This is a genomic window from Natrinema sp. H-ect1, assembly GCF_041821105.1.
Classification (GTDB): Archaea; Halobacteriota; Halobacteria; order Halobacteriales; family Natrialbaceae; genus Natrinema; species Natrinema thermotolerans.
Genome location: NZ_JBGUBA010000003.1, coordinates 388871 through 445709 on the forward strand (window position 1 = coordinate 388871; position 56839 = coordinate 445709).

Genomic DNA, 56839 nt, shown 5'->3' on the forward strand with positions numbered 1-56839 from the left:
AGTTGCGCGCGGCGGACCTCGCCGAGAGCGAGGAGTAGGCGAGTGACAGAAAACGGTAATATGGCTGTAGTGAGTCGACACGGATATGAACGACTCTCGTGACGAACGGTCGGGCTCGGCCGACGACGGCGACCGCTCGCCCGGACTGATCGGTGCCGGCATTGGCGTCCTCGAGTTGCCGGTGTTTGGCTATCTCGGGCTCGTACTGTTCGGCCAACCGATCTTCGGCGCGTTCGTCGGGCTCGTGATGGGGCTCGGAACGTACCTTTCTTTTCCCGCCCTCGTGGCGGACGACGACTCCAGCGAGATCGAGACGACTCCGGAACCCGTCGGCGACCAGCTCCGTCGGTTCCACCGCACGGCGGCCGGGCTCGCGCTCCCGCCGGCGGGGATCCTGTTGCTCGCGTGGCGGTTCGTCAACGAGAACGTCCTGCTTGGGGTCCTCGCGACGGCCGTGATCGGCCTGGCGATTTACGCCCCGCTTGCAGTGTTGCTGCCGCGCCGACTCTCCTGACGCGGCCGATCGTTGCGCTTGCGCGTCCGCTACTTATGCCCGCTCGAGGGCTATGTCGCTCGCATGACGGACCTTCCACTGGCACCCGACGGCGGCTGGGAATCGCTCTATCTCGCGGGCGACTGGACCGACAGCGCGGGACGAAGTCCCGCGAGCAGTCGGACGCAGTCCGACGACGACGGCGATCGCGACGCGATCACCGTCGAGAACCCGTACACGCGCGAAGCGATCGCGTCCGTCCCGGCGGGGACCGACGCCGATGTCGACCGGGCCTACGAGACCGCCGCGTCGGCACAGGAGACGTGGGCCCAGCAACCGCCACAGGCCCGTGCAGGGGTGATCAGCGCGGCTATCCAGTTCGTCGGGGATCACCGCGAGGAGATCGTCGAGCTACTGGCCCGCGAATCGGGGAGTACGCGGGTCAAATCGGAGGCCGAAGTGGAGACTGCGAGGGGGATGATGCAACAGGCCGCCAGTTACCCGTTCCGGATGGACGGCCAGCACGCGGACTCGATCACGCCGGGCAAGGAAAACGTCGCCGAGCGAGTGCCGGTCGGCGTCGTCGGCGTCATCTCGCCGTGGAACTTCCCGCTGCATCTCTCGATGCGGGCTGTCGCGCCGGCGATCGCTGCCGGGAATTCGGTCGTCCTCAAACCCGCCTCGAACACGCCGATCACGGGCGGGTTGCTGCTCGCGCGGATCTTCGAGGCCGCGGGCGTCCCCGATGGCGTCCTCAGCGTCGTCCCCGGCCGCGGCTCCGAGATCGGCGACGCGGTCGCCGGCCACGACATCCCCCGGACTATCGCCTTCACCGGCTCGACCGAGATCGGACAGGGGGTCGCCGCCACGGCGGCGCGCAACTGCGCCCTACCCGCCATGGAACTCGGCGGGAACAACGTCCACGTCGTCACCGACGACGCCGACCTCGAGCGGGCCGTCGACGGCGGCGTCTTCGGTTCCTTTCTGCACCAGGGCCAGATCTGCATCTCCATCAACCGCCACCTGGTCCACGAGGACGTCTACGACGAGTACGTCGACGCGCTGGCCGACCGGGCCGCGTCGCTGCCGACCGGCGATCCGACCGACGACGACACCGTCATCGGTCCCATCATCGACGAGAGTCAGCGCGATCAGATCCTCGAGTACGTCGAGGAATCGGTCGACGCGGGCGCGACCCTCGAGACCGGCGGCGACCACGACGGACTCGTCGTCGAGCCCACAGTCCTCTCCGACGCCGACAACGACATGGCCGCGGCCTGCAACGAACACTTCGGTCCCGTCGCGCCCGTGATCCCCTACGCGAGCGACGACGAGGCGATCGAACTGGCCAACGACACGATCCACGGTCTCTCGGGGTCGGTCCACAGCGAGACCATCGAACGGGCTCGCCGGATCGCGGACGGGATCGAGACGGGAATGATCCACATCAACGACCAGCCGGTCAACGACGAGCCACACGTCCCCTTCGGCGGGATGAAGCAATCGGGCATGGGCCGGTACAACGGCGAGCAGATCCTCGAGGAAGTGACGACGACGAAGTGGATCTCGATCCAGCACGAGCCTCGCGAGTACCCGTTCTGAGTGCCACTTGGTCCACGGATCCACGGCGGTTCCGACCGTCTCGGTCCGTCGCTGTGTCCGATTCGATCGGGGTCCGCCCTCGCCGCTTCGTCTCGCTTCTCCCGGTTGGAAGCGTGGTCCTTATGACAATATAAATTAACCAACTAGTAGGCATGGAACGCCGAACCTACCTGGTCACCGCTGGCATCGGCACCTCGTCCCTCCTTGCGGGCTGTCTGAGCGACGGTCCGAGCGACGACGAATCCGACGGCGACGACGAACCGGACCCCGACGGCGGCGAGTCCGAACCCGAAAGCGAACCGGACCACGAACAGGTCATCGAGACCTACCTCGAGGCCGCTCAGGCCGAGGATCCCGACGCGATGGCCGCGGTCGTCCACAGCGCGAGCCCGTTACAGGGGCTGCTCACTGATCCGGAGTGGGAGTTCGAATCGAGCGGCTCCGCCGATCTCGACGCCCTCGAGACCGAGGTCGTGACGGCCGACGGCTCCGTCGCGGACGTCCGCGAACTGGAGGGTGCCGAGTTCTGGTTCGCGGAGTCCGACCTCGAGGCCGAGATCGACGACGCGGAGATCGTGCTGGTCCGCGCCGAACTGGACGATGCGGCCGTCGGCGACAGTGCCGGCGTCTACGCGCTCGTGACCGAAGGCGACGAGTGGAAGATCTTCTGGATAGAGAGCGAGGACGACACGCCCGAAGACCCCGAGGAGGCGTTCGAGCCGGAGATCATCGACACCGACGACGACGTCGTCGAGCGGATCGAGTGGGGCGTCGACGCGGTGAACGCCCCCGAGGGCTCCGACTCCGACACCGGATACTACGCCCGCGTCCACCTTACCGACGAGCCCGGCCGCAAGGCCGATCTGATCCGCATCGAATCGACGATCGCCGACTCGACGTTCGAGTTCTACGGTGAAGACAAGACCGAGCCGTCGACGTCGTGGGCGGGGACTTGGGCGAACGTTCGGCTCAACGCCGACGGCGATCAGATCGTCGTGACTGCCGTCCGCGGGGATACCGAGACGGTCGTCCATCGGGAACACTACGAGCCGTCGGACTGATCCCGTCGATCGGGATCGCGGATTTCGGCTCGAGGGCTGTCGTTGTGCTGTCGCGGATTGCTCGCAGCGACATGCGAGGGTTGGGATTTGAACCACGCCCGAGAACCTCCTCGCGTATTCGCAGAACCTCGGTCTGATTCGAATCCCGCGTCTCGCAGACACGACTCTCACTGTCGTTCGAGTCGGTATGCGAGGGTTGGGATTTGAACCCAAGGACTCCTACGAGAGCGGGTCTTAAGCCCACCGCCGTTGGCCTGCTTGGCTACCCTCGCACAGAAGGCGTTCGATGGTTGTTCCGGGGTGGGGATGTGCGTTTCGGTGTGCGTTCGCGCCGTCGGCCTACCAGTCGACGCTCAACGTGCCGTCGCCGTGGGGATCGGGCGCGATCTCCTCGTCGGTCCGGCGGTCGACGACGTGGATGCAGCCGTCGTCTTTCTTGGCCGGACAGACCTCCGCGGCGCGGACGTTGTGATCGAGGTCGTCCTCGGCGATGAAGTACTCCTCGGGCTGGGCCATTCCGGAGGCGATCGACATCTCCCAGTTGTCGCTGACCTCGGCGCACTTGCCCGCACCGAAGCACTTGTTGGCCTCGAAGATGATCTTGTAGGGTTTCTCGTCGACCGGGGGTGCGTCGCCGGAACCGACGTCGCTGGCCTGCTGGATACCGTCGTCGTCGCTCATGTGTCCCCGTTCGAGCGAGCGGCCTTTCGCGTTACGGTTGGCGCGAGTCACGGTATCGATTCCACCCGCCGTGAACCAGCGACGCCACTGCTGGGTTCGATTCGAGACCGGTTCGGCCGCTCGTCGTCGTGGCTGCTCTGTGGCTGGTGATTCGTCTCTCGGTATCGGGTGGCCGATTGTCTCTCCCAGAAGTACCAATACTATCATGTTATTGCACAACAGACAATATTGTTTCTAAAGAACAATACAATATCGGAGACAGGATCGCTGTTGCTACAAAACCTGCTGAGTGCGTTCACACTTTGGCCTAGTCGTGAAACGCATGGATACTGTGTCGAACCTCGTTTTGTTTCGGCAGTATTGCCCAAAAGATGTGTTTATACAGTGAATCAGGAATTGAGGAACTCATATACTCGACAAGGCTTATCGAGTGTCGGTACGTCTGCCGTTTCAAAATAGTTTTATGGTCTCTATTTCTTTGCCAGCTATTGTTTGGTAAATATGCAATAGTGTATACGGGCCTCGGTATAGTTGTCGGATAGATATATTACCACCTGAGAGGCTCCGTTTCCGTGACGTGACCCCGCCGCATCGACCGGGACGGAGCAGCTGACCCGGCGTTGAAACCCACGATCCCGATTACAAACATATGTGTGTAATGGGTGTCAGAACAGCGTGGACTCGAGCGATCCGATTTCGTCTCGAAGCAGTTGTGCCAACTCCTCGGCCGTCGACTCGTCGGTCGCCATGCGATAGGTCGGTCCGCCGACCGAGAACGCCCCGACGACCTCGCCGTTGGGGTCGGTTACGGCCGCCCCGATGGACCGATAGCCGTCGATCAACTCCTCGTCGTTGACCGCATATCCGCGACGGCGGATCGCCTCGAGTTCGTCGAACAGTTCGGCCTCGTCGGTGATGGTGTGGTCGGTCGTCGCCGGCAGCCCCCAGCGCTCGAGAATCTCGCCGACCCGGGATTCGGACATCGACGCCAGCAAGGCCTTTCCGGAGGCGCAGTTGTGCATGTAGAACCGGTTGCCCGCCCGGAACGGGCTGGATTCGGACAGACTCCGTCGGGACGACTCGCCGATCGCGTACTCGAGAGAGTACGCGCGGCCGTTCTCCTCGACGATGAAGTCGGCTTCGTGGCCGGTCGTTTCGGCGAGGGAGTAGACGTGCCGGCGCGCCGTCGCGTACAGCGGGTTTCGTCCGCGTGCGTGTTCGCCGAACGCGAGGAACTGGAGACCGACGTGGAAGGTGTCGCCGTCCCGGACGAGGAACCCCTCGTCGACCAGCGTGTGGAGGTGGTTGTGGACGGTGCTTTTCGCCAGCTCGAGGCGGTCGGCCAGTTCGCTCAGCGTGGCACCGTCGCTCTCGCGGACCGCGCGAACGAGTGCGAGCGACGTTTGCGTCGTCTTGACCGGCCGAGGGCGATCGTCGGTCATCGTTCGAAGTCGTCGTGTCGTCCGTGCATAAGGGTTCGGAATGTGTGAACCGTGTTCTGGGAGGATCGTCGAATTCACGGTTTATTTCTTGATGATTTACGATGCCAAATCGGTATTTGGGTAGTACCCTATCCGTCTATATATGCGCCACAGTACCACAGGCGATCGGTGGTGTGGCGTGCCGGGCTCCAACTCCCGTCGGTGGCCGTCCGTTCGGAATGCGTGAACGGAAGACGGCGAACTCGATCGGCGCGGTCGATTCCGGCCGTTATCTCCCTCGTCGGCTCGGATTCGGTGTTCCGGTGTTCGCACCTTCGGAACGTGCTGCCGTCGGCGACCGCGGGCGATCCGCACGACTGGTTCGGGGCGGTGATCCGGTCGACCGGCGCTAATCGGCGCCGCAGTGGTTCGTCCACCCGCAGTGCTGACACCACTCCTCCGGTGTGTCTGTCAGTCGCCCACAGAGCGGACAGTTCGTCTCAGTCATCGTCGGTCGTAATGTCGGCGGACAGTCCCTGAGCCATCTCGATGTCTTTGGAGTTGTTCAGCGTCCAGGCGGTGCGCTCGGTGACGGCCTCGATCACTTCGCGACCGCTCGGGTAGCCGTTCCCGGACTTGTTGACGCCGCCGAAGGGCAGGTGAACCTCCGCGCCGATACACGGCAGGTTCCCGTACGCGAGTCCGACCTCGGCGTTGTCGCGGTAGTAGTTGACCTCGCGGTAGTCCTCGGAGATGATCGCTCCCGCGAGCCCGTACTCGGTGTCGTTGTGGATCTCGACGCCGTCCTCGATGTCGCCCGAGTACGTCATGAGCGCGACGTGGGGGCCGAAGACCTCCTCTTGTGTACATCGGAGGTCGGCGTCCGGGTCGGCCTCGTAGACGAACGGGCCGATCCAGTGGCCGTCCTCGTGGCCGTCGGGAACCTCCGCGTCGGCCAGTTCGTCGCGGTCGACGAGGACGTTCACGTCCTCGCTTCGTGCGAGTTCGTTGTACTCGAGGACCTTCTCCTTGTGTTCGCCCTCGACGAGCGGCCCCATGAACGTGTCTTCGGCCAGCGGGTCGCCGACCGCGATGTTCTCGGCGATCTCGACGAAGCGCTCCTTGAACTCGTCGTAGACATCCTCGTGGACGATCAGCCGTTCGGCGGAGACACAGCGCTGACCGGTGGTCTTGAACGAACTCATGACTGCCGAGTGGACGGCGGTATCGAGGTCGGCCTCGTCGCTGATGACGATGGCGTTCTTGCCGCCCATCTCGCAGGCAGCGAGTTTGCCGGGCTGTTCGGCGACGGTTTGAGCGACCTCTTGACCGACCTCGGCCGAACCGGTAAAGAGGACGGTGTCGACGCGTGGGTCGTCGACGATCGAGGCCCCGGCGTCGCCGAAGCCCTGTACCATGTTGAACACGCCGTCGGGGATCCCCGCGTCCTCGAACATCTCGGCGATGATCTGGCCACACCACGGGGTCTGCTCGGCGGGCTTCCAGACCACGGTGTTGCCCTCGACCAGCGAGACGGCCATGTGCCAGAACGGGATCGCGACGGGGAAGTTCCACGGCGTGATACAGCCGACGACGCCCCGGGGCTTGCGGCGCATGTACGCGTCCTTGCTCCCGATCTCGGAGGGGACCACGTCACCGTGTGGGTGGCGGGCGTTGCCCGCGGCCCACTCGACCATGTGTGCGGCTTCGACGACGTCGGCTTTCCCTTCGGAGATCTCCTTGCCACACTCCTTGGTGACGATCTCGCCGAGTTCGTCCGTCCGCTCGCGCAGTTCGTGGTAGATATCCCAGAGGAACTCCGCGCGGTCGATGTGCGACAGGTCGCGCCACTCCTCCTGTGCCGCCTCCGCGGCCTCGAGGGCTCGATCGACGTCGGATTGCGTTCCGCGGTGGAAGGTGCGCAACGTCTCGCCAGTTGCCGGGTTCTCGCTTGCGAAGGTTTCGTCGCCTTCGCCGTCCGTCCATTCGCCGTCGATGTAGTGTCGGTCGGGTTGCTCTGTCGTCTGCTGGCTCATACAGTACGGATGACGGATCACGGCGGAATAACCACGGCCTCCCATGGTCGGGCGCGCCGCCCCCGGCGACGATCGACGATGGGGACCGCGACGCGACCCGCGCTTTCGGCTCGCGGCGCGGTACGGGGCCGACACGAGTCCACGACCGGTCCATGATATCGGTATTCAGTATGTTTATAGTCCTCACGGCGTACTGTCCGAGTAGAATCGACACATGAGCAGTACGAGTTCGACGACGACCACGACAGGGGCGACCGACGGGACGCGACTCACGCTCGATATCTGGCATCCGGACTGCTGGGGCCTGCAGGCGACCGAGGCGGTCGACGCCGGCTTGCTCGTCCACACCGTCCACCGAACCGTCGAGGAGACGGTCAAGGGTCACTTCACCGTCTACGCCGACACGACGGCACAACTCGACGAGTTCGTCGCGTTCGCGGCCGAGTCTCCGCTAACGCACTCGACGGTTGAACTCGGCCAGCGCCCCACGACGGCACCGAACCCGGGGAACGCGACGCGCGAACTGTTCGTCGAGTACGAGCCCGAACACAGTATCAGCGACACGCTCGTCTCGCATGGCTTCATCCACGACGCGTCGGTGCGCGTCGAGAGTGGCGTCGAACACTGGCCGGTCTTCGTCGCCGGCGGTCGCGACGAGATCCGGCGTCGACTCGAGGCCATCCGGGCCGAGACGGACGCGGAGATTTCGATCAGTCGGGTCGCCACGCCCGACGGCGGTCCGTCGGAGACCGCCGATCGGACGGATCTCCTTACGCCGCGCCAGCGTGAGGCGTTCGAACTCGCCTGCGAGCGGAACTACTACGCGTGGCCCCGCGAGATCAGCACGCGCGAACTCGCGGACGAACTCGGCGTCTCGAAGACGACGCTGCTCGAGCATCTCCGGAAGGCCGAAGCGAAACTGCTCAACCCCGACGACGTCTGATCACCGTGTATTATTTCGCGTTTTGACGGACGAATCTTTTGGTCGGGTATCCATTTAGGTGCTTGTCGTCCCAGCAGTCCGGTATGATACCACCGATCGCGAGCCGGTTCGTCGCCGGAACGACTGCGTCAGGCGCTCTGGACCACGTTTCGGAGTGTAACGAAGCGGGGATGGGCGGCATCCTGAACCTCCTCGGCGAACACTACGACGATCCCGAACCCGCCGCGGAGGACGCCGACGCGTACTGTCACCTCGTCTCCGAACTGGCCAGCCGTGGCCTGAACGGCAGCGTCTCGGTCAAACCGTCCCAGATCGGTATCGACGTCGGACCGGACGTCTTCAGGGAAAACTTCGAACGAATCGTCGAGACGGCGGCGGCCGAGGACGTGTTCGTCTGGTGTGACATGGAAGACCACACGACGACCGACACGACGCTCGACGCCGTCGAAGCGACGGCCCGGGACCATCCCCACGGCGTCGGCGTCGCGATTCAGGCGAACCTCACGCGGACGCGCGATGACCTCCGTCGCCTCGCTGACGTTCCCGCCGCCGTCCGGCTGGTGAAAGGCGCCTACGACGAACCGTCGTCGGTCGCCCTCGACTCGAAATCGGCCGTCGACGACGCCTACGAGGACCACCTCGAGTTCCTGTTTCGCGAATTCGACCAGGGTGTCGCGGTCGGGAGCCACGACCCGGCAATGCTTCAGGTCGCGGTCGACCTCCACAAGGAGTACGGGACGCCGTTCGAGATCCAGATGCTGATGGGGGTCCGCGAGGACGCCCAGCGCGAACTCGCCGCGAAGGGGTACGAGGTCAATCAGTACGTCCCCTACGGCGACAAGTGGATGCAGTACTTCTACCGACGGATCCGCGAGCGCAAGGAGAACGCACTGTTTGCGCTCCGCGCCGTTGTCGGCGTCTGACCGGACTGCGGGGTTCGCGACGGCGTCGTCTACCAGCTCGCTCGAGCGTCGGCTCTCTGATTCTTCCGCGCTGATACGTCCGATATAAAGGGTGCAAATTCGGTATATTTATTTGTGGGTAGTAAGCACACGCCACTATGCCAGAGAGTGGATCAGTCGAATTGATCTGGTTATTCGGACCGTTCGTCCTGTACCTAGCGATGCTCGTCATCTACTACGTCTGGGAAGGGAAGCGAGAGAAACGACTCCGTGAGCGCTACGAGGAGGCGAAACATGGCCAGTGAGGGGTTAGCCGGCTCGGCCGGGAGCTGGGTCCTCGGAACGTTCGCCGTCTACCTGCTTGTCCTCCTCGGTATCGGACTGTACTCCTCGCGTCTCATGGATTCCGTCGACGACTACGTCATCGGCGGTCGGAGCGTCGGCCCGGTCGTCACCGGCTTCTCCGAACGCGCCTCCGAGATGAGCGGCTGGCTCACGCTCGGTGTCCCGAGCGACGCGTTCGGGACCGGCGTGATGGCCTTCTACAACGGTCTCGGGATGATCCCCGCCGACCTGTTTGCGTGGGCCGGCATCGCGAAACGCCTCCGGAAGTACACCGAGATCGTGAAGGCAGTTACGTTACCGACCTTCTTCGAGACACGACTGCAGGACGACACCGGCTACGTCAAAGGCGTCTCCGCGTTCGTCCTGATGCTCTTCGAAGGCGGATACGTCGGCGCACAGATCGTCGCCGCCGGGACGTTGCTCGAGGTCCTCACCGGCGTCTCGTCGCTGGTCGGGATCCTCGTCGGCGGCGTCATCGTCGTCGGCTACACCATGCTCGGCGGCTACTTCGCGGTCGCGTGGTCGGACTACGTGCAGGGTGCGATCATTCTGGTCGCGTTCATCATCCTGCCGATCATCGCCTTTACCAACTACGGGCTCCCGTTCGGCGACCTCGCGTCCGTCGGGAGTTCGTACACGAGCGTCACGGCCGGCATGACCGGTTGGGCCGCGATCTTCGGGATCATCAGCTACGCCGCCATCGGGCTCGGCATTCCCGGGAACCCGCACGTGATGGTCCGATTCATGGGGATCGACGAAGTCGAGAACATTCGTCTCGCGGCGCTGGTCGCCCAACTGTTCATGTTCGTCGCCTACATCGGCGCCGGCTTCGTCGGGCTCTATGCGCTGGTCGTCTTCGGGCAGGGCGGCATCGAGGACCCGAACAACGTCATGCCGCTGCTTACGCTCGAGTTCTTCCCCGGTGCGATCGCGGGGATCATCCTTGCGGCCGCTCTCGCCGCGATGATGTCCAGTGCCGACTCGCAGCTGCTGGTCGCGACGAGTGCCATCGTCGAGGACGTCTATCACGGCTACGTCAATCCGGACGCGAGCCAGGAGCGGCTCGTTCGCTACTCCCAGTACGTCACGCTCGGACTCGGCGCAGCCAGCGTCGCGTTTGCGCTCCTCGCACAGAATACGCCGATCTACACGCTCGTCCTCGACTACGCGTGGGGCGGCCTCGGCGCGGCCATCGGACCGACGCTCATCGCGGCCGTGTGGTGGAAACGGGTCACCGCGACGGGCTCCGTCGCGAGCATGATCGTCGGGACCACGACGATGGTCATCTGGACGCAGCTGTCGACCATCCTCGAACTGCTCGGCCTCATGGGGGCCATCGAGGGGTCGCCGTTCCTCACGGGGCTGGTCGGCGTCTACGGGCTCTTCCCCGCGTTCATCCTCTCGACGGCGACACTCATCGTCGTCTCGCTGCTGACGACGCCGCCCGAGGGCGTCGACGATCACTTCGATTCCTTCAACAAACCGCTCTCGTCCCTCTCGAGCGCCGACGATCCGACCGGGACTCCCGACTACGTGACCGACGGCGGTCGCGACGTCGAACCAAAGGCCGTCACGGAAACCGACACCATTCGCGCACACGTGACCGCCAGCGAGTACTGGGACGAGGGTGACGAGTAAATGAGCGACGCGCGCCGACGCTCGGTCGAGCCCGCGACGCTCACGGGCGAGTCGCATGACCGAGCCGCCCTTACCGTCATCGAACCGACGGTGACGCGCGAGGACGTCGACTCGAGCGGTCGCGTCGGTGCCGTCGCGTACCCGTATCGGATCTACGACGCCGTCGCGACGATCGAACGACCACTGCTTTCGGACCGCGACATCGAGTACGTCGTCAGCGTCGACCGCGCTCGCCGGCTCGCCGTCAGGGCCGACGTGTTTCCCGACACCGTCACGGAAACCGTCGACGACGTCCTTCTCCTCCCGTCGGAACTCTCCGACGCGCAGGTCCGAGACAAGGCCGAAGACGCGGTGTTCACGTGGACGCTCCGGAAAGTCGCCGTCGGCTCCGCGCCGGACCTGACCTTCGAACGGTCGGTCGACGCCCACAAACTGTTCTGGATCGCGTCCCGCCCCGACGGGGACGTCATCGTCGATAGCGTCCGCGGCACGGAGATGCCACTGACGGAGTGAGCCGGGACGGGGATCGACTCGGCCGCCGCCCCACGCGGCGCTCGTCTCGAGTCTGCCCGTCTCCACCGACCCTGAGAAGTCGAGATCCGCGTGCTGATTCCGCGTTCCGGTTCGCTTCTTCTTCCTCAAACCCACCATTCTCAATCACATATTGGCATATTGGTGTTATCTGACCGTAGCGAACCAAGCAGCGATACACACCGATCGATCGTGTACCGTCGATGAAGACTACGCTAAGGGCACAAGCGCACCGTAAAACTCTTCTAACGGAGTTTTACTCGGTTTCTCGAGACGGGGACGAAAGTCGGTCGCCACGTCTCGGAACGGAACTCCTATTTTCGCCACTGCTCTCGAGATCTCGGTGGTTCGACGCCGGAAGGCCGGCTTTCTCTCTCGACGCCTGGTCGACTACATCGAGCGATCCCACGTCCGTCGCCGACCGGGGACCTGCGAGCGGTTGACGGCTCTCGAAAATGAACTCAAAATGGTTGGTAAGAGGACGTCTACTCATGCCGACATACTTTCGTGACAGTCGTTCGTCGGTCCGCAGTTCTAGTGTCACTAGGTATCGAACGCAGCCGGTCTCGTTCATGGAGAGCAGTTCCGGGCGATCCGGCCGGTGCCGAAGCGACCCTCGGTTACGCCGGAACGTCTGCTGCCGGCGTCGGCAGATCGTACGTGACGCCGGTCAGTTCGCTCGAGACGCGCCAGAGCCGTCGGGCGGTGTCTTCGTCGTAGGAGCGGTCCGAGGAGGCCTGGCGTTCGGGCGTGCCGCGCATGTTCATCAGGCCGCCAGGGCCGTAGTAGGCTCCGCCCTCGGCTTCGGGCGCGGTGGCGGCATACAGGGTCGGGAGCGCGCCCATCGCGGCCGATTGGGCTGCGACGGTGTTTAGTACCCTCATCGCGGCTTTGCGGAGTCGGCTGCCACTCTGCTCGGGGCCGCGCAGCTGTAACTGGGTGTTCGCGTAGCCGGGATGGACCGCCATGCTCGCCGCGTTCGCGTCGGCGGTGAGCAGCCGGCGCTCGAGTTCGTAGGCGAACAGGACGTTCGCCAACTTCGACTGGGCGTAGGCGTCCCACTTGTCGTAGCCGTCCTCGTGCTGGAGGTCGTCGAAGTCGATCTTGCCGTTCTCGTGGACGCCGCTCGAGACGGTGACGACCCGCGAGTCGGGCTCGGTCTCGAGCCCGAGGTTCTCGAGCAAGAGTCCGGTCAGCGCGAAGTGGCCGAGGTGGTTGACGCCGAACTGGGTCTCGAAGCCGTCGTCGGTCTCCGAGCGGGGGATCGCCATGACTCCGGCGTTGTTGACGAGGACGTCGATCGACTCCTCGAGTCGGGCCGCGAAGTCGCGAACGGACGCGAGATCGCCCAGATCACAGGCCTCGACGCGGAGGTCGGCACCGGGGATGTCCTCGCGAATCCCGTCGGCCGCGTCCGCGCCGCGCTCGGTGCTGCGACAGGCCATGATCACCGTCGCGCCGTTGCGCGCGAGTTCGCGCGTGGCCTCGAGGCCGATGCCGCTGTTCGCGCCGGTGATAACGATCGTCCGTCCGCTTTGGTCGGGGATGTCGTCGGCTGTCCAGCCCATGGGGTCCGTACGGGCCGGCGACCCTAAATGGGTACGCCGACTACCGGCGGTGGCCGCTCTCCGTCGCGGCTCACTCCGGCGAGACGGGCAGGACGACCGAGACCGTCGTTCCCTCGCCGGGTGCGGAGTCGATGGTGATCTCGCCGCCGTGGCGCTCGACGATGCGTTCACACAGCGCGAGCCCGATTCCCGTCCCCTCGTACTCCTCGCGGCCGTGGAGCCGATCGAAGATCGTGAACACGCGGTCGACGTCGTCGGAATCGATCCCGATCCCCTCGTCGCGTACCGCGATCTCCCACTCGTCGCCCCGCCGTTCGGCGTCGACGCGGATCCGGGGCGGCTCGTCGCCGCTGTAGGTCAGCGCGTTCTCGAGCAGGTTCTGGAACACCTGCCGCAACTGACTGGCGTCGGCCTCGAGACGGGGAAGGTCACCGATCGTGACCTCGGCGTCGGTCTCCTCGATCCGGACCTGCAGGTCCGCCAGCACGTCCTCGAGGACCGCGTTCAGGTCCGTCGGCTCGAACGGGTTGCCGTTCGTTTCCACTCGCGAGTACTCGAGGAGGCCGTCGATCATCTCCCGCATCCGCTCGGCGCCGTCGACGGCGTAGGCCAGGAACTCCTCGCCGTCCTCGTCGAAGGCGTCGCCGTAGCGCTGCTCGAGGAGGGTCAGATAGCTCGTGATCATCCGCAGTGGCTCCTGCAGGTCGTGGGAGGCGGCGTAGGCGAACTGCTCTAAGCGTTCGTTGGACTGCTCGAGCTTTCGTTCGTACTCCCGTCGCTCGGTGACGTCCTGGGCCATGACCATGCCCGCGAAGATCTCGCCGTCCTCGTTTCGGACCGGCAGGGTGTGGGCCCGTACGTCCCGGCCGCGGGTCCGATACTCGAACGTGTTTGACTCGCCGTCGAAGACGGCCCGGAAGTGGGGTTCGATCTCCGCGACGAGGTCGTCGGGGTACCGATCGGCGAGGGTCGTCCCGATGACCTCCGACTCCGCGATGCCCAGTTTGTCGAAGGCCTCGCCACCGACGACGAGATACTCGAGGGCCTCGTCGTAGAGGCCGACCGCGCCGTCGGGGAAGTTCTCGACGAGGGTCCGGTACCGTCGCTCGCTCTCCTCGAGTTCCCGTTCCCAGGCTTTCCGTTCGCTGATGTCCCGGGCGACGCCGACGCGGTGCCACGAACTGTCGTCGGTCGGCAACATCGCGAAGCTCGCTTCCATGGGGATCGTGTCGCCGTCAGCCGTTCGAATCGGGGCTTCTATCGTCGGCAACTCGCCGGCCGCTGTGTCGGATTCCAGTTCCCTGGCCCGGTCGATGACCGTCTCGTCGGCGACCAGCGAGACGTGTTCGCCGATGAGATCCGATGGATCGTACCCCAGCATCGCTGCGTACGTCTCGTTGACCATGGTGAAGTAGCCGTCCTCGTCGACGACGTAGACGCCGTCGTTGACCACCTCGACGATGGTCTCGTAGCGCTCGAGGTCGTTTTCGCGTTCGACCTGCTCGGTCACGTCCTGTGCGAAACTGAGCCCGGCGAAGATCTCGCCGTCGGCGTCGCGCAACGGCGTCGCCCAGACGCGCCAGACGCGGCCGCCGACCTCGGTCTGGACGTCGCCGGTCTCGCCCTCGAGGGCCGCCCGGAACAGCGGCTCGAGGTCCGCCACCGCGTGGTCGGGGAAGCGGTCGGGGAGCCGGCTGCCCTCGAGTCGGTCCGCGGCGGGAAGCGTCTCGCCGAGTTCGATACCCTCGGCGAGCGTGTACGTGAGGGCGTGATCGTAGATACCGACGGCCCCGTTGGGGAAGTGCTTGGCCAGCGTCCGGTAGCGTCGTTCCGACTCCTCGAGTCGACGCTGGCGCTCGACCCGGTCGCTGACGTCGCGCCCGATCCCCGCCAGCACCGCGTTCCCCTGGGGGTCCTCGAGCGTCGTGGCGTTGAACTCGAAGGGGACGGTGTCGCCGTCGTTCGTAGCGAGGTTCACTTCGACGCTGACCGACCCCGTCTCGAAACCCTCGCGGATCGCAGCGGCGGCGGTCGTTCGGTCCTCGCCGTCGAAGAAGTCGGTCGGCTCCATCGACGCGATCTCCTCGTCCGGATACCCCGTCACTGCGGTCAGGCTTTCGTTCCAGCGCTGGAGATCGCCGTCCGCGTCGACGACGTAGAACACGTCGTCGATCGCGTCCAGGATCTCGTCGGTGTATTGCTGGTACCGCTCGAGTTGGCGTTCGTACTCGTCGCGCTCGGTGACGTCCTGGGACATGCCGATCGCGGCGGTCGGCTCGCCGCCGTCGTCACGAACCGGGATGACGTGGAAATCGTAGACGCGGCCGTTCGAGGTCGCCTCGAACGAACTGGACTCGCCCTCGAGTGCGGCCTCGTACCGCGGGACGAGTTCGTCGGCCAGCGACTCCGGGATGGCGTCCCGGACCGATTCCCCCTCGATCTCGGCGGCCGTGACGCCGGCGACGGCCGTTGGCTCGCCGCCGACGGTCCGGTACGTGAGGTCCTCGTCGACGAGCGTGACCACGCCGTTGGGGAAGTGATCGACGAGCGTCCGGTAGCGCCGCTTGGACGCCGCAAGGTCGCGCCGCGTGCGGACGTTCTCGACGGCCGGCTCGAGGAGGGCGGCCACGCGGCGGCAGAAGTCGACCGTCGCGTCCGTAGCCGCCGCTCGGTCGGTCGCATACACCGCGAGGACGCCCCATGGATCGTCGTCGGAGCCGATGGGGACGCCGACGGCGCTGGTGATCGACTGTGCGGCGAGTGACTCGGGGAGGACCATCCGTTCGTCGGCCCCCGGATCGTCGGTGACGACCGACTGGTCGGCTCGAAGCGACGCACCCAGATGCGTCTCCGGTCCAGTCGAAACCGTCGCCCCGATCCGATCGGCTTCCCAGCCGATGCTGGCTCTACAAACGCCGGTCTCCCCGTCCGGAAGCGACTCGAGGACGACACAGTACTCGGCTCCGACCGTCTCGGTGACGGTCGCGGCCACGTCGCGAAGGAACCCCTCGGGGTCGTCCGTCTCCAGCGCCCGCCGGCCGAGGTCGGTAACGACCTCCTGTCGTCGAAGCCGCGTCCGGAGTCCGTCAGTGGGCGAAGGCGATTCCATGTTACGCCCACAAGACGGTGTTCGATAAAACGTCTTGGTCGACCGGCTCGAGCGAGTTTACTCGTAGTCGACGGAGACCGACTCGAGGACGACGTCCTCCTGGGGCTGGTCGTTGGCGTCGGTCTCGACGTTTCCGATCTCGTGGACGACGTCCATGCCGTCGGTGACCTTGCCGAACACGGCGTGGCGGTCGTCGAGGTGGGGCTGGGCGTCGAGCGTAATGAAGAACTGCGAGCCGTTGGTGTCGGGCCCGGAGTTGGCCATGCTCAGGATGCCCTCATCGTCGTGGCGTAGTTCGTCGTGGAACTCGTCGTCGAACTGATAGCCGGGACCGCCGCGGCCGGTCTCGGTCGGGTCGCCGCCCTGAATCATGAAGCCCTCGATGACGCGGTGGAAGGCGACGTCGTCGTACAGGGGCTCGCCGTCGATCTCCTCGCCCGTCTCGGGGTCTTCCCAGGTCTTGCCGCCGGTCGCGAGCCCGACGAAGTTGTCGACGGTTCGGGGGGCACGCTCGTCGTAGAGTTCGACCTCGATATCGCCGCGGTTCGTGTGCAGGGTGGCAGTAACGTCTCCCATACCATGCGCGACGGCGGGCCGAGGGAAAACGGTAGTGGTCTCGAGACGGCGGGTACCGATTCCGACGGCGCTGTGACGGTCTCGAACGACGAGGGCCGGCCGCAGTTACATACCGTCGGCCGTGGAACGACCGATATGACTGACGGCGCACACACGGCGGAACGGGTGACGCTCGCGCGGCTCCCGTCGGGCGTGGCACTGACGACCACCGTCCACACCTATCGCGGCGCGGAGCCGGGGCCGACGCTGTACGTGCAGGCGGCCCAGCACGGTCGCGAGATCAACGGCACCGAAGTCCTCCGGCGGTTCCACGAGCGACTTCCCCTCGAGTCGCTGTCCGGAACCGTGATCGCCGTTCCCGTCGCGAACCCGCTAACGTTCGACCGGGTCTCGTATACGACGCCGGAGCAACTCGACAGCGTCCACCCGAACATGAACCGGATCTGGCCGGGCGACGCCGAGGGCAGCCTCCACCAGCGGCTGGCCGCCCGCCTCTGGGAGTACGTCACGGTGGCCGACGCCGTCGTCGACCTCCACACGGGGAGTCCCGACATGCTGCCCCACGTCGTCTATCGCGAGGGCGACGAGCGCTCCCGTGGTCTCGCGGCGGCGTTCGGCACCGATCTCCTGCTGGCCGAGGGGGCCGGCGAAGACGCCCCCGACGAGTGGCATCGACGCGGTTTCGAGGGGAAGCTCCGGGTCGCCGCCGCCGAGGCAGGTATCCCGTCGATCACGCCGGAACTCGCCCACAACAAACAGATCCTCGAAGACGTCGTCGAGACGGGCGTGACGGGGCTGTTGGCCGTCTGTCGCTCCCTCGAGTTGCTCCCCGGCGCGGTCCCCGAGCGCGACCAGCGGATCGCCCGCAACCACCTCGGGCAGGTCTCCGCCGACGCCGCCGGCCTCTTCCGGCCGACGCCCGGGCTCGCCGTCGGCGACGAGATCGCCGAGGGTGAGCCGATCGGGACGGTATACGACCCGACGACCTACGACGCGCTTCAGGAGGCCCGCACGGAACGAGGCGGACTTCTCTATGCGCTCACGCGCGAGGCGACGGTGACCGCGGGCGATCAGCTCGCAAGCGTGGCCATCCCCGCCGAGCGGTGATCGGATCGGCGCTCAACCGTCCACGATAGCCGGGAGCGCCGACAGCGTCTCGATATCGTACGTCGGCGTGACCGAGAGTTCGTCGTCGCGACAGTGCCGGCGACGGACGAACGCGGAGTCGATGCCAGCGCGGTGGGCCGCGATCACGTCGTGTTCGCTGTCGCCGACGTAGAGTGCCGAGTCGGCCTCGAGATCAGCGAGAGCCCGCTCGAGGAAGTGGGGATCCGGCTTCTTCACCTGCAGGCTCTCGATCGTCTTCGGGCGACCGTAATAGGTCTCGAACAGCGAGTCGAGATCGAACGCATCCAGGACGAATTCGATCGTACTGTGGTGGTTATTGCTCACGACGCCTCGGTCCTGTGGAAGGTCCGCGATCGTCGCCACGTCGTCGTATCGGTCTCGAGTACCGTCCCTGAACGCCGCGAACTGGGAGCGTTCGTCGTGGCGTTCGCGGGCTTCCCAGAACGTCGTCGGCTCGAGGTCGTACTCGGCACAGATCTCGTGTAGGACTTCGACGGTCACGCCGCTCACGATGTCGTCGAGGTGATCGGGGGCGACGTCGTCGACGCCCGCTTCCCGAAATGCAGCCTGCGTCGCCTCGAGTTGGGTTTCGGACGCCGGCGGCTCGACGAGTACCCCGTCGCTGTCGAATAGCACTGCGTCGTATCCTGTCACGTGGTTACGCAATTCAGAACGGCGAATTGGGTGTTTCGATTCACCGGCTTGCAGCGGTTCCGAACGACGACACGGGGTCGCCGTACTCACGGAACGCCGTTAGCACGTCGAGAATCCGCCGTCGACGACCAGCCCGTGGCCGCTGACGAACGAGGCCTCGTCGCTGGCAAGAAAGAGGATGGCGTTCGCGATCTCCTCGGGCTCGCCCAGTCGCTTGAGCGGGTAGTCCTCGACCATCTCCGCTCTGGCTACCTCCGGGTCGTCCTGCTGTGCGAGAAAGCCCTCGAGCATCTGTGTCTCGGTGAAGCCGGGGCAGACGGCGTTGGCGCGGATGCCGTAGGGGCCGGCCTCGGCCGCGACCGTCCGAGTCATGTTCAATACGGCGGCCTTGGTCGTCGAGTAGGCCGCCTGCTTGGGGAGCCCGAGAATGCTCGCCAGCGAACCGACGTTGACGATCGAGCCGTGGCCCTGGTCTTTCATGTGGGGCAGCGCGGCCGAACAGCCGTTCCAGACGCCCTTGATGTTGATGTCGATCACGAAGTCCCGGGTCTCGTCGTCGAGGTCCTCGAGGTTCCCGCCGGGATGGCCGGTGCCGGCGTTGTTGACCATGACGTCGATGCCGTACTCCTCGGCCACGGTATCGACGACGTCGTGGAACCCCTCGCTGTCGGTGACGTCGAGTTCGGCGAACTCCGCCTCGCCGCCGGCCGCCTCGATTCGCTCGACGGTCTCCTCGCCGCCCTCGATATCGACGTCCGTGACGATGACGCGTGCCCCTTCCTCGGCACACCGCTTGGCGGTCGACCGACCGATCCCCGACGCCGCGCCTGTGATAACTACTGTCTTGTCTTCGAGTCGCATACCATCCGTATCGGACGGCCGCCACATAAATTCGTTCATAATTTGCCGGCAGTTCTCTGCCGATGTTCATAGGAATCTCCTCTCATGAAAACAGTGTAATCCCTTGCTCGAGTCCGACCGGCCACTCGCGGTGAGTCCGGCCAGTCCCGTCAACAAATACTGGATAGTCGACACCATTCGAAACCACTATTTTATTTATAACTTTGATGGATCGGTCCGCGGCCGCTCGGTTCTCTCCCGGATCGATGCCACAGCGGCTATACGATTCTGCCCGAAAAGCCGTTGTTGACTGTGGGAATACGTACGAACAGTGTGGCGGTAGCGACGAATAGGGGCTGGAACGCCGTCTGAGCCGATTGCCCCGTCTCGTTTCCGAGTAGTCCGGTTAAAGGACTCCATTCGTTCGATTTGGAACTATTTGGAACGACCCACGGACGATACTGGATTTTCGAACCAATCGCTCGAGGAGGAGACATTTATCAGTAAAATAGTATACTTTGTACTCCGTTAGATAGGGTTTCGAACACCACTCGATGGGACCGGCGCCCCGGTCGCTCGTCGGCCGGCGACTGCCTATCGAACGCCGGCGGGGCCGCGGCGACCACCGGCCGACCACCGATGTCCTATTACAACCGTATGGCTGTAAATCTCTTGGGGAACGACCGCTTTTCGTGCCCGTCCACGGTTGCTGGGTTCCAACCGGCGTTCGTCTCGCTCTGTACTGCTGCGTTCGGCCTGACTGAACGGCTACGAGAACATCACGTTCACTTCGATCGTGTTCGCCGTCGACAGCAACCGGTCACGCAGGTCGTTTTCCTCCCACTCGTTCTCGAGGCGGTGTTGTGGGCCGGCGACGGTGACCGCCCCGTAGACGGTGCCGTCGTTACCCAAGATCGGAGCGCCGATCGCGCTGATTCCCCGGAGGTACTCCCCGTTGTTGTACGCGACGCCGTCCTCCCGGATCGCGTCGAGTTCGTCGTAGAGCGTCTCTCGGTCGGTAATCGTGTTTTCGGAAAATGCCGGGAGCCCCCACTGTTCGATCACGTCTTCGACGCGCTCCTCGGGAAAGTGAGCGAGCATCGCCTTGCCGCCGGCCGAACTGTGGAGATAGGTGTGCGTGCCGACATCGATGTCGCTGGTAAAGGAACGGGTCCCCTCGCTGACGTTGATGACCGTCCCGAGCCCGTTCTGGTGTGTCGAACAGAGGACTCGCTCGCCGACCTGCGCCGACAGTTCGTCGATCGGCGCGTCGGCGGCCTCGTACAGCGGCTCGGCGTGTTTGACGTGTTCCCCGAAGGAGAGAAACCGGAGGCTTAGCCGGTATTCGTCGCCGTCCTGGACGACGTATCCCTTCGACCGCAGCGTCGTCAGATGGGCGTGTACCGTACTCTTTGCCACCCCCGTTCGCTCGGTGAGTTCGGTGACGCCGGCCCCTTCGGCCTGCCACAGTGCCTCGAGAATATCGAGGGTCTTCACCACCGCTTCGACCCGATTCCCTCCATCTACGCCCGGTGTTGTCATACACCACGTTCAACGATGGGTGCCAAAACTGTTCCGCTCTGCTGAACGCCGGTTACGGACGAAAAAATCGATTCAACTCCGAACCGACGCGGTTTTGGGCCCGAACCGGCGGATTCACGGCGATCGGCCCACTGCATGTCGACTGAAAACGAGTGTCATGGTAACGTTTATGTAGGGCGTCATGTGACGTAGATTATGGACTTCAGCGAACCGTCCGAAGCCGTCCAGATCAAGAAGGCACTCGACGAGTTCATCGATCAGGAGGTCGCCCCGCTCGAGAACGAGTACGACGAGTTCCTCGGCGCGGACTACGAGAAGGAGATCGTCGACGACGAGCATCGGCAGGTCCCCGAGTACCGCAATATCGTCGAGAAGATCCGCCAGAAATCCGTCGAGGCGGGCTTCTACGGCATGACGATGCCCGAGGAAGTCGGCGGCGGCGATGTCGACATCCTCACTCGCGCCATCGTCGGCGAACACATGTCCAATCGGCCGCCGGGCTTTCACAGCGCCATCTTCGGCGGTGCGGGTGGGCCAACGCCGATCCTGCTGAACTGCGACGAACGCCAGCGCGAGGAGTACCTCGAGCCGCTGATGGACGGCGAGATCACGACCTGTTTCGCGCTGACCGAGCCGGGACACGGCAGCGACGCCCATCACATGGACACCCGCGCCGAGAAGGACGGCGACGAGTGGGTCATCAACGGCCAGAAGGTCTACATCACGAACGCGCCCTACGCCGACTTCGCGATGGTCTTTGCCCGGACCAGCGGCGACGACGGCGATCTCAGCGGGATCACCTGCTTCCTCGTCGACAAGGAGACGCCCGGTTTCGAGGTCGGCAAGATCCACCGCGCCATGGGGATGACGCCCGGGACCCACGCCGAACTCCACTTCGACGACTGCCGCGTCGGCGAGGAGCAGGTGCTGGGCGAGGTCGACGCCGGGTTCCAGTCCGCGATGGACTGGATCGGCGGTGGCCGGATCAATATCGCGGCCGGCGCGGTCGGGACGGCCGAGTTCCTGCTGGACATGTCCCTCGAGTACGCACGCGATCGGGAGACGTTCGGCAAGCCAATCGGCCACCGACAGGGGATCTCCTTCCAGCTGGCCGAACTCGCGACCGACATCGAACAGGTCCGCCAGCTCTACCGCTACGCCGCCTGGAAGATGGACAACGGCGAGCGCGCTCGGAAAGAGGAGTCGATGGCGAAGCTCCGTGGCGCGAAGCTGGCCAACGACGCGGCCGACATCGCGATGCAGGTCCACGGCGGGGCCGGCTTCATGAAGGACCTGCCGATCGAACGCAACTACCGCTCGGCGCGGGTCTTCCGCATCTTCGAGGGGACCGACGAGATCCAGAAACGGACGATCGCTCGCGAACTCATCTGAGATGGGTGAGTCGACGGAGCGGGGCGCAAGCGCCGCCACGGGGCAGGTGTCGCGAATCGACTTCGACATCGAGTGGCCGCCGAAACACGCCGCGGCCTATCTCATCGAGGAACCCGCGCCGATCCTGATCGACACCGGCGACCCCGAAGCGCGCGCCGAGGCGACGATCCGCGACGGGCTGGCGGCGGCGGGGTACGACCTCGAGGACGTCGCTGCGGTGGTCGTCACGCATCCCCACAGCGATCACATCGGGCAGGTCCCGCTGTTGCGCGAGGCCGGTGCGACCGTCTACGCTCCCCGGCCCGTCCTCGAGCAACTCGAGCGCGATCCGGCCGACCTCGCGGCGGGGATCCGCGAGATCGGCCGGTCGGCCGGCTACCACGGCGAGGCCATCGAACGCGAGACCGAACGCGCGAAGTCGTCGCTCGAGCGCAACCGCCGGCTGCTCGAGCCCGAGGCGGCAGTGCCGTTCGCGTTCGACGAGCCGGTCACCGTCGCGGGCCGGGCGTTCGACCCGATCCACACGCCCGGCCACCAGGTTCACCACGCCAGTCTGGCGACCGAGGTCAACGGCGAGCGCGTCCTCTTTTCGGGGGACGCGCTCATCGAACCGTTCCGACCGGGCGCGATCAACGTCGGCCTCGACTACGGTGCCTACGACGCCGTCGACGACTTTCACCGCGCGATGGACCGGCTCGAGGGCCGTGCGATCGATCGGGTCTTCCCCGGGCACGGTCCGGTCTTTACCGACTACGAGGGAGCCATCGAGAGTACGCGGTCGGCCCTGGAGTCGCTCACGGCCGAAACCCTCGAGGCGGTCAGCGCCGTCGGGCCGGCGACGCCCTTAGAGATCACCCGGCATCGCAGCGGCGAGGTTCGGCACCCCGCCCAGTTGCTCGACACGCTCGGGGCGCTCGGCACGCTCGAGGGGCGGGGCAGGATCGAACACGAGGTCCGCGACGGCGCTCGCTACTACTCGTTCAGGAAGGCCTCCCCGTGATCGAGCGGGAGGACGACTCGGTCGGCGATCCCGCCGTAGACCGCCCGCGCCTCCGTGAGTAGTTCTTCGGGCGGCGCTTCGATCGCGAACGTCGACACCATCTCGTCGGTCACGAGGTCGGCCATCTCCTCCCACTCGCCGTCTTTGGAGAGTTCGTGTAACTCCTCGCCGACGGACTTCCAGCCGTGGTGTTCGAGGACGTCGTGATAGGTCCGGGTGCTGCCGTAGAAGGCGATTCGCCGGCGCACCTCCCGGCGGGATCGCTCGCGTTCGTCCTCGGTCTCGCCCGTCACGACGAACGGACTCGCGGAGAGGGCGACGTCCTCGAGGGACCGCTCCCCGCGATCGGCCCCCTCGGCAACGGTCGGCGCGATGACGTCGTCGGTGTAGCCGGGGGTGTTGAAGACGTGCATGTCCAGTCCGTCGCAGAGCTCGCCCGCGAGCCGGATGTTGTACTCGTTGACGCCGGCGATGTAGATCGGGACGTCAGGATGGTCGATCGGCCCCGGATTGAAGTTGTCCGTCATGAGCGAGAACGAGTAGTGGTCGCCCTCGTAGTCGAGGTCTGCCTCGCCCTGGAATACGTCGAAGATGTGCCGCAACGACTCGACGACCTCGCGCAGTCGCGGGCCGGGCGACTCCCAGTCGACGCTGAAGCGGCGTTCGTTGTGGCCTTTGACCTGCGTGCCGAGGCCAAGGACGAACCGGCCGTCGGTGTACTGGGCGAGGTCCCAGGCGGTGTAGGCCAGCGCCATCGGGCTGCGGGTGAACGAGAGTGCGATTCGCGTCCCCTGCTGGATCTCCTCGGTTCGGTTGGCGATCACCGGGTGCGGCAGGAACGCGTCGTTGTCCATCTCGGGCGTCCAGACGCCGTCGAACCCGAGTTCCTCGGCGCGGGCGGCGGCCTCGCCCGAATCGTTCGCCAGCTTCGGTACCATCGCGTCGATGCGAAGGTCTGACATACCCGATGGTCGACGGGTCGACCCTTCAATCTATGGACGGGTGCGGCCGCGAGCGGAGTGGAAAAATCAGACGACGCGGTTCTCGAGCGCCTCGCCGTCGCGGAACCGATCGTAGTTCCGGAGGAAGACGTCGGCACAGCGCTCCCAGTAGTGGGGCGTGCTGCCGGCCATATGCGGCGTCACGAGGACGTCGTCGCGGTCCCACAGCGGCGATTCCTCGGGGAGGGGTTCCTCCTCGAAGACGTCCAGCGCGGCCCCGCCGAGATCACCGGTCTCGAGGGCGTCGACCAGCGCGGCCTGATCGACGACCTTCCCGCGGGCGATGTTGACCAGCACCGCGTCCTCCGGCAGCGTCGCGAGCGCCTTGGCGTCGAGCAGTCCCCGCGTCTCGTCGGTCAGCGGACAGGCGACCACGAGGTAGTCGCTCTCGGCGAGGACGGACTCGAGCCCGTCGGGACCGTAAATCTCGTCGACGCTCTCGGGCGCGTCGGTCGGGTCCCGCTTCGTCCCGATCACGCGGGCTTCGAAGGTCCGGCAGTAGTCGGCCACGTTCGAGCCGATCGCGCCGACGCCGACGATCCCGACGGTTCGGTCGCCGAGTTCGCCGCCCATGTAGCGCTCCCACTCGCGGTCGTCCTGCTGGGCGATCGCGCGGTCGAACCCGCGCTCGAAGTGCAACAGATACCCCAGGACCTGCTGGCCGATCGGCTTCGCGTGGATTCCCGAGACGTTCGTCAGCGCCACGCCGCGGTCGGCCAGTGCGCCGTGATCGAAGCGGTCGGTGCCGGCACTGAGCGCCTGTACCCACTCGAGCCCGTCGGCAGCCTCGAGTATCTCGTCGGGGAGCCGGTGGGTGACGAGGGCCTCGGCGTCGGCGACCGCCGCCGGGAGGTCGGTCTCGTCCTCGACGTACTCGAGGTCGATCCCTGGCCGACGCTCGCGGATCTCGGCGGTGACCAGCGGCCCGCCGCCCGCGAGGACGTGCGGGGAGACGACGACATTCACGACTCGTCCTCGCCGCCTTCGAGTTTGTACTTCTGGATCTTCCCCGAGGTCGTCCGGGGCAGTTCCTCGATGAACTCGACCTCGCGGGGGTGTTTGTAGGAGGCGACGTTGTCGAGGAAGTACTCCGTGATCTCCTCGCTCGTGATATCTTCGCCGGGCTCGACGCCCGGTGCGGTGACGACGTATGCCTTCGGCACCTCGTTGCGTCGTTCGTCGGGAATCCCGACCACAGCGCCCTCGGCGACGGCCTCGTGTTCGGCCAGTAGCTCCTCGAGTTCGCTCGGGTAGATGTTGTAGCCGGCCGAGTTGATCATGTGCTTTTTCCGGTCGACGATCTCGTAGTAGTTGTCCGCGTCCCGTCGAGCGATGTCGCCGGTCCGGAAGAAGCCGTCCTCGGTGAAGGCCCGCTCGGTCGCCTCCGGCATCCCGTGGTACCCTTTCATTACCTGTGGGCCCCGAACGAGGAGTTCCCCCTCCTCGCCGATGTCGACGGTCTCCCCGCTCGAGTCGACGATCTTGGCCTCGGTCATGCGGGTCGGCTGGCCGATCGTCCCGTGGCGCAGGCCGAACGTCGAGTTGCGCTGGGAGTGGGTCGCGCCGTTGGTCTCGGTCAGCCCGTACCCCTCGGCCATCTCGACGCCCGCGGTCTCCTCGAACTCCTCCTGGACCGCGACGGACATCTTCGCACCACCCTCGCCGGCCGACTCGAGGCTGGTCAGGTCGTACTCGCCGAAGTCGTCGCTGTTGATCATGTCGACGTACATCGCGGTGACGCCGACGTAGTGGGTGATCCCCTCCTCCTCGATCAACTGCATGGCGGCGTCGCCGTCCCAGTTGGCCGCGCTGCGCAGATAGACGCTCCCGCCGCGGACGAGGGGCTGCCAGGCGGTGTGCGTGAAGCCGGTGATGTGATAGAGCGGCAGCCAGACGAGGCTCTTGACGGCCTCGCCCTCGAGGGTCTGCTCCTGTGCGAGGACGGAGAACGTCTGGGCGCGGAAGTTCCGGTGGGTGAGTTGAACGCCCTTCGGTTTCCCGGTCGTCCCTGAGGTGTACGGCAGCAGCGCCACGTCGTCGTCGGCCCGCTCGACGAACCGCTCTTCGCCGCGGATGTCGTCGAAGGCGTGGACGCCATCGTCGTCGGTGTCGCTATCGACGGCGATGACGATCGGATCCCAGTCGATCGCCTCGAGTGCCTCCGCGAGGTGGGGTTCGAGGGCCTCGTGGGTGAGAACGGCCGCGGCCTCGGTGTCCTCGAGCTGGTAGGTCAGCTCGCGTTTGCGGTACTGAGGGTTGACCGGCGAGACGATCACGCCGGCTTTGAACGCGCCGAGCGCGCCGATCAGGTACGGCGGACAGTTCGGCAGGTACTGGAGTATGATATCCCCCGGCTCGAGCCCCAGGTCGGCCAGCCCGCCGGCGAAGCGGGCGCTCTCGGCTCTGAGGTCGTCGTGGGTCAGTGTCTGCCCGTGGTACTCGATCGCCTGCGCGTCGCCGTGCAGCCGCGCCGTCTCGTCGTGGAGCCGCGCGACGTTCCCTTCCCTTGCACTCTCGCTAACGCTTGCCAAATCCATGTCACACGATATCACGGAATGGTATAAAATAGTATCTCTCGGTAGCCGACGACGGCGGGGTCCCACTGCTGTGTGACCCGATGGCCCACGTCCTGTGGTATCCCCTACCACAACTTATTTGCGTTCGGTCGAGATATCGGGAGACGATGATACGACCGGTACGACGGAGGGACACCCGTGGCTGAACCGATTCTCGCGGGCGTCGCCGAGAGCGACCTCGGCGAGACGCCCGACCGGAACTGGCTGGACAACGCCGCGATCGCGACAGTGCGCGCCCTCGAGGACGCCGGCTGCCAGCTAGCGGAGGTCGACGGCGTCGCGGTCGCGGGCGGCAACGACTACATGCCCGCACTGGTACTGTCCGAGTACCTCGACCTCGACGACCCCTCGTTTCTCGAGGGGACCGAGATCGGCGGCTCGTCGTTCGAACACTTCTGTGGCCACGTCCGCGACGCGATGGCCCGCGACGAGGCCGACGTGGTGGTCGTCGCCTACGGCTCGACGAGCAAGACCGGCCCCGGCAGGAACCAGTCGCTCGAGGAGACCCACCCGATCGACGGCTTCGTCCGGCCGACCGGTCTCTTCCGCCCGCCGGGTGCCTACGCGATGGCCGCGCGCCGGCACATGCACGAGTACGGCACCACCGAGGAACAGCTCGCCGAAATCGCCGTCGCGACCCGTGAGTGGGCGTCGATGAACCCCAAGGCCGCCCAGCGCGAGCCGATCACCGTCGACGACGTCCTCGAGTCCCGGGAGATCGCCGAGCCGTTCAACCTGCTGGACTGCTGTCTCGTCTCGGACGGCGGGGGCGCGGTCGTCCTCGTCAGCGAGGAGAAGGCCGCGGAACTGGGCGTCCCGGAGATCGCCGTCGCGGGCGTCGCCTCGACGAGTACTCACCGTCAGGACATCAGCGAGATGCCCGACATGACGACCACCGGGGCCGCGGTGACCGGCCCGAAGGCGTTCGACCAAGCCGGTATTACCCACGACGACGTCGACGTCGCCGAGATTTACGACTCGTTTACCTACACCGCCCTCGTGACCCTCGAGGACCTGGGCTTCTGCGAGAAGGGCGAAGGCGGCGAGTTCGTCTCGGGCGGCACCACCGCGCCGGGCGGCGAACTACCGATGAACACGCAGGGCGGCGGCCTGTCGTACTGTCACCCCGGTCACTTCGGGGTTTTCGTCCTCATCGAGGCCGCGCGCCAACTCCGGGGCGACTACGAGGGCGACCGCCAGGTCGACGACGCCGAGGTCGCCGTCGCTCACGGTACCGGCGGCTTACTCTCCTCGAGTAGCACCGTCGTCCTCCGGAGGGAATCATGACAGGACGCGTCGAGGACCGCCGCGAGGAGTGGGAGGGGCCGGTACCGGTCCCGAGCGGCGCGACGGCCCCCTTCTGGGCGGGCACGCTTGAGGGCGAACTGCGCTATCAGGACTGCGAGTGCGGTCACCGCCAGCTGTACCCACGGGCGGTCTGTACCGCCTGCGGGGCCGAGGACCCGCCGTTCGCCGACAGCGAGGGCGTCGGGACGATCTATACCTACACCGTCTGCCACGTCCCCGGCGAACCCGGCTTCGGCGAGCGGACGCCCTACGTCGTCGGCGCGATCGACCTCGCCGAGGGACCACGCCTGCTCGCCCTGCTCGACGCCGATCCCGACGACCTCGAGATCGGCGCGGCCGTCGGGGTGGCGTTCTGGCAGGTTTCCGACGAGGCCGCGATCCCGGTGTTCGTACCGGAGTAAGAGTTCGAACGCGTCTTTTTTATTCGAGGTCGGCCGTCGCCGTCCCGGCCAGCAGCGTCTCGCCCTCGGTCGTCCGGGCCTCGAGTGCCGCCTCGACCGTGCCGGCATCGGGGTCGACCTCGGCGACCGAGCCGCTCGCGACGACGGTGTCGCCGGGGAAGACCCGCGACTGGAACCGGACGCCGAAGCTCGTCACGTCCCGCAGATCGAACCAGTTGGCGACGACCCGCGAGGTGACGCCGGCGGTGAACATCCCCTGGCCGAAGACGCTCTCGTTGCCCGCCCCGGTCGCGTACGGTTCGTCGTAGTGGATCGGGTTGAAGTCGCCGCTTGCCCCGGCGTATTTGACGAAGTGCTGGCGCTCGAGGTCCTTGACGACGACCGTCGGGCCGGCGTCGCCGGGCTCGAGGCCGTCGACCGTCCGGACGCGCTCGAACTCGTCGACGGTCGGCGAGGGCGTCGTGGGGTCCGCTTCGGCGGTGCCGCCGTCGGGCTCGGCCGGCTCGCCGTCGCTCTCGGCGTCGCCTTCGGCCGCGCCCTCGTCGCCGTCGTCGATCGCGCCCTCCGTTTCGATCGCCGTCGAGCGGTCGGTCAGGACGAGTTCGCCCTCCGGGGTTCGGTACTCGGTCTCGAGGACGGCGAAGGTCATCGTCCCCGCTCGTCCCCCTTCGCGCTGGAAGACGTCGGCGAGGGTTGTCGTCCCCTCGAGAACGTCGCCGACGTAGACGGGGCGTTCGTACTCGTGGGCCTGCTCGCCGTGGATGACGTACTCCGGCTGGAAGGCGAGGTCGAAGCCCTTGCCGTCGACGTCGGCGGGGGTGTATCGCGGGAAGCGGGCGACCTGCGAGTAGGTCAGCGGCGCGGGAACGCGATCGTGGCCCCGCTCGGCGGCGACCGACTCGTCGCGGAAGACGGGATCCTCGGCGGTGATCGCCCGCGCGAACTCCTCGACTTTGCCCGGCTCGATCCGGAACGCCTCGGCCGTGACCGTGGTGTCGCCGACCATCGCCTCGAGTTCCTCGATCGGTCTATTCGGCATCGTGGCCCTCCGTGGCTCCTCCGGTCGTCGCGGGCTGGTCGATCGTCGCGTCGCGTCGCGCCTCGGTGCGGTTGCCGCGTTTCATTGCCGCCATGGTTTGCGGACGACTGACATAACAGTACCCCTCTCGGACGCCCTTCGTGGGGACCGGTCGAATAGCTTATACCGGCGGTCGATGAACACGGACACGCTCATGGCAGTGACTGTCACACTCGGGTATGGAGACCGGTCAGTAGAACGAACGCACATCGTGGAGGGCGACCAATGACGGTCGACCAGTTCAGCGTCGACGGGGAGACCGCGATCGTCACCGGTTCCTCGAGCGGGATCGGGAAAACCATCGTCGAGCGATTCGCCGACGACGGCGCGAACGTGGTCGTCACCTCGCGGGACATCGATAACGTCCAGCCGGTGGCCGACGCCATCAACGAGAGCGAGCGGCCGGGCGAGGCGATCGCGATCGAGTGCGACGTGACCGACCGCGACGCGGTCGGCGACCTGATCGACGAGACAGTCGAGACGTTCGGCGGGCTCGACATCCTGATCAACAACGCGGGGGCGAGCTTCCAGGCCCCGCCCTCGGAGATCAGCGAGAACGGCTGGAAGACCATCGTCGACATCAACCTCCACGGCACCTTCCACTGCTCGCAACTGGCCGTCGAGTACATGCGCGACAACGGCGGCGGCCGGATCGTCAACTTCGCCAGCGTCGCGGGGACCCGCGGCTCGAAGACGATGAGCCACTACGGCGCGGCCAAGGCCGGCGTCGTCAACTTCACCACATCGTCGGCGGCCGACTGGGCCGAGGACGGGATCTGGGTCAACTGCATCGCACCCGGACTCGTCGCTACGGAGGGCGTCCGTACCCAGATGGGGGTCGAGGACGACGCCGACGAAATCGCCCGCACCAGCCCCGACCGGACCATCGGCAAACCCGAGGAAGTCGCCGACCTCGCGCAGTTCCTCGCCAGCCCCGCCTCATCGTACATGGTCGGCGAAACCATCGAGATCAAGGGCATCCCTCGCCTCGGCGAGTAACGACGCGTCGCCGCGAGCGCCCGACTCGAGTTCACGGTGGCCTCGGAGCCGACGCCCGACCGCGCGAGACGCGGCCGAAACACGAACCGTGTTACCAGTACCCATATACTTTTCAGGTCGAACGACAAATCAGGGCCAACATGGAGCTCGATATCGTCTCCGCGGAGACGCTCATGGAGTCGCCCTACGACGGCAACGTCGCCAACCTCCTCGAGCGAGCGGTCGCGGAGCATCCCGACACGATCGCGATCGAACACGCTGGCGAGACCATCACCTACCGTGAGTTCGGCGACCGCGTCGCGCGCTTTGCCGACGGTCTGCGGGAACTCGGCCTCGCGGCCGGCGACCGCGTCGGCGTCTACATGCCCAATGGCATCGACTTCTGTACCGTCGTCTGGGCCTGCTGTCACGCTGGGATCATCGCCAGCCCGCTGAACCCCGAGTACCGCCGCCGCGAGATCGAATACCAGCTCGACCATGCCGACGCCGAGGCGGTCCTCGTGGAGGGGTCGGCCGACGAGTACGTCCGCGAGGCCGTCGCCGACCTCGAGACCGACATCGTCAGCGCGACGGCCGGCAGCGACCACCCCTCCCTGCCTGAACTGGGTACCGATACCGAGGCGGCGGTCGTCGACCGCGAGGACGAGGACGTCCTCCTCCAGCCCTACACCTCGGGAACGACCGGGAAGCCGAAGGGTGTCCTGCTGACCCACCGCAACTTCCGGGTCCAGATCGCTCAGGCCGTCTCGAGCTACAGCGCCGGCCCGATCAAGGGCGACGGCATCATCGTCCTGCCGATGTACCACATCACGGGGATGGTCGGCATGATGTCCTCGCTGTGTGCCGGCCGGACGCTGCACCTGCTGCGGCCAGATCAGTGGGACCCCGAACTCGTCCTCGAGAAACTCGACGAACACGACATTCCGGCCTTCGTCGGCGTCGCCGCGATGTTCGTCGACTTGCTCGAGGCCTACGATCCCGACGAGTACGACCTGTCGACGCTCGTCCGAGCGGGACAGGGCGGCGACAAGCTCCCGCAGCCGACCCGCGAGGGGTTCGAGGAGGCACTCGACGTGCCCCTCACCGAGGGGTACGGGCTGACCGAGACGACCGCGACGAGCCACACGATCCGGTGGTCGTCGCTCGGCAACCGGCCCGGCAGCGTCGGCCAGCCGGTCGGCCACACGCGCTCGAAGGTCGTCGACGAGGACGGCGAGGAGGTCGAGCCCGGCGAGGAAGGCGAGATACTCATCGCCGGCTCGCAGGTGATGAAAGGCTACTACAAGAACCCCGAAGCGAACGAGGCGGTCTTCACCGAGGACGGCTTCTTCCGGACCGGCGACATCGGGACCCGCGACGAGGACAACTACTACTACATCAAGGGCCGCGAGAAGGAGATGATCCTGACCGGCGGCTACAACGTCTATCCACGCGAGATAGAGGACCTGCTGTACGACCATCCCGAAATCCACGAAGCCGCGGTCTTCGGTCTCCCCGACGAGCGCCGGGGCGAGACCGTCGCCGCCGCGATCACGCCCGCCGAGGGAGCCGAGATCTCCGCCGAGGACGTCGAGTCGTACGTCCTCGACGAACTCGCACCCTACAAACACCCCCGCATCGTCGAGGTGCGCTCGGAACTCCCCAAGACCGGCAGCGGAAAGATCCGCAAGACGAAGTTGCGCGACGAGATTGCCGACGAACGCGGGCTCGAATCGTGAGACGGATACCCGTGCGCGCTCGAGTCGTCGACCACTGCCACCATGTCTGAGGAGGCCACTTACTCGACGGGGGAGATCCGGACGATCGCGCTCGCGGTTATCGCGGGGGTTTTCTTCGGCGGCGTCGCGACCGGGGTCGCGTTCCCGACGCTGCCGTTGCTCGACGAGAAACTCGTCATCTCCGCGGTCATGTTGAGCATCATCCTCTCGGCGAACCGGATCGGACGGCTGTTCATGAACACGCCGGCGGGGACGATCATCGACCAGTACGGCGCGCGGACGCCGATGATCTTCGGGCTGTTCACGCAGGCGCTTGCCCCCTTCGGCTACGTCGTCGGGCTCAAGACGCCGCCGACCCACCTCGGGACGCTCCCCCTGCTTGGCGACGTGTCGCTGCCGGGGCTGGTCTTCGTGCTGGCGCGGCTGTTCTGGGGGATCGGCAGCGCGTTCGTCTTCATCGGCGCGTTCGCGACCATCACCTACGTGACGACCGCGGACAACCGCGGCCGCTGGGTCGGCTACATGCGGGGCGGGCAGTCGCTCGGCTTCCCGACCGGGCTCGTCCTCGGCGGTCTGTTGACCGACCTTGCCAGCATGCAGACCGCCTTCCTCACGGCGGGCGTCCTCGCGCTGGTCGCCGGCACCGTCGCGACGCTCGTCCTCCCCGACGTTCACGGCGGTGCCGACGAGGGTCGTTCCGCCAAGCTCCGGGAGGTCCCCGCCTTGCTCGCGGCCAACCCGACCGTCGTCCTGATCGGCTACGGCAACTTCGCCGTCCGCTTTCTCTGGGGCGGGATCATCCTCTCGACGCTGGCCCGCTACGCCAGCGACTACGGCCTCGAGCTGTCGGCGCTGGGCGCGGCCGGCATCAGCGGGATCGTGATGGGACTGGGCGTGATCACCTCGGGATCCATGACGATCGTGACCGGCTGGATCTCGGACATGGTCAGCGATCGGACGCTGCTGACAGTGCCGGCGTTTCTCGCGATGGGGGCGGGCTTTCTGGTGATCGCCTACGTGCCCACCATCGAGGCGCTGCTCGGGGCGATCGTCCTCGTCGGCGCGGGGATGGGGGCGGCCGCGCCCGCATTGCTGGCGATCATGGGCGATCTCACCCCCGGCGACGAACTCGGCCGGATGGGCGGCGTCTATCAGGTGATGGGCGACGTCGGGCTCAGTCTCGGCCCCCTTGTCGCCATCCCCGCGGTGGACCTCTGGTTCGGCTACCAGCTGACCTACGTCCTCTGTGCGGCGCTCGTGTTCAGTTGCCTGACGATCGTCTCGCTCCCGCTGCTGCGCAACCCCGAAGTCTCGCGGGCGGGCGTGAAAGCGGACTGACGACGCCGGGGGCTCGGACCCGTAACCGCCCGTCCCTACTCACGTGCGCGAAGCTTTCATGTTCGGGCAGGAGTATTGCTAGATGTTACCATGGTGGGTTCACGCGTACGGAGTGCGGTCGTCCGGGTGCGACCGTGGCTGCCCGCGGTCGCGGTGGCGCTCGCTGCGGGACTGGCTGCCGTCGCGGGGTCGTATCTGGCCGTCGGCCGACGGCCGGCGTTCGTCGTGACGCCGTTCGACCGACTCGTCGTCGCGCTCAGCCCCGACGCGCTCATCACCTTCGCGATCACGCAACTCGGGACGCTCGGGCATCAGCTGGCGTTTCTGCTGGCCATCGCGGTGGCCTGTCTCGCGTTCGGACTGGCCGCCCTCCCCGGGGTGGCGCTCCTGCTGGGACGCGGTCCCGCCGCCGGGCTACTGGACCGGGGACGTGGGAAAGCCGTCGTCGGCGTCCTCCTCGGGCAGGCCCTGCCGTCGGCGCTCGCGTTCGGACTCACGCGGTCCCGGCCGTCGGCGCTTGGCACCGCCGCCGGCGCGGGGATCGTCCTGCTCGTGGCCGCCGTGGCGACCGTCCTCGCCGCCGGCACGGATCGCCCACTCGGCTCGCTCGAGCGGCGACGCGTTCTCGGCTCCCTCGGGACGGCGATCGGCGTGAGCGCGCTCGCCGTCTTCGTCCACGGTACTGGCGAGGAGTCGTTCCCCTCGCCCCTCGAGATCCCCGAGGACGCCCGCCCCGCGGTCCGGGAATCGCTGACGCGCGCGAAAGAGCAATCGCTCGCAGTCGAGGGCCTCGAGCCGCTCGTCAGTACGGACTTCTATCAGGTCGACATCGGCAACGTCGACCCCGCCGTCGATCGCGACGAGTGGTCGCTTTCGATCACGGGGGCGGTCGCCGAGGAGCAGGAGTACGACTTCGCCGACATCGAGGCGATGGCGCTGGAAGACCGCTTCGTCACGCTGCGGTGTGTCGGCGATCGACTCAACGGCCGTCAGATGGACACCGCCCTCTGGAGCGGCGTGCCCGTCGCCGACCTGCTCGAGGCGGCGGGTCCCGAGGGCGATCGTGTCATCCTGCACGGTGCCGACGACTACTACAACGAGTTCCCGATCGACGCGCTGTGGCCGGGGCTGTTGGCCTATCGGATGAACGGGCGGCCGCTGCCCCGGGCACACGGGGCACCGTTGCGCGCGCTCGTGCCGGGCCACTGGGGCGAGATCAACGTGAAGTGGTTGACCGAGATCGAGGTCCGGGACGAGGACACCATGGGCTACTGGGAACACCGCGGCTGGCACGGCACCGGGCCGGTCGAGACGGTCGCCAAGCTCTGGCAGGTCAATCGCTTCGACGGCGCCCGGTACGAGGTCGCCGGGCACGCCTACGCCGGCACCAGGGGGATCGAGGCCGTCGAGGTGTCGACCGACGGCGGCGACACCTGGACCGAGGCCGACCTCTCCGAGCCCCTGCCCGGCGACGACGTCTGGCGGCAGTGGCGACACGAGTACGGCGCCGGCGGGCGCCACGAGGTGATCGTCCGGGCCCGCGACGGGGACGGGAACCTCCAGATCCCCGAGGAGGACGGCCCGAAGCCGGACGGCGCGACCGGCTGGGTGTCCGAAACCGTCGGCCCGCAATGACCGGCCATGACCGGGTGTTTCCCCGCCTGACCGTCGGCCGCCCGCCCCCGTGACCTGTCCGCGTCCCCGTTTCATACCTATACGCGATATTATGATAATTCTCCGTCAGGACGGCTAACGGAGGCGCTTCGGGTGAATCCTCCGAGTAAACTGGTGGAAAAAACATGAACGTTTATATGGGAGTAGCAGGATGTTAGCAGTGGACAAGAGTGATTGTGAACCAATGACACGGGATTCCATCAACAGGCGACGGGTGCTTACGGGTGCAGGTGTAGGACTCGCGGGGGCAATGGCCGGTTGTCTCGGTGGCGGTGGCGGTGACGACGACGTCCAATTCCTGACGGACTACTACAACGACGCGTGGCAATCGGTCTGGGAAGACCTCGAGCCCCAGTTCGAGGACGAGACCGACATCCCCGTCTCGGTCGAGGAAGCAGGGATGTCGGGGAGTCAGGAGTCGCGGCTCTCACAGCTGATTCAGGCGGGCAATCCACCGGAAGCGAACACGTCCACGTTCGACCAGGTGGCCGACATCTGGGAGACGGACCAGCTCGAGACCGTCAACGACGTCGTCTCGTCGATCGAGGAGGTAAACGGGGAACTGAATGCCGGCGGTGCGTTCCTCGGTGAGGGAGACGACATCTACCAGATCCCCCACGGCGTGTACGTCTCGAACTTCCAATACCGGGCCGACGTCTACGAGGAACTCGGCCTTGACGAACCGGAGACGTTCAGCGATGTCCTCGAGAACGCCGAGGTGATCGACAACGCCGGCGGCGATCTCGAGGGCATGCGCGGCTACGGGCTGGCCGGGGCCAAGACCGGCAAGAGCCAGGACGAAATGCTCGTCCTGCTCGCGAGCGCGGGCATCTCCGGTATCGGTCTCCGCTGGAAGGACTCGGACGCCCGCGACGAACTCGAGATCTGGTGGCCCGAAGACACGGTGGTCGAGGTACTGGAGTACGTGGACGAACTCTCACAGTACTCGCCGGATCCGACCAATATCGGCTGGGCCAGCTCGCTCAGCAGCTGGGTACAGGGCGAATACGCCCAGTGTTATCACCTCAACGCGTGGCCGGTCGGCGTCACCGCACAGGCTGCCGAGGCCAACGACAGCGACGGGCTGCGTTCGGTCGCCGAGAACACCGAGATCATCCCGTACCCGATGCAGGACGGCGTCGATCCGAGCGAGAACTGGCTGTCCTCGCCGGCCCCTGACGGCTACCACATCTTCGCGAACTCCGAGCGGCCGGGCGACGCCAAGGAGTGGTTCGAGTGGCTCTACGCCGATAGCATGGAGCGCACCGTGAGCTTCTACGAGACGGACCCCGGTCGGTTCCTGCCGACCTACTCCGACGTGCTGGAATCGGACGCGTTCCAGAACCAGGACATCTTCGAGAATCACGGCCACTTGCTCGAGAAACTCCAGTACGTCCAGGACGAGATCTGGGGCAACCACTACGGCAGCGTCGATGCGGCAAACACCTCCTCGCCGGTGTCACTGTACATGCAACGGCAGTGGTTCTACGGCGAGATGATCAACCGAGTGGTCACCGACTCGATGACGCCACAGGAGGCCTACGACTGGGGGTACGGGGAACTCGAGGACGCCTTCGCAGAGGCACAGGACACGTTCGGATAATCGGCGCCGGACGGCCGACCCTCTTTCGGCCGTGTGAGCGCCGGAGGGAATCGTTTATAGCCAACCGTGAGATTAACATACATGCACGCAGAGGAAATCTAGATATGGCCAGTGAAACCGGAGAATCGATACGGCCTGGCAGGGCGTACATTCCGTGGGACGACCTGCCGGTAAAGCGGGAGACGGTCGCGGGAATCGGGACCGTGCTTCCAGTCGTCGTCCTGTACTTGCTCATCGCGGTGTTGCCAGTCGCGTTCGCGTTCTGGGCATCGTTACACGAGATCCACACGCTCAATCCGGAGTGGCAGTGGGCCGGCCTCGCGAACTACCGGGAGGTCCTGAACATCTCCACGTTCTGGGGCTCGCTGTGGCGGGGGATCGTCTACATGGTCGGCAGTACCCTCCTCCAGCTCGCCGTCGGGCTCTGGATGGCGCTGGTGCTGAACCGCATCACCCGCGGGCAGAAACTGCTCACTGCGGTGGTCTTTACGGCCTACCTGATCCCGACGATCATCGTCTCGCTGGTGGCGCTGCGGGTGTTCGATCCGGCCGGCGGCGTCTTCCAGATGATCGGCGCTGAGTGGCTCGGCCTATGGGGCGGACGGGAGGCCCCGCTGGGCTCGCGCGACTGGGCGATGCGGCTGCTGATCCTCGTCGGGACCTGGAAGTTCGCCGTCTTCGTCACCATCTTCACGCTCGCACAGTTGCGCGCGATTCCCGATCGGTTCTACGAGGCGGCGAAGGTCTGTGGCGCGAACCGCTGGCAGATGTTCCGCGACATCACGCTGCCGCGTCTCATGGGGATCGTGACGGTCGTCGTCCTGCTCCGTTCGGTCTTCATGTTCAACAAGTTCGACATCATCTGGCAGCTCACTGAGGGTGGCCCCGGTAACGCCACGACGACGCTGCCCGTGCTGGCCTACAAGACCGTGTACACGGACCAGGCCTACGGCCTCGCCAACGCGATCGCCGTAGTCATGTTCCTGTTCCTGCTAGCGTCGGCGATCATCTACTTCAAACTCTTCAACCCCAGCGAGGAGGTTGAGACGACGACATGAGCCAAAGCGAACCACCGGGAGGCGTCTTCGGCCTCTCATACGACCGCGAGACGCGTGTTATCGAATCACTGAAAGTCGTCAGCACCGCGATCATCGTCCTCGTCGGTGCCTGGCCGATCTACTGGATGACCCAGTTGGCCTTTACCGAGTACGAGACGGTCGAAGACACAGTCACCGTCTTCCCCACGCCGGACATCTTCACGCTGGACAACTTCAACGTCCTGACCGAACCGGAGATGTACACCTACATGTTCAACACGGTCGTGGTGGCTATCGGGACCATCGTGACGGTCGTCCTCGTCTCGCTGATCGCCGGCTACGGCCTCGCGCGACTGGACTTCCCGCAAAAGGAGAACTTCGCACGGATCCTCCTGATCGGCTACCTCTTCAGCCCGATCGTCATCGGGATCCCGCTCTACCAGATCTGGCAGAACATCGGCCTGCTCGGGACCCGCTTCGGGCTCATCATCGCCCTGTCGGCGATCTCGATGCCCTTCGCGGTCTGGCTGATGTGGAAGTACATCATGACGATCCCGGAGGCCCACGAGGAAGCCGCGTGGGTCGACGGCGCATCGCGGTGGCGGGGCTTTCGTGACGTCGTCGTGCCGCAGTGCCGACCGGCGATCATCGCCGCGGCGCTGTTTGCCTTCGCGCTCGCGTGGAACGACTTCACGTTCGCGCAGATCCTCCTGCCCCAGACCGATACCACGACGTTCGCGCCCGGTATCCTCCGAGCGATGGGGCAGGCACAGTTCCTGCCGCAGGCCTACCTGATGGCGATCTCGCTGGCCATGACGCTGCCGCCGCTGCTGTTTGCCTACTTCATGCAGAGCTACCTGCTGAAGGGGTTCCAGGTCAGAGCCCTCTGAGCGTGCATCACCTTTACAACTAACACCACGAGACATACCAACATATGCCAGACATCGAGATCCGGAACCTGACGAAAGTGTACAACGAATCGGGTAACAGCATCGTCGCCGTCGACGACGTCGACCTCACCATCGAGGACGGCGAGTTCGTGACGCTGGTCGGCCCCTCGGGCTGTGGCAAGACCACGACCCTACGCTGTGTCGCGGGGCTGAACAAGCCGACCAGCGGGACGATCAAATTCGGCGACCGTGACGTAACACAGAAGCCGGTTCAGGAACGCAACATCGCGTTGCTGTTCCAGGACATCGCGCTCTACCCCCACATGAGCGTTCAGGAGAACATGGCCTACGGGCTCAAGATCTCCGGCTTCTCCCGGGAGGAACGCATGGCCCGCGTCGAGGAGGCCGCCGAGTTGCTCCAGATCACGGACCAGTTAAAGAAGATGCCCGCGGATCTCTCGGGCGGCCAGCAACAGCGCGTCGCACTCGGGCGATCGCTCGTGCGGGACCCGGAGATTTTCCTGTTCGACGAGCCGATGTCGGACCTGGACGCGAAACTCAAGGCCGAACTGCGGCCGGTCATCGAGAAGGTGACCGACGAAATCGGCTGTCCGACGCTGTACGTGACCCACGACCAGGAGGAGGCGATGACCATGTCCGACCGCGTCGCCGTGATCAACGACGGCGAACTGGCACAGGTCGCTCCACCGAAGGAGGTCTACGACGAGCCGGCCTCGCAGTTCGTCAGCCAGTTCATCGGCCAGCCGTCGACGCAGTTCTTCGAGGGCAACGTCGGCGCGGTCAACGGGACCGCCGAACTCGACGTCGGTGGCTACGAGTACGCCCTCGCCCGCGACGGTCTCGAGGGCTGGGCCGGCGAGGACGTCCGCGTCGGCCTCCGGCCACAGTACATCCGGGTCAGCGACGATCCTGACGCCGGTATCCCGGCGACGCACCTGCTCGACGAGCCGCTGGGCGATGCGACCCACAGCTTCTTCGACACCGAGTTCGGCGAGATCGTCGTCGTCACCGATCCCGACTTCGAGGGCAACGGTGGGGAGTACGGCCTCGTCTTCGAGGACGACTACATCCAGCTGTACGACAACGACTCCGGCGTACGGATCGCCTGATTCCGGTCAGTTCTTTTCGTCGCGGCTCGCTCGAGCGGCCGCGCTCGTCTCCGTGTCGGCAGCGACCGCCGTCTCGAGATCCGCCGGTGCCGTCGAGCGAACGACGATCGTGCCGGCGGCGAGATCGCCGACGCGTCGGCCGTCGGCCACCAGCGCCGAGACGAGCCCGAGTACCAGCGGCGGGACGCCGAGGAGATCGACGTACCGACAGAGGTTTCGGACGGCGCTTGCCCGGAGCGTACACTCGCGACCGTCGGCCATGACGACCAGCAGGCCGCGGTTGACTTTCCCCGGCGTCCGCCCGTAGCGCCACTCACAGACGAAGGAGTAGGTAACATAGAGCGGCAAGAGCGCGACCAGCGACAGGAAGACGACGTACCCACCCAGCGCCTCGTAGGGCCCGCTGAGGACCACGCTCGCGGCGTAGATCAGCGGGAACTCGAGCAGGACGTAACAGAGAAACAGGTCGATCGCCGCCGCTGCCACGCGGGCGAACAGCACGTCTCGGTCGGCCGCAGTTTCGACTCTTGGGGCCGGTTGTCGCCGGGTCGGGAGGAACCCGTCCAGCGTCCAGTCGATCACGGTGCGACCGCCTCGGCGTTCATGCGGGAGTCATTCAGTAGCGGACGGGAAATAGCTGCCGTCGTCCGACGGCGTTACTCCATCCGGATGTCCGTTCGCAGCGTCACGAGGAAGTAGGCGAAAAGAGCGAGCGTGATGCCGCCGAACACCTGCGAGTCGATCGAGAGGTAGCCGTCGATCTGGTACAGCAAGACGCTAGTGATCGCCAGCACGACGATGGCACCGAGCGTCCGCCAGCGTTCGATCGTTTTCTCGACGGCGATCCCCGCCGTGGACTTCTCGACCGCATCCGACGCCTTGCGGATGTTCTCGAGCCCCGCGCTATCGGATTTGCGTGATGTGGTATCTCCACTCATATGGTGTTGGCATTCCTTCCGAGAAGTAAATATCTATGGGTACAGGTGACACGATTTCGCCGACGGGGTTACACGGGCAGACAGGCCAGCGGCTCGGCAATGGCAATCTGCCCCGACAAAACCGGCCGACGGCGACAGCCGTCGAGTCGGCGACGATGGGGCACGTGGAACCCGGCGGCGAGGCCGGGGACTCGAGGCGAGCGTTACTCCTTGAGTTCGTCGTGTCGCAGGCCCTCGTCGAACTGGAGGGTGTTCTCGATCTCGGTCTCGTCGACGTCCTCGAACGCCCAGCGGGCGATCGAGCGACGGTGGACCTCGTCGGCCCCGTCGACGATGCGGAACGCGCGGACGTTCTCGTAGAAGTGTGCGATCGGGATGTCCTTCCCGATCCCGTTGCCGCCACAACACTGCAGCGCGAGGTCGATCGTATCGTTGGTGACGTTCGCGGTGAACATCTTCGACATCGCGACCTCGATGCGTGCGTCGCTGCGATCGAGTTCGCGCGCGGCGTGGCGAACCATCGTTCGTGCGGCGTGCAGGCGGGTTTCGGCGTCGGCGATGCGGTGGCGCAGCGCCTGCTTGTCCTCGAGTTTCGAGCCGAAGGCCTCCCGTTCCTGAAGGTAGGCCTTCGCGATCTCGAGCGAGCGCTGTGCCATTCCGGAGTAGCGCATGCAGTGGGTGAGCCGACCGCCGCCGAGGCGCATCTGGGCGATGCGGAACCCGTCGCCTTCCTCGCCGAGGGTGTTCTCGACGGGGACGCGGACGTTGTCGAACTTCATCTCGGCGTGCCCGCCCTCGCGCTCGGTGATCCCGTGGCCGCCCAGGTGATCGACGTTGCGGACGACCTCGACGCCGTCGGCGTCACGCGGCACGAGAATGATCGAGGCACCCTCGTAGGGATGGGCGTCCAGATCGGTCCGGACCATCGTCAGATAGTAGTCCGCACCCAGCCCGTCCGAGGTCCACCACTTGTGCCCGTTGATGACCCACTCGTCGCCGTCCTTGACGGCGGTACTCTGGAGCATCTTCGGGTCAGAGCCGGCACCCACCTTGGGCTCGGTCATCGCGAAGGCAGTGGAGATCTCGCCCTGGACGAGCGGGCGCAGGTACTCCTCTTTCTGCTCGTCCGTGCCGACCATCTCGAGGGTGTGCATGTTCCCTTCCTGGGGCGCGTTGGCCCGGATCGCGATCGCGCCGATCAGCGAGCGGCCGACCTGCTCGAACGACGGCAGCATGTCGCTGAAGTCCAGTCCCTGCCCGCCGTACTCCTCGGGGACCTGGGGCGCGAACAGGTCGCGCTCCTTGGCCATCTCCCACATCTCGTGGATCTCGTCCATGGAGATCGTCTCACCCGTCGCGAGTGCCTCTCGCTCGCGTGGAATGACGACTTCGTCCATGAAGTCCTCTACGCGGCCCGCAACCTCTTTTGCTTTCTCGGAGTCGTGGTACTCCATATCACCCATAACCGCATACAGCATTGTAAAGCTATAGGTAAAGAAACGCATACATTGGCAACGAACGGGTGGCGAATCGACTACGCGTTCCGAAGCGATGCCCGCTTCCATTCGGCTCCCGACGGCGGTCGTCCGCTCAGACCCGTTCGAGGATTGTCGCGACGCCCTGGCCGAAGCCGATACACATCGTCGAGAGCGCGGTGTCCTGGCCGGTGCGCTCGAGTTCGTGGGCCAGTTTGGTCAGCAACATCGCGCCGGTCGCGCCCAGCGGGTGGCCGTGGGCGATCGCCCCGCCGTTGACGTTGACGTCCTCCCAGGACGCGCCGGTCTCCTCGAGCCAGGCCGCGACGACCGAGGCGAAGGCCTCGTTGACCTCGAAGAGATCGATATCACCGACGCCCATGTCGGCTTTCTCGAGGACGTTCTCGGTCGCCGGGATGGGGCCGCGAAGCATCGTGACGGGGTCGACGCCGACGACCTCGGTCTGGACGATGCGGGCCATCGGCTCCCAGCCGTGTTCTTCGGCGGCCGCCTCGCTGGTGATCAGTAGCGCACAGGAGCCGTCGACGATCCCCGAGGAGTTGCCGGGGTGGTGAACGCCCTCGCCTTCTTCGCGGAACGACAGCGGGAGTTCGGCGAGCGTTTCCTCGTCCGTGCCCGGCCGCGGGTGTTCGTCCTGTTCGACGACGATCTCCTCGCCGTCGAGTTCGGTCTCGACGGGCGTGATCTGGTCGTCGTAGCGGCCCTCGTCCCAGGCCCGCTTCCAGCGCCGTTGGGAGTCGGCGGCGATCTCGTCGAGTTCCGAGCGCGTGAGGCCGTAGTTCTCGGCGATGCGTTCGGCCCCTTCGCCCTGCGTGGTCAGTTCGTCGAAATACTCGAAGTACGTGTCAGTCGGTGCGTCGCCGTCCGACCCCATCGGCACGCGGGTCATGTGTTCGACCCCGCCGGCGATGAGGACGTCGTGCTGGCCGGCCATGACGTTCGCGGCGGCGAAGTTCGCGGCCTGCTGACCCGATCCGCACATCCGGTTCAACTGAACGCCGGGGACGACATCGCCCCAGCCGGCGACCATCGGCGCGAGCCGCCCGATGTTCAGCCCCTGTTCGTCGACGGGCGTGACACAGCCGTAGATGACGTCCTCGATCGTCTCCGGCTCGAACCCGTTGCGCTCGCGCAGGGCCTCGAGCGGTTCGGCGGCCAGGTCCTGCGGGTGCGTGTCGCTGAACGACCCGTCGCGTTTCCCGAACGGCGTTCGGACGGCGTCGACGATGACTGCGGAGTTCATGACGTGGACTTGAGTATTCCGCGATCCGTCATAGAAGTTGTGCATATATTCGTGATCGACCGTGCTGGACTCTTTTCGGGGTACTCAGGATCGTCGGCCGGCATGACGAGTGCTACCCCTCCACAACGATTAAATCAGATCGTGTAGTATTCGCTCGGGCGATGGATTTCGGACTACAGGACCGGACCGCCGTCGTCACCGGCGGGGCCGGACGCATCGGAAGCGCAGACTGTCGACTGCTCGCCGAGGAAGGCGCGGACGTCGTCGTCCTCGACGTGGACGCCGACGGCGCAGGGGAGACCGCCGCGGCAATCAACGAGACCGCCGGGGGCGGCGAGGCGATGGCCCTCGAGTGCGATCTGACCGACCGCGCGGACGTCGCCGACTCGATGGCCGAGGTCCGCGACGCGTTCGGTGGCGTAGACGTCCTCGTGAACAACGCCGCGATGGTCGACGCCCGCTCGCGCGTCGGCGACTACGACGACGATGTCTGGGACCGCGACGTCGAGATCAACCTCACCGGCACCTACAACATCAGCAAGGAACTGTTCCCGCGGATGTGCGAACGCGGCTGGGGCCGGATCGTCAACATGTCCTCGATGGCCGGCTGGTACGGCGGTTTCGGCCAGTTTTCCTACTCCGCGACGAAGGCCGCCATGATCGGCGTCGGCCGGACGATGGCGCTCGAGGGGGCCCAGTCGGGGGTCACCTCGAACGTCATCGCGCCAAACATCGTCGTCGGCGACTGGGCCGACATGGATCCCGACGAACTCCGGGAGAACGTCGACGAGTACTACGCGCGCATCGCCGACGCGACGCCGATGCGCCACCTCGGGACCGAGGAGGATGTCGCCAACATGGTCACGTACCTCTGCTCGGAACAGGCGAGCTACGTGACCGGGCAGGTGATCGGCGTCACGGGTGGGATCGACCTCTTTAGCTTCTGACGGCGACCACGAACCGACTGCGGACAGTTCTCTCCTACTCGGGATACGCGTCGTGCCACGGCCGCTGTCGTTCGACGGCGGCGCTGGCCGCGATGACCGCGTCGTCGTCGTGTCGCTGCCCCGCGATTTGCATCCCGACGGGGAGCCCGTCGACGAGGCCGGCCGGGACCGAGGCCGCCGGCTGGCCGGTGAGGTTGAACGGCTGGGTGAGGACCCAGCCCCGATACGGTTCGATCTCGACGCCGTCGATCTCTTCCGGTTCCTCGTCGTGGGGGAACGGCATCGTCCCCGCCGTCGCCGTCACGAGGAGGTCGTATTCGTCGAACAGGTCGACCAGCCCGTCGAGAACGTGGGTCCGGACCACGTCAGCGCGCTTGTACTCCCGCGTCGTCGGCTCCTCGGCGTCGACGATCAGTTCGACGAGATACGGCCGTAGGCGGTCGCGGTCCTCGCCCAGCGGGTCGAACCCCTCCGCCCGGAGGTTCTCGAGCAGCGACCCCCACCGCACGGTCGCCATGGTGTAATAGGCCTCCAGTATCTCCTCGTTGTCGTGTCCCAGGTCCGGATCGACCCGATCGACCGTTGCGCCGGCGCGCTCGAGCGCCGAGACGGCGTCCTCGAGGACCTCTCGCACGGCGGGATCGACGGGATAGACCCCCATATCGGGACTGAAGGCGATCTCCATCTCGTCGATCGGCCGGTCGACCGCGGCGCGGTACTCGCCCCTCTTCGGGATCGAGAACGGGTCCCGCGGGTGGGCGCCGGCCATCACGTCCAGCGAGAGCGCTGCGTCCTCGACGGTGCGAGCCAGCGGCCCGTTCGTGGAGAAAGGGGTGTGGCTCGCGAACCCGTTCGGTCGACTGACGTTCGGGATCACGCCCTGCGTGGGCTTGAGCCCGTAGACGCCGCAGAAACTCGCCGGAACGCGAACCGATCCGCCGGCGTCGGAGCCGGGTGCGAGCGGGACGAGCCGGTCGGCAAGCGCCGCGCCGGCCCCGCCGGAGGAGCCCCCCGAGACGCGGTCGGGGTCGAACGGCGTCCCCGTCGGCCCGACGACGCGGTTGTCGGTGGTCGTCCCGAGCCCGAACTCGGGCGTGTTGGTCTTGCCGACGACGATCGCGCCCGCCGCCTTCAACCGGGCGACGAACGGCGAGTCCGACTCGGCGACGCGGTCCTCGAAGAGCAGGGAGCCGGCGGTCGTTCGGACTCCTTCGACGTCGTCGAGGTCTTTGATCGCGACGGGGACACCGTGCAGCGGCCCGAGCGGCTCGCCCTCGTCGATCGCCCGCTCCGCGTCCGCGGCCATCTCGCGGGCGAGGTCGTCGGTCACCGTCACGAAGGCGTTCGTCCGCTCGTTTCGTTCGTGTATTCGCTCGAGGACCGCGTCGACGACCGCGGTCGGCGAGAACTCGCCGTCGCGGATCGCCCGCGCGAGTCCGGCGGCAGTCCGGTCTGTGGGTTCCGTTACCATGATGCGAGTCATAACCGTACCGAGTGAAAAGCGTTCGTCTCGGCGAACCGCAGTTGCGACCGCGAGCTGGGACGCGAACCCCCCTCCTCAACGAGCGAGCGGGGCCATCCCCTCGAGCGGAGCAGTGGAAGGCAGTTACTCCGTGATGCCCATCGTCTTCGCGATCGTGTTGAGCTGGATCTCGTCGGTTCCCTCGACGATCCGCAGGATCCGCGCCTGGTGGACCAGATCCATGTAGGGGCTCTCCTCGGCCAGCCCGTTTGCGCCGTTGACCTGCACCGCCGCATCGGCGACTTCCCAAAGGACGTTCGTGGCGAACCACTTCAGCACCGACGAGTCCATGATCGTCCGCTCGTTCTGGGCCATCTTCCAGGCAAGTTTCAGTCCCGCCGCGTCGGCCGCGTAGGTCTTCGCCTTCCCCTTCGCGAGCTTCGCGGAGACCTGCTGGAAGTTCCCGATCGGCTCGCCGAAGGCCTCGCGCTCAGTGACGTACTCGCCGGCCTCTTCGAGCAGGTACTCGCTGTACCCCACGGCTTCGGCACCCAGCTCGAGTCGCCCGAGCGAGAGGAACTCCATCGCGGCGTAGAAGGCCTCGTCGACTTCGCCGAGGACGCGGTCCTCGGGGACGCGAACGCCGTCGAGAACGATTTCGGCCTGTGACCCCTCCGCGCCGACGGCGTTGTTGTACGACCCGATCTCGTACTCGTCTTCCTCGACGATGAAGCAGGTGATACCGCCGTAGCGACCGACCTCTTCCTGTGGCGTGGTCCGGGCGAAGAGTTGGACGAAGTCGGCGTAGGGCGCGTTGGTGATCCACTGCTTGCGCCCGTTGATGAGCCACTCGTCGCCGTCTCTCTCCGCGGTGGTTTCCATATTCGGCGAATCCGATCCCACGCCGGGCTCTGTCTGGCCGAACGCCGTCGACTTCTCGCCGCGGACCACGGGCTCGAGATATTTCTCGCGTTGGTCGCCCTCGGCCTGTAACAGCAGTGGCTTCGGTCCCTCGGGGCCGGCGAGGACGTACCGCTCGAGGCCGCCGCCGTGGCTGGCGAGGCGTTTCTTCGCCCGATACCAGGTGACCGGTGAGATGCCGTCGCCGCCCGCGTCCTCGGGCAGGTTCATCGCGTAGAACCCCGCCTCGGCCGACTTCCGCCTGATCTCCTCGCGGGCCGCGAGCAACTCGTCGGTCCACCGGCCGTTCTCGTGGTGGCCCTTTCGGGGGTTGGTGTAGGTGTCGCCCAACTCCTCGACGATCGGCTCGACCTCCCGCTCGATGAACTCGTCGATGCTCTCGAGGATCAGTTCGGTCTCGTCGTCGGTGTCGAAACTCACGCCGTCTGTGATGTTTGCTACCATGTGAAATATCGATGGGATCGCTTACTGCTGTGGTGCCTGTTCGTCGTCTTCAGCCTCGAGGACCACGTCGAACTGGTCTCGGAGCGTCTTCTTGTCGAATTTGCCGGTCGAGGTCTTCGGAATCTCGTCGACGATCTCGTAGACGTCGGGCAACCACCACGAGGGGAACGTCTCGGCGAGGTGGGCCTCGAGGTCGTCCGCGTCGACGCTCGCACCGTCTCTCGGCACCACGACCGCCATGGGCCGCTCCTGCCAACGCTCGTGGTCGACGGCGATGACCGTCGCCTCGCTGACGGCCTCGTGGCCGATCAGTTCGTTCTCGAGTTGGACCGAGGAGATCCACTCGCCGCCGGACTTGATGACGTCCTTGTCGCGGTCGACGACGTCGATGTACCCCATCTCGTCGCGGGTGGCGATGTCGCCGGTCCGCAGGTAGCCGTCGTCCGTAAAGGCCTGCTCGTTCTCCTCGGGCCGATTGTGGTAGCCGTCGGTCACCCACGGGCTGCGGACCTGCAGTTCGCCCATCGTCTCCCCGTCGGCGGGGACCTCCTCGCCGTCGTCGTCGATCACCCGGGTCTGCATCCCCGGGACGGGGATACCGGCCTTCGCGCGGTACTCGTATTGCTCGTCGCTGGGCAGTGCCGCCGTCTCCTTCCGGAGCGTACTGAGCGTGCCAAGCGGCGAAGTCTCGGTCATCCCCCAGCCCTGGAGGATCGGCGCGTCGTACTCCTCGTCGTACTTCCGGATGAGCGACTCCGGTGGCGCCGACCCGCCGACCGTCAGCCGGTCGATGTTCGAGATGTCGACCTCGGGGTTCTCGTCCAAGAACTCCGCCATCTCGAGCCAGATCGTCGGTACGGCCGCGGAGAAGGTCACGCCCTCCTCGTCGATCAGCCGGGCGATCGTCTCGGGATCGGTGTGGACCGAGGGAAAGACCTGCTTTGCTCCCACGAGCGTCGCGCCGTAGGGGAGCCCCCAGCCGTTGGCGTGGAACATCGGCACGACGGGGAGAATCGTGTCGCGCTCGCCGATTCCGTTGGCGTCGACGTGGCCGCCCATGATGCTGTGGAGGTACATCGCCCGGTGGGAGTAGGCGACGCCCTTGGGCAGCCCCGTCGTTCCCGAGGTGTGACACATGCCGTACTCCGCGTCCTCGTCGATGTCCGGCCACTCGTAGTCGGTCGGCTGGCCCTCGAGCAGCGACTCGTAGTCGGTCACCGGCTCGAGGTCAGTCTCGGGGACCTCGTCGTCGAGGACGACGTACTGCTCGACGGTATCGAGGTCGTCGGCGTTGGCTTCGACCTTCTCGATGAGGCCGGGATCGACGAAGATCACGCGGTCTTCGGCGTCGTCGATCGTGTGGACGAAGTGGTGATCGGGCAGCCGCATGTTGCACATGTGAATCGACCGTCCCGAACACGCCGGCCCGAAGTACAGTTCGTAGTGGCGGTAGTGGTTCGTCGCGACGACGCCGACCCGATCGCCCCGGTCGAGTCCGAGGTCGTCGAGCGCGTGCGCGAGCTGATTGATCCGGTCGTACGCGTCGCCGTACGTGTACCGATGGACGCTCCCGTCGGGCAGTTTCGTCACCAACTCCCGATCGGGGTAGAGGTCGACCGCCCGCTCGAGTACCTTGTCAAGTGTTAACTGGACACCCATCATGGTCGTCGCCACTATTCTGTCCAGTACCTTATGATTTGGGGCGAGACGGCGGTTGCGCCGTCGACGCGGCGATTAACGGATCGCACCGCGGTCGCGAAGCGCGGCACGTTCGTCCGCGTCGTATCCCGCGGCGGCGAGCAGTTCGTCCGTATGCTCGCCGTGGCCGGGGACCGATTCGTCGCGGCCCTCGGGGGCGTTCGACCCCAGCGCCGGGAACCCGACCCGTGGCGGCGCGTCGTCGGGCCGTTCGACCAGCCCGCGGGCCTCGAGTTGCGGATGCTCGAGCGCCTCGGCGGGCGTACAGACCGGCCCGGTCATCGTCTCGTCGCTCAGTTCGTCGAGCCAGTCGTCCCGCGTGCGGGTCGCGAACAGGGTCTCGAGTTCCTCGCGGACGGCTTCGAGTTCGGCCGGATCGTCCGTTCCGTGTAGGTCCGTCAGGTCCTCGCGGCCGACCTCCTCGCAGAAGGCCGTCCAGAACTTCGGCTCGAGGGCCGCCAGCGTCAGATAGCGGCCGTCGGCGGTCTCGTAGACGTCGTACCAGGGGAACTGGCCAGTAAGCGCCGTTTCACCCGGTCGAGGATTGTCGCCGGTCAGCGCCTCGTGACTGATCGCCTGCGAGAAGGAGGCGACCACGTCGGTCATGGCCACGTCGACGTACTCGCCGCCGTTGCCGAGTTCCCGCGAGAGGAGCCCGCCGACGATCGAAAACGCCGCGAACAGCCCGCCACCGAGGTCGCCGATCTGATAGCCCGGGATCTGTGGGGCCATTTCCTCGTCTTCCCGGGTCATATCGAGTAAGCCGGCCACCCCGACGTAGTTGAGGTCGTGGCCCGCGCGCTCGGCGTAGGGTCCGGTCCCCCCGTAGCCCGACAGCGAGCAGTAGACCAGGTCCTCGTTGTACGCGACGAGCGTCTCGTAGTCGATCTCGAGTCGGTCGGCGACGCCGGGCCGGAACTGTTCGAAGACGACGTCGGCCTCGGCGACGAGGTCGTAAAACGCCTCGCGGCCGCCCCCCGATTTCAGGTCGAGCGCGACGCTGCGTTTGCCGCGGTTGACGCTGTCGAACAGTGCGCCGACGTCACGCTCCGTCGTCGGCGGCGTATAGCGGGCGTAGTCGCCCGCATCCGTGTCCTCGACCTTGATCACGTCGGCACCCGCGTCGGCGAGCAGTTGCGTCGCGTACGGGCCCGGCAACAGGCGCGACAGGTCGAGTATTCGAACGGAATCGAGCTGCATGGTACCACGTCCCGATCCGGTCCCAAAAGTCTACTGTCGGCGGTCGGTCAGGGCTGTGGCCCCGCAGCCGTGATCGGCGCGAATCGCTCAGTCGTCGCCCTCGAGTGCCACCAGGTCGTCGACGTCCGGAATGTCGGCCGCGGCGTCGGTGATCTGTTGCATCCGGTCGGTGTGTTTCTCGATCGCGTACTCGGCCAGTTCGCCGGACTCGAGGCCGCGGCGATCCGCGGGGTCGTCGGGCTGGAACCGCTCGTCCTCGGTGATCCCCTGGACGAGCGGGAGCAGCTCCTCGACGGTCTCCTCGATGAGGTGGGGGTCGACCCCCTCGGCGATGAGCTTCTTGAGCTGGTTCATCCCGAAGCCGACGTGGCGGCCCTCGTCGCTGCGGATCTTGGTAAAGCCCTGGACGAGCCCCGGCAGGTGCGGCAGCCCCTCGAACTCGCCGCCGTAGGAGGTCTGCATCCCGTAATAGCCCGTCTGTGCAAGGATCCCCTCCACGGTGAGATGGTAATGACAGTACGCTTTCGCCCTGTTTTCGGGTGTGTCCTCCTCGAGCAGTCGGAACTGCGCTTTCCGATTGCGGTCGAACAGCTCGATGTAGGGGTCGTTGAACCACCGCTCGTGGCGCGGGTTCGATCGCTCCCAGCCCAGTTCGTCCTCGACCGTCCAGATGACCTCTCGCCAGTAGCGATCGAAGAAGTCCGCGTGCTTGGCCTCCTCGTACAGTTGGGTCGTCAGGAACAGCTGGTCGTCGATGTCGTCGAGGACGGCCCCCAACGGCGCGAGATCCTCGGTGACGGCGTCTTCCCCCGCGCCGAACTTCGCGATGCCGTTGAGGGTGCCATACCACGACTCTCGGTCGTAGCCGTCCGTCTCCTCCATGAACGCGAGTAAGTTCTCGACGTCTCGCTCGAGGGCGATCTCGCCGGGGTCCCAGTGGCGCTCGACCGCGTTGCGGTAGTAGCGGTTCGATCGGGACTCCCGGTCCATCATCTCGGTTGGCGTGTACTCAGTTGCCATACCACATACTACTCGTCGCGGCTATTAAATGTGCAGTCCCTGTCACGCGGATCGAGTCCGTCGGGGTACCCGGACGCCGCTCGAGCGGTCAGTCGCCGCCCTCGCCGGCGTCCGCTCGCGGGGTGTCCCCGCTCGCGTCACCCGAGGCGTGGTGTGCCTCGCTCTCTTCGACGCGCTCGTGGCGGTCGAGGGAGGTCATCGTCCGGTAAGTCTCGGCCCGGTCGGTCTTCGCGAGCCGGTAGCGGTAGTAGCCGTAGGCGACGACGAACCAGCCCACGAGGACGACGCCGACGATCGGCCGCTGGAGCAGCGTGACGATCCAGAACGCGCCGGTCGCGACGGCCCCGCCGAGGACCGCGAGGAGGAGCCCCCGGTATCGCCGGAGTCGGAACGGGGCGTTGGCGTAGTGGGCGGGGAACTCCCGGGGCAGGTTCCAGAGCCCGATCGCACAGAAGAAGTACGCGGTGAGGCTGGCCAGGCCGATGAACACCGAGAGCCCCACGATCTCGTCCGCGATCGGCACGAGTACGAACGGCGGGAGGCCAAGCAGCGCAACGGCGTAGTGGGGCGTCTCGAACCGCGGGTGGATCCGGGCGAGCGACGCCGGGAGGATGCCGTCGCGGCTCGCGCGCATGAGCGTCCGGGAGAATACCAAAAGCGTCGTGTTCACGGTCGTGACGACCGCGAAGACGGCACCGGCGGCGACGACGTACTCGCCCCACCACGGGAGAAATTGCGCGGCAGCCATCGCGAGATCGGCTTCGGCCCCCAGTTCGGTGTAGGGAACGACGCCGACGAGGACGGCGATCAGCGCCACGTAAAACAGGGCGACGATCCCGATGCCCAGCCCCAGCACCAGCGGGATCGTCCGGCCGGGGTTCTCGATCTCTTCGCCCAGTTCGACCAGCAGTCCGAAGCCAAGGAACGGATAGAACAGGGCGACCACTGCGAGCCCGAACGCGCCGTAGTCCGGGAAAAACGGCGCGTAGTTGGCGGCGTCGACCGCGGTCGCACCGGGGACGATAAAGGTCAGGAGCGCGATCACGAGCCCGGCGAAGAAGACGAGTTGGACCTGTGCGACGACCCTGAGCCCGATCAGGTTGACCAGCAGGACGAACGCCAGCAGGACGTAAATCAACGGTGTCGACGGGACGTCGACGAATATCCGGGTGTACTCCGCGAAGCCCGTCGCCGTGATGAGCAAGGACGCCCACGCGACCAGCGGGATGGTAAACGGGACCAGAAAGCCCCAGTACGGCGCAGTCAGACGAGAGATATAGACGTACAGCCCACCGGCGACTGGCATCGCCGACCCGAGCAGGGCGTTGTAGAGGACGACGAACGACGCCGGGATCGCCGCCAGGAGGATCGCTACCACGAGCGACGGGCCCGCGGTCCCCGCCAGCGGCCCCGGCAGGACGAATATCGGCACCGAGATCGCGTTCCCGACCAACAGCGCGAGGACGCCGACGATACCGATGCTTGAGGACAGCGTCGCCGCGTCGGCGTCGCCGGAGGCACTCATTCTGCCGTCGTTCGATCGGCCCGCCGGCGTCGGACGGCGGCGTCGCGGACCCGTCGACCGAGGGCGAACCCGACGACGCCACCGAGAAACGGTGTCACAGCGAGCAGCGCCGGGGCCGTAACCAGCGGGAGGACGATTCCGAGCCCGAGGCCGACCACCAGCCCGCCCTCGGGATACTGCGCCGCGGCGACCTCGCGCTCGACGTCGTCCATCTCCGCCGGCTCGTCGCGGTACTCTCCGATTGCCATGTAATGTCCCACCATACCACGGGTAAAATAGCTTCTGGACGTTGACACCAGCTGAACGTCGGTCGGCGGTGTCGGGACCGCGTCCGCCTCGCAGCGTCGCGTCGCGCCAGCGATCCCGTCGGCGGGTCGGTGAGCGGCTCGAGCCGGCGAACGACACCGGCCTCCACGCACGTTGATAAGAACTAAGTCGGTACCCGTGAAGGTTGGTGCCATGGCACAAAAGAGTGCTGCCGTCGTCGGTGGCGGCATCATGGGCGCCGGTATCGCACAGGTACTCGCACGGAACGGCTACGACGTGACCGTCCGCGAGATCAACGAGGAGTTGGCCGACGAGGCTCGCGAACGCGTGATCTCGGGCAATTACGGGCTCGAGGACGCCGTCGAGGGCGGGTATCTCTCCGCGGACGAGAAAGACGCTGTCCTCGAGCGGATGACGTTCACGACGGATCTCGACGCGGCGACCGACGGGACCGACTTCACGATCGAGGCGGTTACCGAAGACCTGGCGATCAAGGGGCAGGTCTTCCGCGATCTGGACGAGGTCACGGACGATCAGCCGCTGTACTCGAACACGAGCGGGTTCGCCGTCACGTCGATCGCCAACGCCGTTTCCGACCCCTCTCGGGTCGCGGTGACGCACTTTTTCAATCCCGTCGCGGTCATGGACATGGTCGAAATCGTCCAGGCACCGGAGACTGACGAAGCCGTCGTCGAGCGCGCCGAGGAACTGGTCGACGAACTCGGGAAGACGCGGGTCACCATCGACGACGATCCCGGCTCCTACGGCTTCCTCGCCAACCGCTGTCACGCGGCGATGCGCGAGGAGGCCAAGAAGATCGTCGACGAGGGGATCGCCACGGAGGAACAGGTCGACAAGGCGCTCGAGGACGGCTACAACCTCCCCGTTGGCCCGTTCTCGCTGACCGGCATCGGTGAGGAGTGGGACTGACGATCGGTTTCGGTCCCGGACGGACTCGGTCCCATCCAGATCGACGAACCGGTAGCAGTGGCGTGCGCTGTCGATCGGTCGGAGCGGTAGCGACGGCCGATCGATGACCCCGCGCGAGGGATGAGCGAGTGTACCGAGCGAATCGGCTGGGGAGGGTGTGGTTATTCCGTGTAGCCACGATAGCAGCGCACTCTCTCGGTCGAAGATATACAATGACCGGTCGTTAGAATTGACAATCGAGTACGTCCTGCTATCGTGGCAACTAGGGATTCCACGTCCTCCCCAGCCGATTCGCTCACGCCCTTCGGCGCTCGCTCATCCCTCGCACAACGTCGTGTCGCGGTTCGTTCGCCACTCACCGCGACACAGCGCGCGCCACTGCAGATCGTGAACTCAATCCGAAGTGGAACGCCGTCCGTTCGTCCGTTCGTCCGTCGCCGTTACTTCCCGTCGAACTCGGGCTCGCGGTCCTCAGCAAACGCCGCCGCGCCCTCCGCGTGGTCCTCGGTCTTGAGCAGTTCCTGAAAGAGCTGGTTGTCGTAGGCCAGCCCTTCCTCGAGCCCGCTGTGAACTGCCATGTCCGCGGACTTCTTGATCGCCTGGATCGCAAGCGGTGCCTGCCCGGCAAGATCGTCGACGAACGTGTCGACTTCGTCCTCGAACTCGTCGTCGGCGTAGACGTGGTTGACGATGCCTTCCTCGCCCGCCCGTTCCGCGGAAATATGCTCGCCAGTCATCGCGAGTTCCTTCGCGACGGCGGGGCCGGCGATCTTCGTGACGTACTGGACGCCGCCGGCACCGGGCAGGATGCCGAGGTTCACTTCGGGGAAGCCGAACGTACTGCTCTCGCTGGCCAGTCGGAAGTCACAGGCCAGCGCGGTCTCTAAGCCGCCGCCCAGACAGTAGCCATCGATCTTCGCGATGACCGGCGCGGGGAAGTCCCGAATGAAATCGTAGTGGCTCCGGGCCGAGGTGCCGCCGGCCGACGCGTCGGAGAAGCCGCCGATGTCCGCGCCGGCACAGAAGGCCTTCTCGCCGGCCCCCTCGAGGACCACGGCACGTAAGGCGACGCCGTCGGCACCCTCGTTTTGCTCCTCGAGCAGTTCGAGGCCCGCGACGATGTCGTCCCTGAGCTGGGCGCTCAGCGCGTTCAGCGCGTCCGGCCGGTTCATCGTCAGCGTACCGACGCCGCTGTCTTCGTCGAACTCCACTAGGACTGTCTCGAGTGATTCGTCCATGGGTGACGGTCACGGCCACCGATCAAAAAGGTGTCCCGTTTCACACCCCGGCCGGCGGACGACCCCAGTCACTGGCCGGCACGTACCATCCTGCTGTCGTCGCCGTCGGTTCCGGGATCGAGTCCGCGCCGGGAGCGACCGCTCGAGCGCTTGTAGTCGCTGAAAACATACTGAAACTAGTCTTTCGGACTATGGGTGTCGGAGTTACCCGAATACTCGTTCCGATCCGATTGCACAACTGAGAGACGATCCGTCTTTTCCGAACGCGGACGAGGGATCGGCCCGGCAACCCGTTCCCGTCGGACCGATCGATCGGCGAGCGGACCGGCGCTCGGTCAGAACGCCTGCAGGTCCTCGAGGACGGCCTGTGCGCTGCCGTCGTCGATGACGTCACGAGCCCGCTCGAGGCCCGCGTCCAGGCTCTCGACGTCCTGGCGGGCGTACATCCGGAACGCGCCGTTGAGCGCGATGGCGTCGGCGAAGTGGTCCTCGCGGTCGCCGGACAGTACCTCCGCGGTGATCGTCGCGGAATCGACCGCGATGTCGTCGACGGCGAGGTCCTCGCGTTCCATGTCCATCCCGTACTCGGCGGTCTCGATCTCGTAGTCCTCGAGGTCCTCGCCCTCGTCCCACTCCGCGACTTTGGTGTAGCCGGGTCGGATATCGTCGTAGCCTTCCATTCCTTGGAAGAAGATGGCCCGCGAGTAGTCCAGCCGATCGCTCTCGCGGACCAGGTCGATCATCTTCTTCGCGAACGCGAGGTGGTAGAACGACCCCAGGTGGACGTCCGCGTTCGCCGGGTTGGCGACGGTCTCGATCGTGTTGACGAACGTTCGGACGCCCATCTCGTCGCGACGGTCGAAGAGGTCGTCGATGACGGGGTTGAACGCGGGCTGGTAGTAGAAGCCGAAGCCGGTCTCGTCGACCATGTCGGCGCTCTCGCCCGGCTCGAGTTCGGTCCGAACGCCGAGTTCCTCGAGGACGTGTTTGTAGGGGGTCGCCTTCTGGGAGGGAACACGGTCCCCGGAGTGGACGACGACCGGCGTGCCCGCGGCGGCGGCGACGACGCCGGCACCGACGCCGAGGATGGCGGAGGTGTCCTTGCCGTCGTAGTTCGCGCCGCAGTCGACCGGATCTGCTTCGGGTTCGGCGGTCACGACCGACTCCTCGCGCATGACGTCGGTGTAGGCCGCCAGCTCCTCGGGGTTGTTGCGCTTCCAGCGATTCGCCAGCCAGAACGCGCCGAGGGTGGTCTGGTCGGGCTCGCCGGCCAGGATCCGCTGGAAGGCCTCGCG

At 66.0% G+C, this 56839-nt stretch carries 50 protein-coding genes and 1 tRNA gene (2 of these 51 cut by a window edge); 24 read left to right on the forward strand and 27 right to left on the reverse strand.

Features of this window, described 5'->3' with window-relative positions:
* The 4 genes from ACERIM_RS10255 to ACERIM_RS10270 all read left to right on the forward strand — a co-directional run.
* Positions 1–38, forward strand: the 3' portion of a protein-coding gene (locus ACERIM_RS10255) for a DUF5806 family protein (protein ID WP_006649821.1). Its footprint begins 619 nt before the window's first position; the window shows 38 of its 657 coding nt (coding positions 620–657); its start codon lies off the left edge, out of view; the stop codon is at positions 36–38.
* 47 nt (positions 39–85) lie between these two features.
* Positions 86–514, forward strand: a complete 429-nt coding sequence (locus ACERIM_RS10260) for a hypothetical protein (protein ID WP_006649822.1) — start codon at positions 86–88, stop codon at positions 512–514.
* A gap of 63 nt (positions 515–577) precedes the next feature.
* The gene (locus ACERIM_RS10265) at positions 578–2095 is read left to right on the forward strand and encodes an aldehyde dehydrogenase family protein (protein WP_373632439.1); all 1518 of its coding nucleotides are present in this window, start codon (positions 578–580) and stop codon (positions 2093–2095) included.
* 152 nt (positions 2096–2247) lie between these two features.
* Complete coding sequence (locus ACERIM_RS10270) at positions 2248–3156, forward strand: hypothetical protein (RefSeq protein WP_373632442.1); 909 nt, start codon at positions 2248–2250, stop codon at positions 3154–3156.
* Positions 3157–3344: 188 nt separating this feature from the next.
* On the opposite strand, the gene ACERIM_RS10275 is transcribed toward ACERIM_RS10270, so the two are convergent.
* From ACERIM_RS10275 to ACERIM_RS10290, 4 genes are all read right to left on the reverse strand, one after another.
* Positions 3345–3428: transfer RNA gene (locus ACERIM_RS10275), tRNA-Leu, on the reverse strand.
* Positions 3429–3495: 67 nt separating this feature from the next.
* Entirely contained in the window at positions 3496–3837 is a 342-nt protein-coding gene (locus tag ACERIM_RS10280; RefSeq protein ID WP_049965479.1) for a ferredoxin, read from the reverse strand.
* Between the two features lie 665 nt (positions 3838–4502).
* Positions 4503–5279 (reverse strand): IclR family transcriptional regulator, encoded by a 777-nt coding sequence (locus ACERIM_RS10285; protein ID WP_006649825.1) that lies wholly within the window; start codon positions 5277–5279, stop codon positions 4503–4505.
* Positions 5280–5758: 479 nt separating this feature from the next.
* Positions 5759–7294, reverse strand: coding sequence for an aldehyde dehydrogenase family protein (locus ACERIM_RS10290; RefSeq protein ID WP_373632445.1), 1536 nt, complete (start codon positions 7292–7294; stop codon positions 5759–5761).
* Positions 7295–7508: 214 nt separating this feature from the next.
* Between ACERIM_RS10290 and ACERIM_RS10295 the strand changes: the two genes are divergently transcribed.
* The 5 genes from ACERIM_RS10295 to ACERIM_RS10315 all read left to right on the forward strand — a co-directional run bounded on the left by ACERIM_RS10295 (position 7509) and on the right by ACERIM_RS10315 (position 11635).
* Positions 7509–8237, forward strand: a complete 729-nt coding sequence (locus ACERIM_RS10295) for a helix-turn-helix domain-containing protein (protein ID WP_373632446.1) — start codon at positions 7509–7511, stop codon at positions 8235–8237.
* A gap of 83 nt (positions 8238–8320) precedes the next feature.
* Positions 8321–9160, forward strand: a complete 840-nt coding sequence (locus ACERIM_RS10300) for a proline dehydrogenase family protein (RefSeq protein WP_049905748.1) — start codon at positions 8321–8323, stop codon at positions 9158–9160.
* 137 nt (positions 9161–9297) lie between these two features.
* Positions 9298–9444: a hypothetical protein gene (locus ACERIM_RS10305; RefSeq protein WP_373632447.1), complete on the forward strand. Its 147-nt coding sequence runs from the start codon at positions 9298–9300 to the stop codon at positions 9442–9444.
* A complete protein-coding gene (locus tag ACERIM_RS10310) occupies positions 9434–11122 on the forward strand; it encodes a sodium/proline symporter (protein WP_006649830.1) in 1689 nt (562 codons plus the stop codon). The genes ACERIM_RS10305 and ACERIM_RS10310 overlap by 11 nt, the downstream gene beginning before the upstream one ends.
* On the forward strand, positions 11123–11635 hold the full coding sequence (locus ACERIM_RS10315; protein WP_006649831.1) for a hypothetical protein: 513 nt from the start codon (positions 11123–11125) through the stop codon (positions 11633–11635).
* A 638-nt stretch (positions 11636–12273) separates the two neighbouring features.
* On the opposite strand, the gene ACERIM_RS10320 is transcribed toward ACERIM_RS10315, so the two are convergent.
* From ACERIM_RS10320 to ACERIM_RS10330, 3 genes are all read right to left on the reverse strand, one after another.
* Complete coding sequence (locus ACERIM_RS10320; RefSeq protein WP_373632448.1) at positions 12274–13221, reverse strand: oxidoreductase; 948 nt, start codon at positions 13219–13221, stop codon at positions 12274–12276.
* 70 nt (positions 13222–13291) lie between these two features.
* The gene (locus ACERIM_RS10325; RefSeq protein ID WP_373632449.1) at positions 13292–16330 is read right to left on the reverse strand and encodes a PAS domain S-box protein; all 3039 of its coding nucleotides are present in this window, start codon (positions 16328–16330) and stop codon (positions 13292–13294) included.
* Positions 16331–16387: 57 nt separating this feature from the next.
* Positions 16388–16906: a peptidylprolyl isomerase gene (locus tag ACERIM_RS10330; RefSeq protein ID WP_006182813.1), complete on the reverse strand. Its 519-nt coding sequence runs from the start codon at positions 16904–16906 to the stop codon at positions 16388–16390.
* 135 nt (positions 16907–17041) lie between these two features.
* Here ACERIM_RS10330 and ACERIM_RS10335 point away from each other — a divergent pair, with 135 nt between their 5' ends.
* Entirely contained in the window at positions 17042–18013 is a 972-nt protein-coding gene (locus tag ACERIM_RS10335) for a succinylglutamate desuccinylase/aspartoacylase family protein (protein ID WP_373632450.1), read from the forward strand.
* 12 nt (positions 18014–18025) lie between these two features.
* Here the strand turns inward: ACERIM_RS10335 and ACERIM_RS10340 are convergent, their stop codons facing one another.
* The 3 genes from ACERIM_RS10340 to ACERIM_RS10350 form a co-directional block, all read right to left on the reverse strand.
* Complete coding sequence (locus ACERIM_RS10340) at positions 18026–18688, reverse strand: HAD family hydrolase (RefSeq protein ID WP_373632452.1); 663 nt, start codon at positions 18686–18688, stop codon at positions 18026–18028.
* Between the two features lie 99 nt (positions 18689–18787).
* Positions 18788–19549 (reverse strand): SDR family NAD(P)-dependent oxidoreductase, encoded by a 762-nt coding sequence (locus ACERIM_RS10345; protein WP_373632454.1) that lies wholly within the window; start codon positions 19547–19549, stop codon positions 18788–18790.
* Between the two features lie 747 nt (positions 19550–20296).
* Positions 20297–21070 (reverse strand): IclR family transcriptional regulator, encoded by a 774-nt coding sequence (locus ACERIM_RS10350; RefSeq protein WP_049965485.1) that lies wholly within the window; start codon positions 21068–21070, stop codon positions 20297–20299.
* Between the two features lie 195 nt (positions 21071–21265).
* On the opposite strand from ACERIM_RS10350, the gene ACERIM_RS10355 reads away from it, so the two are divergent.
* Together ACERIM_RS10355 and ACERIM_RS10360 are read left to right on the forward strand one after the other, a co-directional pair.
* Positions 21266–22462, forward strand: a complete 1197-nt coding sequence (locus ACERIM_RS10355; protein WP_373632458.1) for an acyl-CoA dehydrogenase family protein — start codon at positions 21266–21268, stop codon at positions 22460–22462.
* Between the two features lies 1 nt (position 22463).
* Positions 22464–23462, forward strand: a complete 999-nt coding sequence (locus ACERIM_RS10360; RefSeq protein ID WP_373632460.1) for an MBL fold metallo-hydrolase — start codon at positions 22464–22466, stop codon at positions 23460–23462.
* Here ACERIM_RS10360 and ACERIM_RS10365 read toward each other — a convergent pair.
* The 3 genes from ACERIM_RS10365 to ACERIM_RS10375 form a co-directional block, all read right to left on the reverse strand.
* Positions 23435–24424 carry a TIGR03617 family F420-dependent LLM class oxidoreductase gene (locus ACERIM_RS10365; RefSeq protein ID WP_373632462.1) on the reverse strand — a complete coding sequence of 330 codons (990 nt, stop codon included), beginning with the start codon at positions 24422–24424 and terminating at the stop codon, positions 23435–23437. The two genes, ACERIM_RS10360 and ACERIM_RS10365, sit on opposite strands and share 28 nt — an antisense overlap.
* A 66-nt stretch (positions 24425–24490) precedes the next feature.
* Positions 24491–25429 (reverse strand): D-2-hydroxyacid dehydrogenase, encoded by a 939-nt coding sequence (locus ACERIM_RS10370; protein ID WP_373632464.1) that lies wholly within the window; start codon positions 25427–25429, stop codon positions 24491–24493.
* Positions 25426–27000, reverse strand: coding sequence for a class I adenylate-forming enzyme family protein (locus tag ACERIM_RS10375; RefSeq protein ID WP_373632466.1), 1575 nt, complete (start codon positions 26998–27000; stop codon positions 25426–25428). Before ACERIM_RS10375 ends, ACERIM_RS10370 begins: the two co-directional genes overlap by 4 nt.
* Positions 27001–27177: 177 nt before the next feature.
* Here ACERIM_RS10375 and ACERIM_RS10380 point away from each other — a divergent pair, with 177 nt between their 5' ends.
* Positions 27178–28326, forward strand: a complete 1149-nt coding sequence (locus ACERIM_RS10380; protein ID WP_373632468.1) for an acetyl-CoA acetyltransferase — start codon at positions 27178–27180, stop codon at positions 28324–28326.
* Positions 28323–28748: a Zn-ribbon domain-containing OB-fold protein gene (locus ACERIM_RS10385; RefSeq protein WP_373632470.1), complete on the forward strand. Its 426-nt coding sequence runs from the start codon at positions 28323–28325 to the stop codon at positions 28746–28748. Before ACERIM_RS10380 ends, ACERIM_RS10385 begins: the two co-directional genes overlap by 4 nt.
* A gap of 19 nt (positions 28749–28767) precedes the next feature.
* Here ACERIM_RS10385 and ACERIM_RS10390 read toward each other — a convergent pair whose 3' ends face one another.
* Positions 28768–29787, reverse strand: coding sequence for a MaoC family dehydratase N-terminal domain-containing protein (locus ACERIM_RS10390; protein WP_373632472.1), 1020 nt, complete (start codon positions 29785–29787; stop codon positions 28768–28770).
* Positions 29788–30051: 264 nt separating this feature from the next.
* Between ACERIM_RS10390 and ACERIM_RS10395 the strand changes: the two genes are divergently transcribed.
* The 8 genes from ACERIM_RS10395 to ACERIM_RS10430 all read left to right on the forward strand — a co-directional run bounded on the left by ACERIM_RS10395 (position 30052) and on the right by ACERIM_RS10430 (position 40215).
* A complete protein-coding gene (locus ACERIM_RS10395) occupies positions 30052–30825 on the forward strand; it encodes an SDR family NAD(P)-dependent oxidoreductase (protein ID WP_006649846.1) in 774 nt (257 codons plus the stop codon).
* Positions 30826–30965: 140 nt separating this feature from the next.
* The gene (locus tag ACERIM_RS10400) at positions 30966–32543 is read left to right on the forward strand and encodes a class I adenylate-forming enzyme family protein (RefSeq protein WP_373632475.1); all 1578 of its coding nucleotides are present in this window, start codon (positions 30966–30968) and stop codon (positions 32541–32543) included.
* 42 nt (positions 32544–32585) lie between these two features.
* Positions 32586–33881 (forward strand): MFS transporter, encoded by a 1296-nt coding sequence (locus ACERIM_RS10405; RefSeq protein WP_373632477.1) that lies wholly within the window; start codon positions 32586–32588, stop codon positions 33879–33881.
* Between the two features lie 90 nt (positions 33882–33971).
* Entirely contained in the window at positions 33972–35516 is a 1545-nt protein-coding gene (locus ACERIM_RS10410; RefSeq protein ID WP_373632479.1) for a molybdopterin-dependent oxidoreductase, read from the forward strand.
* 223 nt (positions 35517–35739) lie between these two features.
* Positions 35740–37158 carry an ABC transporter substrate-binding protein gene (locus tag ACERIM_RS10415; protein WP_373632481.1) on the forward strand — a complete coding sequence of 473 codons (1419 nt, stop codon included), beginning with the start codon at positions 35740–35742 and terminating at the stop codon, positions 37156–37158.
* A gap of 104 nt (positions 37159–37262) precedes the next feature.
* The gene (locus ACERIM_RS10420; protein WP_006649851.1) at positions 37263–38216 is read left to right on the forward strand and encodes a carbohydrate ABC transporter permease; all 954 of its coding nucleotides are present in this window, start codon (positions 37263–37265) and stop codon (positions 38214–38216) included.
* Positions 38213–39085: a carbohydrate ABC transporter permease gene (locus tag ACERIM_RS10425; protein WP_006649852.1), complete on the forward strand. Its 873-nt coding sequence runs from the start codon at positions 38213–38215 to the stop codon at positions 39083–39085. Before ACERIM_RS10420 ends, ACERIM_RS10425 begins: the two co-directional genes overlap by 4 nt.
* A 44-nt stretch (positions 39086–39129) precedes the next feature.
* Positions 39130–40215: an ABC transporter ATP-binding protein gene (locus ACERIM_RS10430; protein WP_006182791.1), complete on the forward strand. Its 1086-nt coding sequence runs from the start codon at positions 39130–39132 to the stop codon at positions 40213–40215.
* Positions 40216–40221: 6 nt separating this feature from the next.
* Here the strand turns inward: ACERIM_RS10430 and ACERIM_RS10435 are convergent, their stop codons facing one another.
* From ACERIM_RS10435 to ACERIM_RS10450, 4 genes are all read right to left on the reverse strand, one after another.
* Positions 40222–40797, reverse strand: a complete 576-nt coding sequence (locus ACERIM_RS10435; protein ID WP_373632484.1) for an RDD family protein — start codon at positions 40795–40797, stop codon at positions 40222–40224.
* 74 nt (positions 40798–40871) lie between these two features.
* Positions 40872–41153, reverse strand: coding sequence for a hypothetical protein (locus tag ACERIM_RS10440; protein ID WP_006182789.1), 282 nt, complete (start codon positions 41151–41153; stop codon positions 40872–40874).
* Between the two features lie 203 nt (positions 41154–41356).
* The gene (locus tag ACERIM_RS10445) at positions 41357–42607 is read right to left on the reverse strand and encodes an acyl-CoA dehydrogenase family protein (protein ID WP_373632485.1); all 1251 of its coding nucleotides are present in this window, start codon (positions 42605–42607) and stop codon (positions 41357–41359) included.
* Positions 42608–42743: 136 nt separating this feature from the next.
* Positions 42744–43892, reverse strand: coding sequence for a thiolase family protein (locus ACERIM_RS10450; protein ID WP_049905777.1), 1149 nt, complete (start codon positions 43890–43892; stop codon positions 42744–42746).
* Between the two features lie 161 nt (positions 43893–44053).
* Between ACERIM_RS10450 and ACERIM_RS10455 the strand changes: the two genes are divergently transcribed.
* The gene (locus ACERIM_RS10455) at positions 44054–44839 is read left to right on the forward strand and encodes an SDR family NAD(P)-dependent oxidoreductase (protein ID WP_006649856.1); all 786 of its coding nucleotides are present in this window, start codon (positions 44054–44056) and stop codon (positions 44837–44839) included.
* 34 nt (positions 44840–44873) lie between these two features.
* Here ACERIM_RS10455 and ACERIM_RS10460 read toward each other — a convergent pair whose 3' ends face one another.
* The 7 genes from ACERIM_RS10460 to ACERIM_RS10490 form a co-directional block, all read right to left on the reverse strand.
* Positions 44874–46310 carry an amidase gene (locus ACERIM_RS10460; protein ID WP_373632487.1) on the reverse strand — a complete coding sequence of 479 codons (1437 nt, stop codon included), beginning with the start codon at positions 46308–46310 and terminating at the stop codon, positions 44874–44876.
* A 135-nt stretch (positions 46311–46445) separates the two neighbouring features.
* Entirely contained in the window at positions 46446–47666 is a 1221-nt protein-coding gene (locus ACERIM_RS10465) for an acyl-CoA dehydrogenase family protein (protein ID WP_373632488.1), read from the reverse strand.
* Positions 47667–47687: 21 nt separating this feature from the next.
* The gene (locus ACERIM_RS10470) at positions 47688–49325 is read right to left on the reverse strand and encodes a long-chain fatty acid--CoA ligase (RefSeq protein WP_373632490.1); all 1638 of its coding nucleotides are present in this window, start codon (positions 49323–49325) and stop codon (positions 47688–47690) included.
* Positions 49326–49400: 75 nt separating this feature from the next.
* Complete coding sequence (locus ACERIM_RS10475; protein WP_373632492.1) at positions 49401–50564, reverse strand: CaiB/BaiF CoA transferase family protein; 1164 nt, start codon at positions 50562–50564, stop codon at positions 49401–49403.
* An 87-nt stretch (positions 50565–50651) separates the two neighbouring features.
* Positions 50652–51584 (reverse strand): ribonucleoside-diphosphate reductase subunit beta 2, encoded by a 933-nt coding sequence (locus tag ACERIM_RS10480; protein ID WP_006649861.1) that lies wholly within the window; start codon positions 51582–51584, stop codon positions 50652–50654.
* Between the two features lie 88 nt (positions 51585–51672).
* Complete coding sequence (locus tag ACERIM_RS10485; RefSeq protein WP_006649862.1) at positions 51673–53109, reverse strand: APC family permease; 1437 nt, start codon at positions 53107–53109, stop codon at positions 51673–51675.
* The gene (locus tag ACERIM_RS10490) at positions 53106–53357 is read right to left on the reverse strand and encodes a hypothetical protein (RefSeq protein ID WP_006649863.1); all 252 of its coding nucleotides are present in this window, start codon (positions 53355–53357) and stop codon (positions 53106–53108) included. The genes ACERIM_RS10485 and ACERIM_RS10490 overlap by 4 nt, the downstream gene beginning before the upstream one ends.
* Before the next feature lie 211 nt (positions 53358–53568).
* On the opposite strand from ACERIM_RS10490, the gene ACERIM_RS10495 reads away from it, so the two are divergent.
* Entirely contained in the window at positions 53569–54306 is a 738-nt protein-coding gene (locus tag ACERIM_RS10495; RefSeq protein WP_006649864.1) for a 3-hydroxyacyl-CoA dehydrogenase family protein, read from the forward strand.
* A 440-nt stretch (positions 54307–54746) separates the two neighbouring features.
* Here the strand turns inward: ACERIM_RS10495 and ACERIM_RS10500 are convergent, their stop codons facing one another.
* Both ACERIM_RS10500 and ACERIM_RS10505 read right to left on the reverse strand, forming a co-directional pair.
* Positions 54747–55544 carry an enoyl-CoA hydratase/isomerase family protein gene (locus ACERIM_RS10500; RefSeq protein WP_373632495.1) on the reverse strand — a complete coding sequence of 266 codons (798 nt, stop codon included), beginning with the start codon at positions 55542–55544 and terminating at the stop codon, positions 54747–54749.
* 335 nt (positions 55545–55879) lie between these two features.
* On the reverse strand, positions 55880–56839 hold the 3' portion of the coding sequence (locus ACERIM_RS10505) for an anthranilate phosphoribosyltransferase (RefSeq protein WP_006649866.1). The gene runs 108 nt beyond the window's last position; 960 of the gene's 1068 nt are visible here — the last part of the coding sequence; the start codon falls outside the window, past its right edge; its stop codon occupies positions 55880–55882.

What these genes read in the sequence shown, in the direction of transcription:
- ACERIM_RS10260 (WP_006649822.1), top strand. Translation starts at nt 86, where the DNA reads ATGAACGACTCTCGTGACGAACGGTCGGGCTCGGCCGACGACGGCGAC.
- ACERIM_RS10265 (WP_373632439.1), top strand. Translation starts at nt 578, where the DNA reads ATGACGGACCTTCCACTGGCACCCGACGGCGGCTGGGAATCGCTCTAT.
- ACERIM_RS10270 (WP_373632442.1), top strand. Translation starts at nt 2,248, where the DNA reads ATGGAACGCCGAACCTACCTGGTCACCGCTGGCATCGGCACCTCGTCC.
- ACERIM_RS10280 (WP_049965479.1), bottom strand. Translation starts at nt 3,837, where the DNA reads ATGAGCGACGACGACGGTATCCAGCAGGCCAGCGACGTCGGTTCCGGC.
- ACERIM_RS10285 (WP_006649825.1), bottom strand. Translation starts at nt 5,279, where the DNA reads ATGACCGACGATCGCCCTCGGCCGGTCAAGACGACGCAAACGTCGCTC.
- ACERIM_RS10290 (WP_373632445.1), bottom strand. Translation starts at nt 7,294, where the DNA reads ATGAGCCAGCAGACGACAGAGCAACCCGACCGACACTACATCGACGGC.
- ACERIM_RS10295 (WP_373632446.1), top strand. Translation starts at nt 7,509, where the DNA reads ATGAGCAGTACGAGTTCGACGACGACCACGACAGGGGCGACCGACGGG.
- ACERIM_RS10300 (WP_049905748.1), top strand. Translation starts at nt 8,321, where the DNA reads ATGATACCACCGATCGCGAGCCGGTTCGTCGCCGGAACGACTGCGTCA.
- ACERIM_RS10305 (WP_373632447.1), top strand. Translation starts at nt 9,298, where the DNA reads ATGCCAGAGAGTGGATCAGTCGAATTGATCTGGTTATTCGGACCGTTC.
- ACERIM_RS10310 (WP_006649830.1), top strand. Translation starts at nt 9,434, where the DNA reads ATGGCCAGTGAGGGGTTAGCCGGCTCGGCCGGGAGCTGGGTCCTCGGA.
- ACERIM_RS10315 (WP_006649831.1), top strand. Translation starts at nt 11,123, where the DNA reads ATGAGCGACGCGCGCCGACGCTCGGTCGAGCCCGCGACGCTCACGGGC.
- ACERIM_RS10320 (WP_373632448.1), bottom strand. Translation starts at nt 13,221, where the DNA reads ATGGGCTGGACAGCCGACGACATCCCCGACCAAAGCGGACGGACGATC.
- ACERIM_RS10325 (WP_373632449.1), bottom strand. Translation starts at nt 16,330, where the DNA reads ATGGAATCGCCTTCGCCCACTGACGGACTCCGGACGCGGCTTCGACGA.
- ACERIM_RS10330 (WP_006182813.1), bottom strand. Translation starts at nt 16,906, where the DNA reads ATGGGAGACGTTACTGCCACCCTGCACACGAACCGCGGCGATATCGAG.
- ACERIM_RS10335 (WP_373632450.1), top strand. Translation starts at nt 17,042, where the DNA reads ATGACTGACGGCGCACACACGGCGGAACGGGTGACGCTCGCGCGGCTC.
- ACERIM_RS10345 (WP_373632454.1), bottom strand. Translation starts at nt 19,549, where the DNA reads ATGCGACTCGAAGACAAGACAGTAGTTATCACAGGCGCGGCGTCGGGG.
- ACERIM_RS10350 (WP_049965485.1), bottom strand. Translation starts at nt 21,070, where the DNA reads ATGACAACACCGGGCGTAGATGGAGGGAATCGGGTCGAAGCGGTGGTG.
- ACERIM_RS10355 (WP_373632458.1), top strand. Translation starts at nt 21,266, where the DNA reads ATGGACTTCAGCGAACCGTCCGAAGCCGTCCAGATCAAGAAGGCACTC.
- ACERIM_RS10360 (WP_373632460.1), top strand. Translation starts at nt 22,464, where the DNA reads ATGGGTGAGTCGACGGAGCGGGGCGCAAGCGCCGCCACGGGGCAGGTG.
- ACERIM_RS10365 (WP_373632462.1), bottom strand. Translation starts at nt 24,424, where the DNA reads ATGTCAGACCTTCGCATCGACGCGATGGTACCGAAGCTGGCGAACGAT.
- ACERIM_RS10375 (WP_373632466.1), bottom strand. Translation starts at nt 27,000, where the DNA reads ATGGATTTGGCAAGCGTTAGCGAGAGTGCAAGGGAAGGGAACGTCGCG.
- ACERIM_RS10385 (WP_373632470.1), top strand. Translation starts at nt 28,323, where the DNA reads ATGACAGGACGCGTCGAGGACCGCCGCGAGGAGTGGGAGGGGCCGGTA.
- ACERIM_RS10390 (WP_373632472.1), bottom strand. Translation starts at nt 29,787, where the DNA reads ATGCCGAATAGACCGATCGAGGAACTCGAGGCGATGGTCGGCGACACC.
- ACERIM_RS10395 (WP_006649846.1), top strand. Translation starts at nt 30,052, where the DNA reads ATGACGGTCGACCAGTTCAGCGTCGACGGGGAGACCGCGATCGTCACC.
- ACERIM_RS10400 (WP_373632475.1), top strand. Translation starts at nt 30,966, where the DNA reads ATGGAGCTCGATATCGTCTCCGCGGAGACGCTCATGGAGTCGCCCTAC.
- ACERIM_RS10405 (WP_373632477.1), top strand. Translation starts at nt 32,586, where the DNA reads ATGTCTGAGGAGGCCACTTACTCGACGGGGGAGATCCGGACGATCGCG.
- ACERIM_RS10410 (WP_373632479.1), top strand. Translation starts at nt 33,972, where the DNA reads ATGGTGGGTTCACGCGTACGGAGTGCGGTCGTCCGGGTGCGACCGTGG.
- ACERIM_RS10415 (WP_373632481.1), top strand. Translation starts at nt 35,740, where the DNA reads ATGACACGGGATTCCATCAACAGGCGACGGGTGCTTACGGGTGCAGGT.
- ACERIM_RS10420 (WP_006649851.1), top strand. Translation starts at nt 37,263, where the DNA reads ATGGCCAGTGAAACCGGAGAATCGATACGGCCTGGCAGGGCGTACATT.
- ACERIM_RS10425 (WP_006649852.1), top strand. Translation starts at nt 38,213, where the DNA reads ATGAGCCAAAGCGAACCACCGGGAGGCGTCTTCGGCCTCTCATACGAC.
- ACERIM_RS10430 (WP_006182791.1), top strand. Translation starts at nt 39,130, where the DNA reads ATGCCAGACATCGAGATCCGGAACCTGACGAAAGTGTACAACGAATCG.
- ACERIM_RS10440 (WP_006182789.1), bottom strand. Translation starts at nt 41,153, where the DNA reads ATGAGTGGAGATACCACATCACGCAAATCCGATAGCGCGGGGCTCGAG.
- ACERIM_RS10445 (WP_373632485.1), bottom strand. Translation starts at nt 42,607, where the DNA reads ATGGAGTACCACGACTCCGAGAAAGCAAAAGAGGTTGCGGGCCGCGTA.
- ACERIM_RS10450 (WP_049905777.1), bottom strand. Translation starts at nt 43,892, where the DNA reads ATGAACTCCGCAGTCATCGTCGACGCCGTCCGAACGCCGTTCGGGAAA.
- ACERIM_RS10455 (WP_006649856.1), top strand. Translation starts at nt 44,054, where the DNA reads ATGGATTTCGGACTACAGGACCGGACCGCCGTCGTCACCGGCGGGGCC.
- ACERIM_RS10460 (WP_373632487.1), bottom strand. Translation starts at nt 46,310, where the DNA reads ATGGTAACGGAACCCACAGACCGGACTGCCGCCGGACTCGCGCGGGCG.
- ACERIM_RS10465 (WP_373632488.1), bottom strand. Translation starts at nt 47,666, where the DNA reads ATGGTAGCAAACATCACAGACGGCGTGAGTTTCGACACCGACGACGAG.
- ACERIM_RS10470 (WP_373632490.1), bottom strand. Translation starts at nt 49,325, where the DNA reads ATGGGTGTCCAGTTAACACTTGACAAGGTACTCGAGCGGGCGGTCGAC.
- ACERIM_RS10475 (WP_373632492.1), bottom strand. Translation starts at nt 50,564, where the DNA reads ATGCAGCTCGATTCCGTTCGAATACTCGACCTGTCGCGCCTGTTGCCG.
- ACERIM_RS10480 (WP_006649861.1), bottom strand. Translation starts at nt 51,584, where the DNA reads ATGGCAACTGAGTACACGCCAACCGAGATGATGGACCGGGAGTCCCGA.
- ACERIM_RS10485 (WP_006649862.1), bottom strand. Translation starts at nt 53,109, where the DNA reads ATGAGTGCCTCCGGCGACGCCGACGCGGCGACGCTGTCCTCAAGCATC.
- ACERIM_RS10490 (WP_006649863.1), bottom strand. Translation starts at nt 53,357, where the DNA reads ATGGCAATCGGAGAGTACCGCGACGAGCCGGCGGAGATGGACGACGTC.
- ACERIM_RS10495 (WP_006649864.1), top strand. Translation starts at nt 53,569, where the DNA reads ATGGCACAAAAGAGTGCTGCCGTCGTCGGTGGCGGCATCATGGGCGCC.
- ACERIM_RS10500 (WP_373632495.1), bottom strand. Translation starts at nt 55,544, where the DNA reads ATGGACGAATCACTCGAGACAGTCCTAGTGGAGTTCGACGAAGACAGC.